This window comes from Streptomyces violens (assembly GCF_000717745.1).
Lineage (GTDB): Bacteria > Actinomycetota > Actinomycetes > Streptomycetales > Streptomycetaceae > Streptomyces > Streptomyces violens.
This window is the reverse complement of sequence record NZ_JOBH01000024.1, coordinates 1-57,671: the sequence shown is the minus strand read 5'-3', so window position 1 is coordinate 57,671 and position 57,671 is coordinate 1. Positions and strand designations below refer to the sequence as shown.

Here is a 57,671-nt window from a genome sequence, read left to right as displayed (position 1 = left end):
CGGCGTCCCGATCATCCTCAAGCCCGCCCCGGCCACCCCGCTCTCCGGCCTGATCCTCGGCGAGCTGCTCGCCGAGACCGACCTGCCGGCCGGCTCCTGGAGCATCCTCCCGGTGCCGAACGACCGGATGCCCGCGCTGGTCCAGGACGAGCGGCTGCCGGTGATCTCCTTCACCGGTTCCGAGACCGTCGGTTACGCGATCATGGACTCGGTGCCCCGCAAGCACTGCACCCTGGAGCTCGGCGGCAACGGCGCGGCCGTGATCCTCGCCGACTACGCCTCCGAAGCGGACCTGGACTGGGCGGCGCAGCGCATCGCCACCTTCTCCAACTACCAGGGCGGCCAGTCCTGCATCTCCGTGCAGCGCGTGATCGCCGACGCGTCCGTGTACGACCGGTTGCTGCCGAAGATCGTCGAGCGCGTCGAGGCGCAGGTCACCGGCGACCCGAACGACCCCGCGACCGAGGTCGGCCCGCTGGTCAGCGAGGACGCCGCCAAGCGCGTGGAGTCCTGGGTCGACGAGGCCGTGCAGGCCGGCGCCCAGCTGCTCGCCGGCGGCAAGCGCGAGGGTGCCACGTACGCGCCGACCGTGCTGGCCGACCTCCCCGAGGGCACCACCCTCGCGTGCGAGGAGGTCTTCGGACCGGTCCTGTCGGTGCAGAAGGTGGACGGCGAGGCCGCGGCCTTCGCCGCCGTCAACAGCTCCAAGTACGGCCTCCAGGCAGGCGTGTTCACCCACGACCTGCAGACCGCCTTCCGCGCCCACAAGGTGCTGGAGGTGGGCGGCGTGATCATCGGCGACGTGCCGTCGTACCGCGCCGACCAGATGCCGTACGGCGGCGCCAAGCAGTCCGGTGTGGGCCGCGAGGGCGTCCGCTACGCGATGGACGACTACACCTACGAGCGAGTGATGGTGATGACCGGGCTGGAACTCTGACGCTTCCGGCCAAGGGCCGGAGAACTGGACAGCAGGGGCCGGGGCGCATATTCGGGTGCGCCCCGGCCCTCCGGTTTTCCGGGGCCGGGAGGCCGCCGGTACAGCCGCAGGCCGCCGTAAACATGGGAATCATTTTCAGGTAAGCTGGCGGCCGTACCGAACCCTGTCGACATGGAGGTCCCCATGGCCGTCCCGAAGCGGAAGATGTCCCGCTCCAACACCCGCCACCGCCGCTCCAACTGGAAGGCCGTGCAGCCCGACCTGGTGCCGATCACCATCGACGGCAGCACGTACACCGTGCCGCGCCGTCTCGTGAAGGCGTACCAGCGCGGGCTGATCGACCCGCCGCGGGACTGACGGCGGGGACCGGACGCCGGGTCCGGGGTCACAGCCCTGCGTCCGTGTGCGCGAAGGCTGGTGCAAGTCGTGCGGATCGGGTACAGACTCACAAGTAGCACTGACCGGTAGCCAACCCGGGCAGGCGAACTGACCGGTAGCCAACCCGGCGGACCGGTACGGATGACCCGACTCCGCGGTGAGGTGACCCTCCTCATGACCGCTCCATCCACCCGCAACGTCTCCGAACGCGAAGCCCGGCAGGTCGCCGAGGCGGCCCGTGAACAGGACTGGCGCAAGCCCAGCTTCGCCAAGGAGCTGTTCCTGGGGCGTTTTCGGCTCGACCTCATACACCCGCATCCCACCCCTGCCGCGGACGCGGTCCAGCGTGGTGAGGAATTCCTCGCCAAGCTCCGCGACTTCTGCGAGACGAAGATCGACGGTGCGCGCATCGAGCGCGAGGCGCAGATCCCCGACGAGACCATCGCCGGTCTCAAGGAGATCGGCGCGCTCGGCATGAAGATCGACACCAAGTACGGCGGCCTGGGCCTCACCCAGGTGTACTACAACAAGGCCCTGTCGCTGGTCGGCTCCGTCAGCCCGGCGGTCGGCGCCCTGCTCTCCGCGCACCAGTCGATCGGCGTACCGCAGCCGCTGAAACTGTTCGGCACACAGGAGCAGCGGGACCAGTTCCTGCCGCGCTGTGCCCGTACGGACATCACCGCGTTCCTGCTCACCGAACCGGACGTAGGTTCGGACCCGGCCCGGCTGGCCACCATGGCCGTACCGGACGGGGACGACTACGTACTCGACGGCGTCAAGCTGTGGACGACCAACGGCGTCGTCGCCGACCTGCTCGTCGTGATGGCCCGCGTACCGAAGTCCGAAGGGCACAAGGGCGGCATCACCGCCTTCGTCGTCGAGGCGGGCTCGGACGGCATCACGGTGGAGAACCGCAACGCCTTCATGGGGCTGCGCGGCATAGAGAACGGCGTCACCCGGTTCCACCAGGTGCGGGTGCCGGCCGCGAACCGCATCGGACCCGAGGGTGCGGGCCTGAAGATCGCGCTGACCACGCTGAACACCGGACGGCTGTCGCTGCCCGCCATGTGCGTCGGCGTCGGCAAGTGGTGCCTGAAGATCGCCCGCGAGTGGTCCGCCGCGCGCGAGCAGTGGGGCAAGCCGGTCGCCCAGCACGAAGCGGTCGGCGGCAAGATCTCCTTCATCGCCGCCACCACCTTCGCGCTGGAAGCCGTCGTCGACCTCTCCTCGCAGATGGCCGACGAGGACCGCAACGACATCCGCATCGAAGCGGCCCTCGCCAAGCTGTACGGCTCGGAAATGGGCTGGCTGATGGCGGACGAGCTGGTCCAGATCCGCGGCGGCCGCGGCTTCGAGACCGCGGAGTCGCTCGCCGCACGCGGGGAGCGGGCCGTCCCCGCCGAACAGGTACTGCGCGACATGCGCATCAACCGGATCTTCGAAGGCTCCACGGAGATCATGCACCTGCTCATCGCCCGCGAGGCGGTGGACGCCCATCTCTCCGTCGCCGGTGACCTCATCGACCCCGACAAGTCCCTCAGCGACAAGGGGAAGGCCGCGGCGCGGGCGGGCGGCTTCTACGCCCGCTGGCTGCCCAAGCTGGTCGCCGGGCCCGGCCAGGTACCCGGCGCGTACGCGGAGTTCGGCGAGCTCGCGACGCACCTGCGGTACGTCGAACGCAGCTCACGCAAGCTCGCGCGCGCCACGTTCTACGCGATGTCGCGCTGGCAGGGCCGGATGGAGACCAAGCAGGGCTTCCTCGGACGGATCGTGGACATCGGCGCGGAGCTCTTCGCGATGAGCGCCGCGTGCGTACGGGCCGAGCACCTGCTGGCCACCGGCGAACACGGCCGCGAGGCACACCAGCTCGCCGAGGTGTTCTGCCGGCAGGCCAGGGTCCGCGTCGAAGAACTGTTCGCACGGCTCTGGACCAACACCGACGACCTCGACCGCAAGGTCGTAGCCGGGGTCCTGACCGGCACGTACACCTGGCTGGAGGAAGGCATCATCGACCCCAGCGGCGACGGCCCGTGGATCGCCGACGCGACGCCCGGGCCCGCACGGAGGGAGAACGTCCACCGGCGGATCCACAACTGAGGAACGTGCACCGACGGCTCCGGTGACGGGCGGAGCCACCGGTGACGGACGGGGGACGGGCCGGTACCCGCGGTTGCGGGGACCGGCCCGTACTTGGGCGCGCCCGCGGCCGATGCGCCGCCCGGCGCGCCCAGCCGACCGGATATCCCGCGAGCTGGTGTCCGTACTCCGGACGTGACCGGCCACAATGGTGCCCATGACGGAATCCCTCGCCCATCCGCACCTGCGTTTCGACCCGCCGGCCACCGCACCCGGCGAGCCACGCGACATCGTGATCCTCGGCTCGACCGGCTCCATCGGCACCCAGGCGATCGATCTCGTCCTGCGCAACCCGGACCGCTTCCGCGTCACCGGCCTGTCCGCCGCCGGCGGCCGGGTCGCGCTCCTCGCCGAGCAGGCGCGGCAGCTGCGCGTCGGCACGGTCGCGGTGGCCCGCGAGGACGTGGTGCCCGCGCTGCGCGAGGCACTGTCGGCGCAGTACGGACCGGGCGAGCCGCTGCCGGAGATCCTGGCCGGCCCCGACGCCGCCACCCAGCTCGCCGGCAGCAAGTGCCACACCGTACTGAACGGCATCACCGGCTCCATCGGCCTCGCGCCCACCCTCGCCGCCCTGAAGAGCGGCGCCTCCCTCGCGCTCGCCAACAAGGAGTCGCTGATCGTCGGCGGCCCGCTGGTCAAGGCCCTCGCGAAGCCCGGCCAGATCGTCCCCGTCGACTCCGAACACTCCGCGCTCTTCCAGGGCCTGGCGGGCGGCCGCCGCGACGAGGTGCGCAAGCTCGTCGTCACCGCCTCCGGCGGCCCCTTCCGCGGCCGCAGCAAGGCCGAGCTCGCCGCCGTCACCCCCGAGCAGGCGCTCGCACACCCCACCTGGGCGATGGGCCCGGTCATCACGATCAACTCCGCGACCCTGGTCAACAAGGGCCTGGAGGTCATCGAGGCACACCTGCTGTACGACGTGCCCTTCGAGCGCATCGAGGTCGTCGTCCACCCGCAGTCCTACATCCACTCCATGGTGGAGTTCACCGACGGCTCCACCCTCGCCCAGGCCAGCCCGCCCGACATGCGCATGCCCATCGCGCTGGGGATCGGCTGGCCCGACCGGGTACCGGACGCCGCGCCCGGCATCGACTGGACCAAGGCCCACACCTGGGAGTTCTTCCCCCTGGACCAGGACGCCTTCCCCTCCGTACCGCTCGCCTGCCACGTCGGCGCGCTCGGCGGCACCGCCCCCGCCGTCTTCAACGCCGCCAACGAGGAGTGCGTGGACGCATTCTTGAAGGGCGGGCTGCCGTTCACAGGAATTGTCGATACGGTCGCCGAAGTCGTCGCCGAGCACGGCACGCCCGCGCCGGGAACGTCTTTGACCCTCTCGGACGTACTGGAAGCGGAGACCTGGGCGCGCGCCCGCGCCCGCGAACTGGCCGCCCGTGCGGCACGTACACCATCGGAGGCCCGCGCATGACGACCTGGATGACCGTTCTGGGCATCATCGTCTTCGTCGTCGGCCTGCTCTTCTCGATCGCCTGGCACGAGCTCGGGCACCTCTCGACCGCGAAGATGTTCGGCATCCGCGTGCCGCAGTACATGGTCGGGTTCGGACCGACGCTCTTCTCCCGCAAGAAGGGCGACACCGAGTACGGCATCAAGGCCATCCCGGCCGGCGGCTACATCCGCATGATCGGGATGTTCCCGCCCGGCGACGACGGCAAGCTCTCGGCCCGCTCCACCTCGCCCTGGCGCGGCATGATCGAGGACGCCCGCTCGGCCGCCTTCGAGGAACTGCAGCCCGGGGACGAGAAGCGGCTGTTCTACACCCGTAAGCCCTGGAAGCGCGTCATCGTGATGTTCGCCGGGCCGTTCATGAACCTGATCCTCGCGGTCGTGATCTTCATGAGCGTCCTGATGGGCTTCGGCATCAACACCCAGACCACCCAGGTCGGCTCGGTCTCGGACTGCGTCATCGCCGCCTCCGCCAAGACCGACAAGTGCCCGTCCGACGCCAAGGACTCCCCGGCCAAGGCGGCGGGGCTGCGCGCCGGCGACAAGATCGTCGCCTTCGACGGGCGGCCGATGGCCGACTGGAACGCCCTCCAGCAGGCCATCCGCGACACCACGGGGCCCGCGACGATCACCGTGGAACGGGACGGCGCGCGGAAGGTCCTGCACGCCGACCTGATCAAGAACAAGGTCGCCCGGACCGACGGCCACGGCGGCTACGTCGCCGACCAGTACGTCACCGCCGGCTTCCTCGGCTTCACCCCCGCCAGCGGCATCGTCCGGCAGGACTTCGGCCAGTCCGTCGACCGCATGGGCAACATGGTCACGCAGGGCGTCGACTCGCTGATCGCACTGCCCGGCAAGGTCCCCGACCTGTGGAACGCCGCATTCAACGGCGGCGAGCGCAAGCAGGACTCTCCGATGGGCGTGGTCGGCGCCGCCCGCGTCGGCGGCGAGGTCTTCGCCCTGGACATCCCGCCCTCGCAGCGGGTGGCGACCATGCTCTTCCTGGTCGCGGGGTTCAACCTCTCGCTCTTCCTGTTCAACATGCTGCCGCTGCTGCCGCTGGACGGCGGGCACATCGCGGGCGCCCTGTGGGAGTCGCTGCGCCGCGCCTTCGCCAAGGTCTTCCGGCGCCCCGACCCCGGCCCCTTCGACGTGGCGAAGCTCATGCCCGTCGCCTACGTCGTCGCCGGCATCTTCATCTGCTTCACGCTGCTGGTACTGGTCGCCGACGTGGTCAACCCGGTACGGCTGACCGGTTAGCCGACCGGTTCCGGATTGCCGGACACCCGTACGGAGGCGTACGGGTGTCCGGCAACCGTCCTTTCGGGCGGTGTAGACCGGCGCGATGTGCCTCCGGCAACCCCTGTGACGTAACCTCGGCCCCGGAGCCCGCCGATCTCGGGTCCTGAATCACACCTTGGGGTTGCTCGTCAGATGACTGCCATTGCGCTGGGAATGCCGGACGTACCGACCAAGCTCGCCGACCGCCGCGTCAGCCGCAAGATCCACGTCGGGCCGGTGGCCGTGGGCGGGGACGCGCCCGTCTCCGTACAGTCGATGACGACGACGCGTACGGCCGACATCGGGGCGACGCTGCAGCAGATCGCGGAGCTGACGGCGTCCGGCTGCCAGATCGTCCGCGTGGCCTGCCCGACGCAGGACGACGCGGACGCGCTGCCGGTGATCGCGAAGAAGTCGCAGATCCCGGTGATCGCGGACATTCACTTCCAGCCGAAGTATGTGTTCGCGGCGATCGACGCGGGCTGTGCGGCGGTCCGCGTGAACCCCGGCAACATCAAGCAGTTCGACGACAAGGTCAAGGAGATCGCCAAGGCGGCCAACGACGCCGGCACTCCGATCCGCATCGGCGTGAACGCGGGCTCGCTGGACCGCCGTCTGCTGCAGAAGTACGGCAAGGCCACGCCCGAGGCGCTGGTGGAGTCGGCCCTGTGGGAGGCGTCGCTCTTCGAGGAGCACGGCTTCCGCGACATCAAGATCTCGGTGAAGCACAACGACCCGGTCGTGATGGTCAACGCCTACCGGCAGCTGGCCGCGCAGTGCGACTACCCGCTGCACCTGGGCGTGACCGAGGCGGGCCCGGCCTTCCAGGGCACGATCAAGTCGGCCGTGGCCTTCGGTGCGCTGCTGAGCGAGGGCATCGGCGACACGATTCGCGTCTCGCTGTCGGCGCCGCCGGCGGAGGAGATCAAGGTCGGTATCTCCATCCTGGAGTCGCTGAACCTGCGGCAGCGCCGGCTGGAGATCGTCTCGTGTCCGTCGTGCGGGCGGGCGCAGGTGGATGTGTACAAGCTGGCCGAGGAGGTCACCGCGGGGCTGGACGGCATGGAGGTGCCGCTTCGGGTCGCGGTGATGGGCTGTGTCGTCAATGGGCCGGGTGAGGCGCGTGAGGCCGATCTCGGCGTCGCCTCCGGTAACGGTAAGGGGCAGATCTTCGTGAAGGGTGAGGTCATCAAGACCGTGCCGGAGTCGAAGATCGTGGAGACCCTCATCGAGGAAGCCATGAAGATCGCTGAGCAGATGGAGAAGGACGGGGTGGGGGCGGGGGAGCCTTCGGTGGCGGTTGCGGGCTGAGCTCCGCGTTCGTTACGTGGCAGGGCCCCTCCCTCTCCCCACCACCCGGTGCGAGGCCCCTCCCCCACCTCCACCGCACTACCCCCGAAGCTAGCCCCCACCCCCGCCCCTCCGCGCCCCCTGTGGACAACCGCGGATCGTGCGACGTGCCCCCTGTGGACAACCGCGCCACATGCGACGACGCGCCCCCTGCCCCCTCTCCGAGCCGGGCGGGGGGCGCATCGCGTGAACGCGAGGTATCGTGCCTGGACCTGCTCTCTTACGGCCCCGGCCCCGTCACGGTGAGGCAATCCGACACGTGCTGACGACCACCACCAAGGTCCTCGAGCCGGGGGAGCTCGATGACGCCCTCGCGGTCCTCGACCGCGACCCGGTCGCCAACGCCTTCGTCGCCGCCCGGGTACAGGTCGCCGGGCTCGACCCCTGGCGGCTCGGCGGCGAGATGTGGGGCTGGTACGAGAACGGCCGGCTCGAATCCCTCTGCTACGCGGGAGCCAACCTCGTCCCCGTCTGCGCCACCCCCGAAGCCGTCCGCGCCTTCGCCGAGCGCGCCCGCCGCCAGGGCCGCCGCTGCTCCTCCATCGTCGGCCCCGCGGCCCCCACCGCCGAGCTGTGGTCGCTGCTGGAGCCCGCCTGGGGCCCCGCCCGCGAGGTCCGCGCGCACCAGCCGCTGATGGTCACCACGCGGCCCGCAGCGGACGTCACCCCCGACCCGTACGTCCGGCGCATCCGCAAGGACGAGATGGACCTGATCATGCCCGCGTGCGTGGCCATGTTCACCGAGGAGGTCGGCATCTCGCCGCTGGCCGGCGACGGCGGGCTGCTCTACCAGGCCCGGGTCGCCGAGCTGGTCGGCGCGGGCCGCTCGTTCGCCCGGGTGGAGAACGGCCGGGTCGTCTTCAAGGCCGAGATCGGCGCCGCCACCCTGCGCGCCTGCCAGATCCAGGGCGTCTGGGTCGCGCCCGAGTACCGCGGCAAGGGCCTGTCCGAGACCGGCATGGCGGCCGTACTGCGCTACGCCCTCGCCGACGTCGCGCCCATCGTGAGCCTGTACGTGAACGACTTCAACACCGCGGCGCGCGCCGCCTACCGCCGGGTCGGTTTCGAAGAGGTCGGCGCGTTCATGAGCGTGCTGTTCTGACCGGGAGCCGCCGGTCAACGGCGCCGTAACGTTCCGGCCGTCGGCCGGCTCCCGGCCGCACTGTCCGGACCGATCGTGTTCACCGCCCGCGCTGTGTACGCTCCCGACCATGGATGACGTCGTGGTCGGCCCGCTCGACCTCGCTGCCCGCGTGGACGAAGCGCTGGCCGTACAGGCGCTCGCCTTCGGCCTGACCGACGACGAGATCGGCGTACGGCGCCACATCGTGCTGCGCCATCTCACCACCCCCGGGGCCCGCGCCCTGGGCGCCACCACGCCCGAGGGGCGGCTGGCCGGCTTCGTGTACGGCCTGCCCAACGACCGCTCCCACTGGTGGTCCAGCGTCGTCGAGCCGTACCTGCGCAGCGTGGGCCTGGACTTCTGGCTCGACGACTCCTTCGTCATCACCGAGCTGCACGTCCACCCCGCGTACCAGAAGCGCGGCATCGGGCGGGCGCTGATCACCCGCATCACCGACGAGGCGCCGTACCCGCGCAGCATCCTCTCGGCCATCGACACCGAGAGCCCGGCCCGCGCGCTGTACCGCTCGCTCGGCTACCAGGACCTCGCGCGCCGCGTGCTGTTCCCCAGCGCGCCGGCCCCGTACGCGGTCATGGGCGCGCCGCTTCCGCTGGCGCGCTGACGGGGTCCGGGGCGCCGGGGGACCGGTATCCATTTCCGTGCGCGATGCCCGGCCCGATAACCTCGCTCCAGAACCCTTTCTTACGCAGGAGAATCACCATGGCCCAGGTCCAGCGCATGTCCCGATTGATGATCAAGACGCTGCGCGACGACCCGGCCGACGCCGAGACCGCCAGCCACAAGCTGCTCGTCCGCGCCGGGTACGTCCGCCGCACCTCCGCCGGCATCTGGACCTGGCTGCCGCTGGGCAAGAAGGTGCTGGAGAACGTCTCGCGCGTGGTGCGCGAGGAGATGGACGCCATCGGCGCCCAGGAGGTCCTGCTCCCCGCGCTGCTCCCCAAGGAGCCGTACGAGGCGAGCAACCGCTGGGAGGAGTACGGCGACCTGCTCTTCCGCCTGCAGGACCGCAAGGGCGCCGACTACCTCCTCGGCCCCACCCACGAGGAGATCTTCACCCTCACGGTCAAGGACCAGTGCACGTCCTACAAGGACCTGCCGGTCATGCTGTACCAGATCCAGACGAAGTACCGGGACGAGGCGCGGCCCCGCTCCGGCGTGCTGCGCGGCCGCGAGTTCCAGATGAAGGACTCGTACAGCTTCGACACCACCGACGAGGGCCTGGCCGAGTCGTACGCGCTGCACCGCGCGGCGTACCAGAAGATCTTCCAGCGCCTCGGCCTGGACTACCGCATCGTCTCGGCCGTCTCCGGTGCGATGGGCGGCTCCGCGTCCGAGGAGTTCCTCGCCCCCGCGGCGGCCGGTGAGGACACCTTCGTCGACTGCCCGCAGTGCGACTACGCGGCGAACACCGAGGCCGTGACCGTGAAGGTCGCGCCGGTGGACGCGGCGGGCGTCGGGGAGATCGAGGAGCTGGACACTCCTGACACCCCGACCATCGAGTCGCTGGCCGAGTACCTGGGCGTGCCGGCCTCCGCGACGCTCAAGAACCTGCTCGTGAAGGTCGACGGCGAGATCGTGGCCGTCGGCGTCCCGGGGGACCGCGAGGTCGACCTGGGCAAGCTGGGCGAGGCTCTCGCCCCGGCCGTCGTCGAGGTCGTCACCGCCGAGGACTTCGTCGGCCGCGAGGACCTGGTGCGCGGCTACATCGGCCCGCAGGGCCTGGCCGGCAAGGCGTTCAAGTACATCGCCGACCCGCGGGTGGCGCCCGGTACCTCCTGGATCACCGGCGCCAACAAGGACGGCAAGCACGCGCGGAACGTCGTCGCGGGCCGCGACTTCGAGGTGGACGACTACCTCGACGTGGTCGTCGTCGAGCCGGGCGACCCCTGCCCCAAGTGCGGTGCCGGGCTGGTCATCGACCGGGCCATCGAAATCGGCCACATCTTCCAGCTGGGCCGCAAGTACGCCGACGCGTTCGAGCTGGACGTGCTCGGCCAGAACGGCAAGCCGGTGCGGGTCACGATGGGCTCGTACGGCATCGGCGTCTCCCGCGCGGTGGCGGCGCTCGCCGAGCAGACCCACGACGAGTCCGGCCTGTGCTGGCCCCGCGAGGTCGCCCCGGCGGACGTGCACGTCGTCGCGGCGGGCAAGGCCAAGCAGACGGAGCTGGCGCTGGAGGTCGGCGAGAAGCTGGGCGCGGCGGGGCTGCGCGTGCTGGTCGACGACCGGGCCGGGGTCTCCCCGGGCGTGAAGTTCACGGACGCGGAGCTGCTCGGCGTCCCGACGATCGTCGTCGCCGGCCGCCGTGCCGCGGAGGGCGTCGTCGAGGTCAAGGACCGGCGGACGGGTGAGCGCGAGGAGGTCACGGTCGAAGAGGCCGTGGCGCGGCTGAGCGCGTAGCGCGACTTTCCGAGGGGGCGGGCCCGCGCTGTGAGGTGCGGGATCGCCCCCTCGGCTCTACAGCCAGGTCCCGAACTCCAGCAGCAGCTCTCCGCGGGCCCGGTCGCCCGCCGTCACGGCTCGGAGGCCCCCCTCCACCGCGCCGATCAGGACCCACCCGCGCAAGCGGTCCCGGTCGACGTCGACGGAGTCGGCCAGCTTGGCGACCCGGCGCCGCGCCGCGGCCGCGGCCCCCGTGCCGGCCGCCAGGTCCTCCATGCGGTCCAGGACCAGCCCGACCAGGTCGTAAGCGCGTTCGCCGACGACCGGCCGGGGCCCGACCGCGAGCCACGGCGTGCGGTGGCCGGCCAGTACCTTGCCCTGGCGGAACGCGCCGTGCAGGAGTACTTCTTCGGGGGCGTCGGCGGGCAGCGCGCGGCGCAGTTCTGTGGCCTCGTCGATCAGCGGGGCGGCCGACGGGGCCGCCGCGGCCCCGGCCCGCAGCGCCGCCACGTCGGCCTCCGTGCGGGCGGCCAGCGTCTCGAAGGGGTGCTGCTCCGGGGGAGAGACCCAGAGGCGGCGGACCGTTCCCGCCGCCTCCAGCAGCGCCTTCGCCTCGGGGAGCGAGCGCAGTGACACCGCGCCGCGGAGGCGCTCCAGGAGGAGCGCGCCGCTGTCCAGGTCGGCGCGCAGCAGCCGTACCGCGCCCCAGCCGTCCCAGCGCGTCAGCGCCGCCGCCTCGGCCTCCGCGCCAGGCTGCCCGGGGAGCGGGAACTTCAGCGCGGCCGGCGTGCCGTCCGCCTGGGTGACCAGGACGAGGAGGCTGGCGCGGCCGCCAGGCTCGTGCACCCGTTCCAGGGTGAGTTCCCAGGCCGCCAGCTGCTCCGCCACGCGGTCCGGCAGTGTGTCCAGCCAGGCGCGCGCGGGGCTCGCGGGGTCGTCGCCGATCGCGCGCACCAATCGTCTCGGCGGTTCGATGGGTGCCGTTGCCATGCTGGAGCTGTCCCTTTCGTCGGCGGTGCCGGGGTGGCCGGCGGGGCCTGCGGCCTTCCGGGCGGTGGCCGCCGCGCGCTCAGAGCGCGTCGGCGGATCCGGTCGCGGTGGGCGACGGGCCGCCGGCCGTGGTCCGTTCGGCGAGCCCAGGGAAGGCTACGCCGCTGCCCCGCCAGCGCACCGCACGCACCGCTGCCTCCCGGAGCGATCCGGCCGCCGTGCGCCGCCGGGCACCCGAGGAGGCGCGTACGAGGTCGGCGTACGCCCCGGCCACCCGGTCCTCCAGTTCGGCCGCGAGCCGCACGGCGGCGGCCGCGTCGGGCACGGGAAAGGGCAGTGCGTACGCCGCGGCCGCCGCCTTCGGTTTGCCGCCGAGCGCGCGCACCCGGCGGCTCAGCTCGTCCCGGCGCGCACGATGGGCGTCGTAGCCCTCCTGCGCTTCCTTGCGCCGTCCGTCGGCGACGCGCGCGCCCACCACGCCGTAGCCGTAGAGCGCGGCGTGCTCGGCGGCCAGCGCGTTCTGCAGGGCCGTCAGTTCGGCCGCCCGGTCCGTGTTCTCCTGCTTCTCCGCCGGCATCAGGTGTTCTTCCCGTCCGTGTTGTCCGTCCCGCCGTCCTTGCCGTGCGAGTCGAGTACGTGGGCGTGCGCGGCGCCGGCCGCGGCGACCGAGGCGAGCAGCCGGGCGACCTCCGGCGGGGCGCCGACGAGGGCCGCGGTGCGCCGGTCGGCCACCTCCCGTTCGGCGTCGGCCAGCGCGGCGAGTGCCTGCAGTGCGCTGCCCGGCACCTTCGGGGCGCGCGGCTGCTTCGCCGGCGTACGGGACGGCGACGCGGTCGCGGAGGGCGTGCCGGACGGGGTGCCGGTGGCCTCCGGCGCGTCGAACGCCGCGATGTGCGCGGCGACTTGGTCCCGAAGGGGGCGCACCCGCTTCTCAAGTGCCGGGTGGGCGGTCAGTGTCGCGTCGTACCGGGCCAGCAGCGCGCCGCTGTCCTGTGAGCCCTTTTCGAGCAGGGACCGTCCGGCCGCGCTGTCCATGTCGTCGGACGCGGCGGACTGCTCGGAGCAGCCCGTGAGCAGTGCCGCGCTGCCGAGCGCGGCGCCTGCCAGCAGGGTCCTTCTCCTCAGGTGCGTACTCGGGTGCGTACTCGGCTGCGGCACGGTCCTCTTCCCGGGGTCTGCGGGTGGTGATCTGGTGATCACCGCAGGCGAGCGTAACCGCGGCCGCGCACGGAATCGTCAGTACCCCGCCGGAACAGATAGGCTTTGGCCAGACACGCGACCATCCCACAACAGCACACGCGGCCGAGGAGTCACCCGGATGAGCACCACCCAGAGCGAGAGGCTGCGCGGACTGCTTGAACCGCTGGTCGCCGCGCGAGACCTGGATCTGGAAGAGATCGAGGTGACCCCCGCAGGCAAGCGGCGTGTGCTGAGGATCGTGGTCGACTCCGACGACGGCGTCCAGCTGGACGAGTGCGCCGCACTCAGCCGCGAGATCTCGCAGGCCCTGGACGACGCGGATGCCATGGGTGACGTCGCGTACACCCTGGAAGTCACCTCTCCCGGTGCCGACCGCCCGCTCACCGAGCCGCGGCACTACCGCCGCGCCACCGGCCGCCTGATCAAGGCCCAGCTGACCGACGAGGCGGGGGCCGGGGAGCTGGTCGCCCGGATCATCGCCGTCGACGACGAGGGCCTGGACCTCGAAGTGCCGGGCGTGAAGGGGCGCAAGCCCACCGCCCGCCGGGTCGCCTTCAGCGAGATCGCCAAGGCGCGCGTGGAGATCGAGTTCAACCGCAAGACCGCTCCGGCTCCCGCCGCGGGCGACACCAACGACGAGAGCCAGGAGGAGGCGTAGCCGTGGACATCGACATGAGCGCCCTGCGGGGTTTGGTGCGGGAGAAGGAAATCTCCTTCGACCTGCTGGTGGAGGCCATCGAGTCGGCCCTCCTCATCGCGTACCACCGCACCGAGGGCAGCCGCCGGCACGCGCGCGTGCAGCTGGACCGCAACACGGGCCATGTGACCGTGTGGGCGAAGGAGGACCCGGCCGACCTCGAGGAGGGCCAGGAGGCCCGCGAGTTCGACGACACACCGTCGGGTTTCGGCCGGATCGCGGCGACCACCGCCAAGCAGGTCATCCTGCAGCGGCTGCGGGACGCCGAGGAGGACGTGACCTTCGGCGAGTACGCCGGGCGCGAGGGCGACGTCGTCACCGGCGTGGTCCAGCAGGGCAAGGACCCCAAGAACGTCCTGGTCGACATCGGCAAGCTGGAGGCCATCCTGCCGGTGCAGGAGCAGGTCCCCGGCGAGGACTACAAGCACGGCACGCGGCTGCGCTCGTACGTCGTCCGGGTCGTCAAGGGCGTCCGCGGCCCGTCGGTCACCCTCTCGCGCACCCACCCGAACCTGGTGAAGAAGCTCTTCGCGCTGGAGGTCCCGGAGATCGCGGACGGCTCGGTGGAGATCTCCGCCATCGCCCGTGAGGCCGGTCACCGTACGAAGATCGCGGTGCGTTCGACCCGCTCGGGGCTGAACGCCAAGGGCGCCTGCATCGGTCCGATGGGCGGCCGCGTCCGCAACGTCATGGCCGAGCTGAACGGCGAGAAGATCGACATCGTCGACTGGTCGGACGACCCGGCCGACCTGGTCGCGCACGCGCTGTCACCGGCCCGTGTCTCCAAGGTCGAGATCGTGGACCTGGCCGCGCGCTCCGCGCGGGTCACCGTCCCCGATTACCAGCTGTCACTGGCCATCGGCAAGGAAGGGCAGAACGCCCGGCTCGCCGCCCGGCTCACCGGCTGGCGCATCGACATCCGCCCGGACACCGAGGCTCCGGACCCGCGGGACTGACGTCCCGGACGCCGGCGGCCGGGTGCCGCCGGCGTCACTTCCCGGCCACGGCCGGTGTCGGCCACCGTCGATTGTCAGCCACGAAGGAATATGAGCAGCCGTTCGGTCCTTACCCCATAGGGGTGAGGCCGCTACGGGGAGGTAGACTTAAGCAGTGTCTGGCCGGACGCATGCCCGCGCATGCCCTGAGCGATCCTGTGTGGGATGCCGGGAGCGAGCGGCCAAGGGCGATTTGCTGCGCATCGTGGTGATCGATGGTGAGTGCACCCCCGATCCTCGCGGTACGCTGCCCGGCCGGGGTGCTTACGTGCACCCCACACTGGTCTGTTTCGACCTGGCGGTCCGCCGCCGGGCGTTCCCCAGGGCCTTCAGAGGACCGGGACCGCTCGACACCACGGCCTTGCGCCAGTACGTCGAGCAGGCAACACCGTAAGACAGCACGTCGCACGGAAAACCGTGCGGTCAGGTACCTCGCGAGTCGGAAGTAGGTCGAGATTGCGATGAGCACTCGATGAGTACGCGATGAGTACGCCCATGAAGTAGCGACGGTCCGGTGGACAACCCGGACCTAGAAGGAGCGAAGTGGCTAAGGTCCGGGTATACGAACTCGCCAAGGAGTTCGGCGTTGAGAGCAAGGTCGTCATGGCCAAGCTCCAAGAACTTGGTGAATTCGTCCGTTCGGCGTCCTCGACGATCGAGGCGCCGGTTGTTCGCAAGCTGACCGACGCTTTCCAGGCAGGCAACGGCAACGGCCGTGCCTCTGGCAAGCCCTCGGCGCCGCGCAAGTCTGCGCCCGCCAAGCCGTCCGCGCCCTCTCCGGCGCAGGCGGCCCGTCCTGCTGCTCCGAAGCCGGGTGCCCCCAAGCCGGGCCCCGCGGCTCCGGCCGCCCCCGAGGCGCCGAAGAGCAGCACCCCCTCCTCTCCCGCGGCGCCCGCTCCGGGCCCGCGTCCCACGCCCGGCCCGAAGCCGGCTCCCAAGCCCGCTCCGGCCGCGCCCGCGCAGCCCGAGTTCCAGGCTCCGCCGGCCGCGCCCCAGGCTCCCAAGCCCGGCGGTGCGACCCCCGGCCCGCGTCCGGGCCGTCCCGGCCCCGGCCAGGAGCGTCAGGGCCCCGGTCAGGAGCGTCAGGGCCGCGGCGACCGTGGCCCGCGTCCCGGTGGCGACCGTCAGGGTGCTCCGCGCCCCGGCGGCAACCGCCCCCAGGGCCCGCGTCCGGGCAACAACCCCTTCACCTCCGGCGGCTCCACGGGCATGGCCCGTCCGCAGGCTCCCCGTCCCGGTGGCGCGCCGCGCCCCGGCGGTCAGGGTGGCCCCGGCGGTGCCCCGCGCCCGCAGGGTGCCGGCCAGGGCGGTCCCCGTCCCCAGGCTCCCGGTGGTAACCGTCCGACTCCGGGCGGTATGCCCCGTCCGCAGGGCGGCGGCGCAGGCCAGGGCGGTCCCCGTCCCGGCGGCGGCGCCCGTCCGAACCCGGGCATGATGCCGCAGCGTCCGGCTGCCGGCCCGCGTCCCGGCGGTGGCCCCGGCGGTGGCCGCGGTCCCGGCGGCGGCGGTCGTCCGGGTGGCGGCGGTCGTCCCGGTGGCGGCGGCGGCTTCGCCGGTCGTCCCGGTGGCGGTGGCGGCGGCTTCGCCGGCCGTCCCGGTGGTGGCGGCGGCGCTCCCGGCCGTCCCGGTGGCGGCGGCTTCGGCGGCCGTCCCGGCTTCGGTGGCCGTCCCGGCGGCCCCGGTGGCCGTGGTGGCACGCAGGGCGCCTTCGGCCGTCCCGGCGGTCCCGCGCGTCGCGGTCGCAAGTCGAAGCGGCAGAGGCGTCAGGAGTACGAGGCCATGCAGGCCCCGTCGGTCGGCGGCATCATGCTGCCGCGCGGCAACGGTGCGACGGTTCGCCTGTCGCGCGGTGCCTCGCTGACGGACTTCGCGGAGAAGATCAACGCCAACCCGGCGTCGCTCGTCCAGGTCATGCTGAACCTGGGTGAGATGGTCACCGCGACCCAGTCGGTGTCCGACGAGACGCTGCAGCTCCTCGCCGACGAGATGAACTACGTCGTCGAGATCGTCAGCCCGGAGGAGGAGGACCGCGAGCTTCTCGAGTCCTTCGACATCGAGTTCGGCGAGAACGAGGGCGGCGAGGAAATGCTCGTCTCCCGTCCGCCGGTCGTGACCGTCATGGGTCACGTCGACCACGGTAAGACCCGACTGCTGGACGCGATCCGCAAGACGAACGTCATCGCGGGCGAGGCCGGCGGCATCACGCAGCACATCGGTGCGTACCAGGTCGCGACCGAGGTCAACGACGAAGAGCGTCGCCTCACCTTCATCGACACCCCGGGTCACGAGGCGTTCACCGCCATGCGTGCCCGTGGTGCGAAGTCGACCGACATCGCGATCCTCGTGGTGGCGGCCAACGACGGTGTGATGCCGCAGACGATCGAGGCGCTGAACCACGCCAAGGCGGCCGAGGTGCCGATCGTGGTCGCGGTCAACAAGATCGACGTCGAGGGTGCCGACCCGACCAAGGTGCGCGGCCAGCTCACCGAGTTCGGTCTGGTGGCCGAGGAGTACGGCGGCGACACCATGTTCGTCGACATCTCCGCCAAGCAGGGCGAGAACATCGACAGCCTGCTGGAGGCCGTGGTCCTCACCGCGGACGCCTCGCTCGACCTGCGGGCCAACGCCGAGCAGGACGCGCAGGGTATTGCGATCGAGGCCCACCTCGACCGCGGCCGCGGCGCCGTGGCCACCGTGCTGGTCCAGCGCGGCACCCTGCGGGTCGGCGAGACGATGGTCGTCGGCGACGCGTACGGCCGAGTCCGCGCGATGCTCGACGACAAGGGCAACAACGTCCAGGAAGCGGGTCCCTCGACCCCCGTCCTGGTGCTGGGTCTGACCAACGTGCCGGGCGCCGGCGACAACTTCCTGGTTGTCGACGAGGACCGCACCGCCCGTCAGATCGCCGAGAAGCGCGCGGCGCGCGAGCGCAACGCCGCCTTCGCCAAGCGCACCCGTCGGGTGTCCCTCGAGGACCTGGACAAGGTGCTCAAGGCCGGCGAGGTCCAGCAGCTCAACCTCATCATCAAGGGCGACGCGTCCGGTTCGGTCGAGGCCCTGGAGAGCTCGCTGCTCCAGCTCGACGTGGGCGAGGAGGTCGACATCCGCGTGCTGCACCGCGGCGTGGGTGCGGTCACCGAGTCCGACATCAACCTGGCGTCCGGCTCCGACGCGATCGTCATCGGCTTCAACGTCCGCGCCGAAGGCCGCGCGACGCAGATGGCCGAGCGCGAGGGCGTCGACGTCCGGTACTACTCGGTCATCTACCAGGCGATCGAGGAGATCGAGGCGGCCCTGAAGGGCATGCTGAAGCCGGAGTACGAGGAGGTCGAGCTCGGCACGGCGGAGATCCGCGAGGTCTTCAAGTCGTCCAAGCTGGGCAACATCGCCGGTGTCCTCATCCGGTCCGGCGAGGTCAAGCGCAACACCAAGGCGCGCCTGGTCCGCGACGGCAAGGTCATCGCGGAGAACCTCAACATCGAGGGTCTGCGCCGCTTCAAGGACGACGTCACCGAGATCCGCGAAGGGTTCGAGGGCGGTATCAACCTCGGCAACTTCAACGACATCAAGGTCGACGACGTCATCGCGACGTACGAGATGCGCGAGAAGCCGCGCGGCTGATCTGCATCACTCGACCCGGGGCCGGTCGGCGGAGGAATTTCCGTCGATCGGCCCCGGCCGTTGCGTGTACGGTGCCAGTGACCGCTACACCTCAGGCCCCACGGGTGGCTTACCCGGACTGCATGTACGTAGGGACGCTGTCCTTCGACCTCCTCCTCGGCGACGTACGGTCGCTGAAGGAGAAGCGCTCCGTCGTCCGCCCGATCGTCGCCGAACTGCACCGCAAGTACGCGGTCAGCGTGGCGGAGGTCGGCGAACAGGACCTCTACCGCCGGGTCACGATCGGCCTGGCGGCGGTCTCCGGCGACGCGGGGCACCTCACAGACGTACTGGACCGCTGCGAGCGACTGGTCGCCGCACGTCCCGAAGTGGAGCTGCTGTCGGTACGGCGGCGGTTCCACGGCGACCACGACGAGTGACGCGACGGCCTGCCGGGTGACCGGCAGGCCGTGCGGACCGTCGGCGCCGCAAGCACCATGGTGGAAAGAAACTAGAAGGAGACGACCAGTGGCCGACAATGCGCGGGCGAAGAGGCTGGCGGACCTCATCCGGGAGGTGGTCGCCCAGAAGCTGCAGCGCGGTGTCAAGGACCCGCGGCTCGGCACGCACGTGACCATCACGGACACCCGGGTCACCGGCGACCTGCGGGAGGCGACGGTCTTCTACACGGTCTACGGCGACGACGAGGACCGGGCCAGCGCCGCGGCCGGACTGGAGAGCGCCAAGGGCATCCTGCGCTCCGAGGTCGGGCGTGCCGCGGGCACCAAGTTCACGCCGACCCTGACGTTCGTGGCGGACGCCCTCCCGGAGAACGCCCGGACCATCGAGGACCTGCTGGACAAGGCGCGGGCCTCCGACGCCAAGGTCCGCGAGGTGTCCTCGGGCGCCGACTACGCCGGTGAGGCCGACCCGTACCGCAAGCCGGGCGAGGACGACGACGAGGACAACGCCGCCGAATGAAGCAGAAGGTCACCCCGCCGGACGGTCTTGTCATCGTCGACAAGCCGGCCGGCTTCACCTCGCACGACGTCGTGGCGAAGATGCGCGGCATGGCCCGCACCCGCCGCATCGGGCACGCCGGCACGCTGGACCCGATGGCGACCGGCGTGCTCGTCCTCGGTGTCGAGCGCGCCACGAAGCTGCTCGGCCACCTCGCGCTGACGGAGAAGGAGTACGTCGGCACGGTCCGGCTCGGCCAGACCACCGTCACCGACGACGCCGAGGGCGAAATCACCGAGTCCAAGGGCGCGAAGGACGTGGACCGGGCCGCCATCGAGGCCGGGATCGCGGAGCTGAGCGGCGCCATCATGCAGGTGCCGTCCAAGGTCAGCGCCATCAAGATCGACGGCAAGCGGTCCTACGCGCGGGTGCGCGGCGGCGAAGAGGTGGAGATTCCGGCCCGCCCGGTCACCGTCTCCTCCTTCGTGCTGCACTCCGTCCACGAGACCGAGGCCGAGGACGGCACCCCCGTCACCGACCTGCTGGTCTCCGTGGAGTGCTCCTCCGGTACGTACATCCGCGCGCTCGCCCGTGACCTCGGTGCGGGCCTGGGCGTCGGCGGGCACCTCACGGCGCTGCGCCGCACCCGCGTCGGCCCGTACAAGCTCGACAAGGCGCGCACGCTGGAGCAGCTCCAGGCGGCCGTGGACGAGCCCGAGGGCAGCGGTCTGCCGATCATGCCGATCGGCGAGGCGGCGGCCGCGGCGTTCCCGCGCTGGGACGTCACCGCGCAGCAGGCCAAGCTGCTCGGCAACGGCGCGCGCATCCCGATGCCGCTCTTCGACACGGACGGCGCGGTCGCCGCGTTCGCGCCGGACGGCACGTTCCTCGCGCTGCTGGAGAACAAGGGCGGCAAGGCGAAGAGCCTGGCGGTCTTCGTCTGACGTCCCCGTGATGTGCCGTGTCCGCGTCCCGTGAGCCCGAGGGCTCACGGGACGCAGTCGTCTTCGGGGCGCCCGCGTATTCACCCCATCGGGCGGGCGCTCGGAGCGAACCGCGGGCGTGGACGGGGGCGCGTTGGTCATGCGCCCTGTCCAGGACGATCACCGGCTGCCTACGGTCGAAATGACCCGGTACGCGCGTCGCCCGAGGTGAGTGGCGCGCGGACCCGGATCTTCGGCGACGGCGGGAGGTACGGCGATGGTGGTGCAGGCGGCCGACGCGGCGGAGGCGCTGGTGCGCATCCGCGATCTGGCGGGGCGGCCGCGCGGCACGGGCTTCCTCGCCGACCCCGACGGCACCCTGCTGACCAGCCACGAAGCGGTCGACGGGCTGGCCCGCCTGGTCCTGGAGGGCGCGGCCGGGCGGACCTGCGCGGTCGGCGCGGACGCCGTCACCCCGCTCCCGGAGTCCGGCCTCGCCCTCGTCCGGACCACCGGCCTCGGCCTGCCGCCGCTCCCGGTCGCCGCGGGGCGCCCGGGGCCGGGGACGGAGGTACGGCTGTACGTGGACGGGGACCGGGACGGTGCGCAGGGGGACCGGGCGGGGGTGCTGGCGGAGCGGGCCGGGTCGTCAGGGGAGCGGGCGGGCGTGCCGGTGGCGCGCGTCGTGGGGCGCGCTGCCGTCGTCTACACCGCGACCGACCGCCGCCACCACCTGCCCGACGCGATCGAGCTGGCCGTACCCGGGCCGGCCGGCGAGGCACTGCGGCTGGGCGGCCCGGCCGTCGGCGGGCTGGTGACCGACGCCGGAACGGGGGCGGTACTGGCCGTGGTGGGCACGGCACTGCACTGCGGGCGGCCGGCGGGGAGTACGGGGGTACTGCTGCCGTACGTGCAGGGGGAGGCCGTGCCGCGCGGGTTCGCGATTCCGCTGCACGCCGCGGCGGCGGCCGATCCGCGGGGGCCGCTCGCCGCGCTGCTGGCCCGTAACGCCGCGACCGTTCCCGCGTACGGCCCGGACCTCAACCTGGCCGGTGTGCTGGCCCTCACCACGACCGCCATGGGGACGGCGGGCGGCCCCGGTCCGTGGCGGGAGCCGGTCGAACGGCCCGAGGTGGCGGAGGAGTTCACCGCGTTCGGGGTGTGTGCGTCGGCGGGCGAGCCGGGTGCCGGTGCGGTGGACGCCCCGGGTGCCGGTGCGGTGGGTACTCCGGTGAGCGGCCCGGCGGCGCGGGTCCTCGCCCTCGTCGGCGAGCCCGGCACCGGGCGCAGCACGGAACTGGCCGCGCTCGCCGCCCGCCGCGCGCGGGCCGCCGCGCCCGCGCCCACCCTCCGGCTCCGCGGCGCCGACCTGCGGGCCGCCGACCGGGGGCTGCGGGACGCGGTGGGGCGGGCGCTGCGGTCGGCGGGCCGGGTGCTCAGCGCCTCGGGGCCGGCCCCGGGCGACCCCGCGGCCGCCACGCCCGACGAGGTGGCCGGGCTCGCGCGGGCGGCCGGGCGCCCCCTCCTGGTCCTGCTCGACGGCCCCGAGGAGCTGCCGCCGGACCTCGCGGAGCGGCTCGCCGACTGGACCCGCGACACCGCGGAATGGCTGCACGGTGCCGGTGCCCGGCTGATCGTCGCCTGCCGCCCCGAGTACTGGGAGACCGCCGGGGCCCTCTTCCCCGCCGCCTTCCTGCACCGGCCGCGCCACCCGGCGGTGACCCCGCCCGGCGCACCGGCCGGCACGCTGCCGCCCTGCGTACGCCTCGGTGACCTGGCGCCGCGCGAGGCGGCCCGGGCGCGTGCCCGGTACGGCCTGCCGGCCGGCGCGCTGACCACCGCGGACGCCGGCCACCCGCTGGCCCTGCGGCTGCTGACCGAGGTACGGACGTCCCTGGTCGCCGCGGGCGAGGACGCGCGCGGAATGGGCACGCCCCACCGGCACGAGATCTTCGGCGGCTACCTGGACCTGCTGTGCCTGCGCGTCGCGCAACGGCTGGCGGAGCCGGCCCGGGCGTCAGGGGCCGGGCGGGCGCCCGGGGCGCGCGGCGCGGACGTGCGCCGGTCGGCCGCGCGGGTCGCCGGCCGCGCCCACGAGGCGGCCCGCCGCTGCCTCGGCCCCGGCCGCGGCGAACTGGACCGCGCGTCGTTCGACGAGCTGTTCCCATGGCGTACGGGCTGGGCGTCCGCGGTACTCGCCGAAGGGCTGCTGGTGCCGGCCGGCGCCGGCTACCGCTTCCCGCACGAAGAGTTCGCCGACTGGCTGCAGGGCACGCACCTCGACGTGGACGAGACGCTGGACGCGCTGGTGCACGGGCCGGCCCGGGGCGGCACCGGCCGGCCGCCCGTCGCCGCCGCTCCGCCCGCCGTACCGCGGCACCGCATCGGCCCCGTGGTCCAGGCCCTGCTGCTCCTCGGCCGCCGCGCCGGCCCCGAAGCGCTGGGCCGCAGGCTGGAGGGGCTGGCGGAGGTGGTCACGGCGCCGGCCGGGAAGCGCGGCGAGCGGACGGGACCCGGCGGGGGAGCGGCCGATGCCTCGGCGCGGGACGCCCGGTGGTGGGCCGAGCACCTGCTCGGCGAGGTCCTGCTGCGGCTGCCCGACGCCGCACCGTACGCCCGTGTACTGCATCTCCTCGCGGCCCGGGTGACGGACCGTTCGGCGCTGGCGGGCGGCTTCGACCGTACGGGCCTCGACGCGTTCGGCCCGTGGTTCTGGCGGCGGCTGCCGCTGGACCCGCCGACCCGCCTCGACCTCGTCCGCCGCCTGCTGCCGGCCGACGGCCCGCCGCCGGAGAACGCGGCGGCGGACGCGGTCGGGACGGCGTACGAAGGCGGGACGGCCTCCGCCGAGTGCGCCGCCGCCCCGGGCCCCCGCTTCCTCGGGCTCGCGGCGGCGCTGCTGTGTGCCGATCCCCGGCGGGTACAGCCGCTGCTGTGCCGCTGGTTCGACGACGAGCGTCCGTTGCAGCGCGGCCGGAGTGCCGTACGGCCCGGTGGCGAGGCCGGGCCGCCCCAGGAACCCACCGTCGCGGCGGCCGCCCAGGCCCTGCTGCACACCCACCGCCGGCGCGCCACCGACGGCCTCACCGAGGCGCTCGCCGCCGCCGCGCACCCCCGCGCCGACGAGCTCCTCACCGCGCTCGCCGAGGACGAGCCCGCCGCGCTCTGCCGCGCCGTGGACCGCTGGGCGCGCGACGACCGGCCCGCGCGCCGGGCGGCCGCCGCCGCGTACGCGCTGGTCGTCGCCGCACACGCCGCCACCGACGCGGACCGCGAACTGCTGCGGCAGGCCGCCCGTACCCTCCTCGACCGGCCGGGCGACGCGGGCGTCCACGGAGCCGCGCTGGCCCTGCTCGTCGGCGACCGGGCCACCCGTTCCCGGTACCTGGACCGGGCGCTGGCGGGCTTCATGGCGGGCGACCCCGCGCTGCCGCCCGCCGCGTTCACCGCCGCGCTCACCAGCCACCCGGAGCCCGTACTCGCCGCCTTCCAGACCCGGCTGCGCAGGACGCCCGCGCGCGCCGGAAAATCCATGGCCACGGGTGGCGGGGCGCCCGAGGGCGCTCTCGGTGGCGAGCCCAGTGACGCCGAGGACGGCCGCGGCGAGCCCGCCGGCGCCGAAGCCGTGCTCCGTACGCTCGCCGGCGTCTCGACCCCCGCGCTCGCCCGGCGCGCCGCCGCCCTCGTGGACGAGTACGCCATCCGTTTCCCCTGGACGGCCGCCCGCCACGTCGCGGACTTCGTCGACCACCGTCTGGAGGCCGGGCCCGGCGCCCGCTCCGTGCTCCACCCGCTCGCCGTCCGGCTGCTGACCGCGCACGCCGCGCCGGTGCGGTGCGCGCTCGTGCCCGTACTGGCCGGGACCGGCAGCACCGCCTCCCGCCCGCTCCGCCAGGAACTCCTGGACGTCCTGCTGGAGCGCGAGCGCAAGCCTGCCGCGCCCGACGCCACCGTGCTGGACGCGCTGCTGTGCGCGGCCGCGCAGGGCGCAGCGCGCCGCCCCGAGGCGCAGACCCGGGATCTCGTGCACCGCACCGGCCTGTTGCACGTCCGGACCCTCGAAGGCGCGGCCCGCTTCGACCGCCGGCTGGTCGAGCTCGGCCGTCTGCTGCCGGACTTCGCCGCGATGGTACGGACATGGCTGGCCGCGGCCCCCGCGGAATGGGCCGCGATCGTCGGCCCCAGCGCCCGCGCCATGCTCGGCCCCCGCCCCCCGGCCGCGCCCCCCGCCAACCTCCCCGCCCCCAGCCGCCCCATGGCGCACGGCGCCGTCCGCACGCCCTCCCAGGGCGCCCCGCACCCGGCCTGACCCGTGTCGGCATCCCGCCACGCACCCGGCCCCGCCTGCGCTCATCGGCCGCTCCCCGCGCGGGCGACCGAGGTGAGCCCACCCTTCGCGCGAACCACACCGTCCGGCATGGCAGTCTTAGACCTGCGCAATGCCGTATCGGTGTAGTGAACAGACAAGAGTTCGGGCAAGGAGCGGGCACAGTGCAGCGCTGGCGTGGCTTGGAGGACATCCCCGAGGGCTGGGGGCGCAGCGTCGTCACCATCGGCTCCTACGACGGCGTACACCGCGGACATCAGCTGATCCTCGGCAAGGCCGTGGCGCGCGCCCGCGAGCTGGGCGTACCGGCCGTGGCGGTCACCTTCGACCCGCACCCCAGCGAGGTCGTCCGGCCCGGCACGCACCCGCCGCTGCTCGCGCCGCACCACCGGCGGGCCGAGCTGATGGCCGAACTGGGCGTGGACGCCGTGCTGATCCTCCCCTTCACCAAGGAGTTCTCGAAGCTGGCACCCGCCGACTTCGTCGTGAAGGTACTGGTGGACAAGTTGCACGCCCGGCTCGTCGTGGAAGGCCCCAACTTCCGCTTCGGGCACAAGGCGGCGGGCAACGTCGAGACGCTGGCCGAGCTCGGCCGGACGTACGACTACGACGTCGAGGTCGTCGACCTCTTCGAGCGCGGCGAGGCGGGCGACGGCGAGCCGTTCTCCTCCACGCTCACCCGCCGCCTGGTCGCGGCCGGTGACATGGCCGGCGCCGCCGAGGTGCTCGGCCGTCCGCACCGTGTCGAGGGCGTCGTCGTACGCGGCGCCCAGCGCGGCCGCGAACTGGGCTTCCCCACCGCCAACGTGGAGACGCTGCCGCACACCGCCATCCCCGCCGACGGCGTGTACGCGGGCCATCTGCACGTCGAGGGCGAGGCGATGCCCGCCGCGATCTCGGTCGGCACGAACCCGCAGTTCGACGGCAAGGTCCGCACCGTCGAGGCGTACGCCATCGACCGCGTCGGGCTCGATCTGTACGGCCTGCACGTCGCCGTCGACTTCGTCGCGTACATCCGCGGCCAGGAGAAGTTCGACACCCTGGACGCGCTGATGGAGCGGATGGCCATCGATGTGAAGCAGGCCCGCGCGCTGCTGAACAAGTGAACTGAACGAGTGAACCCCCTTGCAGAGCAAGGGGGTTCACTCATGTACGCACTACTGCGCCGCTCCTACTGCTGCTGCGGGGGCTGCTGCCACCCCGGCTGCGGGCCGGGCTGCCCCGGCTGAGCGGGCTGTTGCGGGTAGCCGTAGCCGTACTGACCGCCGGGCTGCGGCTGTTGCTGCTGCGGGTACCCCTGCGGCGGCTGTCCCTGCGGGGGCTGTCCCTGCGGAGGCTGCTGCTGCCAGCCGGGCTGCCAGCCGGGCTGCGGGCCGGGCTGGCCGGGGTACTGGCCCGGCTGTCCGGGCTGCCCCGGCTGACCGGGGTACTGGCCGGGCTGCGGCTGGCCCGGAACCTGCTGGCCCGGAACCTGCTGTCCGGGCGCCTGCTGGTAACCGCCCGGCATCGGCGGCGCGGCGTTCGGCGGCTGGTGGCCGGCGTTCTCCTGCTGCGTCCACAGCCCCTGCGCCGACTGCGCCCGCGCGAAGTCCTCCGCGACCATCGCCGAGAGGTTGAAGTACGCCTCGCGCGTCTTCGGCCGCATCATGTCGAGGTCGACCTCGGCGCCCGCCGACAGGTGCTCGTCGAACGGCACGACGACCACGCCGCGGCAGCGCGTCTCGAAGTGCGACACGATGTCCTCGACCTTGATCATCTTGCCGGTCTCGCGCACCCCGGAGATGACCGTGATGCTGCGCGAGACGAGATCGGCGTAGCCGTGCGCCGAGAGCCAGTCCAGCGTCGTACTGGCGCTGCTCGCACCGTCCACCGACGGCGTGGAGATGATGATGAGCTGGTCCGCGAGGTCCAGCACGCCGCGCATGGCGCTGTACAGCAGGCCCGTACCGGAGTCCGTCAGGATGATCGGGTACTGCTGGCCCAGGATGTCGATGACGCGGCGGTAGTCCTCGTCGTTGAACGTCGTCGAGACGGCCGGGTCGACGTCGTTGGCGAGGATCTCCAGACCGGACGGCGCCTGCGAGGTGAACCGCCGGATGTCCATGTAGTTGTTGAGGTACGGAATCGCGGTCACCAGGTCGCGAATGGTCGCACCGGTCTCCCGGCGCACGCGGCGCCCGAGGGTGCCGGCGTCCGGGTTCGCGTCGATCGCGATGACCTTGTCCTGCCGCTCCGTCGCCAGCGTCGCGCCGAGCGCGGTGGTCGTCGTGGTCTTGCCCACGCCGCCCTTGAGGCTGATCACCGCGATGCGGTAGCAGGAGAGCACCGGCGTACGGATCAGCTCCAGCTTGCGCGCCCGCTCGGCCTCCTCCTTCTTGCCACCGATCTTGAAGCGCGAGTTGCCCTGCTGGTTGCTCCGTGCCTTCTGCTTGCCCTTGATCAGCCGTTCCGAGGACAGCTCGACGGCAGCGGTGTACCCGAGGGGCGCACCGGCCGGGCCCTGCTGCGGCTGCCCGGGCTGCCCGGCGGCCTGCCCGGACCAGGCACCGGCCCCGGGGTCGGCGTTCTGCGCGCCGGGGTAGCCCTGGGGGCCGGGCTGCTGGGGCTGTTGGGGCTGTTGGGCGTGCGGCTGAGGCTGCTGGGGCTGAGCCTGCTGGCCGTGCGGCGGCTGGCCGGGGGCACCGGGGTGTCCGCCGGGCTGGCCGTAGGGGTGGGGCTGGGCGCCGGGGTGGCCCTGCTGGGCGTTCGGCTGACCCGGCTGGCCGGGCCCTGCGGGCTGCTGCTGCGGGTAGCCGTAGCCGGACTGCTGCGGATATCCGTAACCGGGCTGGGGCCCGGGCGCGCCGGGTACGGGGCCGGGCTGCGCACCCGGCTGCCCCTGCGGCGTGGGCTGCGGCTGACCGGGCTGGCCGGGCTGTCCCTGCACGGGCTGTCCCTGTACAGGCTGCGGGCCGGGCTGACCCGGCTGCGCGGCCTGACCGGGCACCCCGGGCGCACCCTGCGCACCCGCGGCCGGCGGCCATCCCTGACCGGCCTGCGGCGAGGGGGCCGGCGCACTCGGCGGCACGGGCTGCCCGGTGGCGGGCGTGGGCTGTCCCTCGGGCTGCGCCTCCGGCTGAGCACCGGGCGCGGCCTGTACGGGGGGCTGACCGGGTGTCTGCCCGGAGGCCTGCGCGGCCTGTCCGGGGACGGCCTGCCCGGGCAGCGGCTGCTGCGGAGCCGCCTGCTGCGGGGGCACCTGCGCCGGAGCCGCCTGGGCCGGCGCCGGGTAGCCGTAGCCACCCTGCTGCGCGCCCTGATTCGGTACGGACGGTGTCCCGCTGCTCGGTACGGACGGTGTCCCGCTGCTCGGCGCGGACGGTGCCCCGCCGCCCGGCGTGGGCTGTGCCCCGCCCTGCTGCCCCGGCGCAGCACTCGCTGCCGGCGGCAAGCTGTAATCGCCCTGGGATGCGGCAGGCGTCTCGGTCGGCCCCTGCCCGGCCGGGGACCACGCACCGGACTGCGGTACGCCGGGGCCCGCGGGAGCGTTCTGCCCCTGCGGCTCGGCGGGCCGGAACTCCGGCGGCAGCGGCGGCAGCGAAGGCGCGGGTGCCTGCGGCGGGGCGGGCGCCCACGCGCCGGCGGCCGACTGGCCGTGCGGAGGCGTCATGGGCGCGGCGTCCTCACTCAACGGCTCGGGCTGCTCGACCACCGGCTCCGCGGCGCCCGGCGCGCCCTGGTCACCGCTGAGACCGGCACCACTGCTCGAACCGGCTCCAGCGGCATCCCGGTCAGCGTTCTGCCCGCCCTCGGCCGCGCCTGCGGCCCCGGACTCGTTCGCCACGCTCTGCCCGGGACCCTCCGAAGCCGCCGCACCGGCAGCCTCACCGGTCTTGTCCGCCGTGTCCGCCCGTTCCTGGATCTCGGCGCGCAGCGCGGCGGACGAGAAACGCATGCCCGACCCGTCGGCCGGATCCCCGCCCGGGCTCGCCGGACCCTCGGCCCCGCCACCGGTCGAAGCCGGGCCTCCGGCACCCGCCCCGGCGCTCGGCGCCGCAGACGGCGTCGCCGCCGGAGGGAACAGCGGCTCACCCAACGGCGGCGGAGGCGGCGGCAAAGTACCACTCACACCGGCCCCGGCCCCGGCCCCTGCACCTGTACCGGTCCCGGCACCCGCCCCCGAATCCGCGTTCTGCGTGTACCAAGCAGGCGGGGTGTAGTCGATGGTGAACTCACCCGTCATTTCGGGATCCGCGTCGGACTGATCCTCGCCGGGGGTGATGCCGCCCGTGCGGATCTCGTCCCGATCGCTGCTCACTACGCCTCCTGCTGTGGTCTGGTACCTCTGAATCCCGCGACGCGACACCGTTCACGCGCATCGCTGACACACGTACGCCTAATCGCCGGATCCCCCTGACACGCCGGGCGTTCCCGTGGGTTCCCCTGTCGCTTGGACCCAAGCCTAAACGCCATCGCCGACAGCCCGGCAGGCCCGCCTTCGCCCGATACCTGTCTGTTGCCTCAGGCTACGCACGTCTCCCACGCGGCGTAGCCGCGAAGCTGAACAATGAGACACGGCCGCCCGAACTGCCCCTGATCGCCCCGCCCGTCCCAATCGCCCGGCCAACCCCATCACTCCGGCCGCCGCCCCTCGCAGACACCGACCGGATCGCCGCGACTGACCGGATCGCCGCGACCGACCGCCGCCACGACCGGCCCGACCGATCCGACCGGCCCGTCAAGCGCGGCCGGCCCCTCAAGCGCGGCCGACCCGCCAAGGGCGACGGGCGGCCCGCCTCAGTCCATCCGATCAGTCCATCCGACGGGGATTCCCCAGCAGCCCTGTCTCCGCTTCCGTCGGCTGGGTCATGACGTACTGCCGCGCCTGATTGTCACCGCACCAGAGCGTGACTCCGTCGCCGAGCGACGGCAGCGCGGCGACATCGGTCTGCGAGAGCCCCAGAATGCGTGCGGCGTGCGCGGCCTCATCGGGAGATATCCGCTGCAGGCCGACGAGTCCGGCGGCGTTCATCAGCCGCGGGGCCACCGGGCTCATGTACGGCAGCAGCGTCAGCACCGACTGCCAGGGCGCCGAGGAGACCCGCCCGCGCGGCGGCCGCATCCCGCAGTCACGCACGACCAGTACAGGGCTGCCGACGGTCGCACCCATCGGCGGCACCCGCCCGACATCGTGCAGCGTCATGCACTCCTGACCCGCGCCCGCCGCATGCGCCAGGTTCGTCCACAGCTGGGGCCGGCCCGTCTCGACGGCCACCCGCGCTCCCGTACCGGCCGCCCGCAGCGCCAGCGCCTGGGCCGTCCACAGTCCGCCGATCAGCAGCACGTCGAACGGCGCGGGGTGGTAGAGCCCCAGCACCGCCGGGCGGTTCTCCGCGTCGTGGCCCACCGTCAGGCCGTCGTCGCCGAGCGGCAGCGTCAGTGCCCCGAGGTCGCCGACCGGCACCACATGCCGTTCCCGGCGAGGTCCGTACAGGCCCCGCAGGGCCGAAGTCGCCGAAGCCATCAGCGGGCACCTCCCAGCGGCAGCGACGCCACCGCACCGGGCAACTGCTCCCGGTCCAGCCGTACGAGGCCCAGCTTCATCTCGCGCGCCGCCGCCTCCAGCCGCTGCCGCGCCCGCGAGAGCTCGGCGTCCGAACGCCCGGTCAGCCGTACGTGCCCGCTCACCCCGGCAGCGCCGTTCCGGTCGCCGGCCGTCACCGTCAGGCTGAACGTCGAGGCCAGCGCCGGTACGGACGTCAGTACCGACACCAGGCGCGGCAACGGCGTCGCCGAGCGCCCCAACTCCGGCCAGCGCCCGACCCCGTACGTCGTGTGCAGTCGGTCGTCGCACTTCCACACCCGGGAGGTCTCCTGCGTGCGGCGGGCCGGAGCGGCGTCGGGCAGACCGGCCCGCGCGGTCGCGACCGGATTGGCGCAGGCGGAGGTCGCCAGGGCCGCTATCAATTCCTGCTCGTCCAGGACCGTGGCCAGGAAGCCGGCCCCCGTGAGGCGGCTCGCCAGGTGGTCGGTCGCGCGCGTCAGACAGCGCTGCGCTCCCGTCAGACCGCCACCGCGCGCCTCGACCGCCTCCCGGCACAGCTCGGGATCGAACTTCAGCGCCACCCACATCAGCCGCAGCGCCGGTGCCCCCGTCTGCTGCTGCAGAGGCGCGTAACTCTGCCGTGCCACCGCATGCTCCGGCAGGTGCGGCGCGGGGGCCGGCTGCACGTGCTGGACCACCTGGACGGACTCCAGCTTGATCCCGTCCACGTCCAGCGCGTCGTGCAGCAGCGCGAGCGGCAGCGCCCGCGCCCCGCCCGGGGGCCGCAGCGCACTGCCCTTGGCCTCGACCCGCACGAGGGCCGTCAGGAACGTCCCGTCCCCGACCATCCCGACCGTCCGCCGGTCCCGGTCCAGATACCCGTACGTGCGCAGCCCGGGCACCGCCTCGGCGGCCGGCGCGAGACTCGGATCCACCCGCTGGTCGAGCGGCCGCGCGGCACTCATCCGGGCCCGCAGCGCCAGCACGGTGGACAGCCAGTCCCGCACCGACAACCGCCGCCGACGCAACACGGCGAGCAGCACGAGCCCCACACCCACCACGATCGCGGGCACGAGCAACAACATGCTCACGGCGGCGGCAGCCAGCACCACGGCCAACGCGAGCTCGATCAGCACCAATTGCTGGAGCTGGAGCGGGCCCATCCGGTTCGTCCGGTGCTTGATGCGCAACGTCGTCGAGGAGGGGGCCGCAGGGCGCGCGCCGGAGGCGGTGGGGCGGCCCGTGCCCGTGGCCGGCCGGCCCCCGCCGCTTCTCGCGTCCCGGCGTCCACGATGTCCGTGCCGATCCTCGGAGGAACGAACCCGAGTTGCAGTTCCCATCCCCCGCAAGCCCCCTACTGTCCGCGTTCGTCCCTTTCAACAAAGGGCCATGAATAGGGCGACCACACTACTACTTGAACGGCACTGCAAGGCCATCTCGTCAATCCGTCATCCCCGCCCCAGCGGTGCGAGTTGCCGGTGAGCGTGCTGAGGGATCGGGTGCTTTGAGCGTCAACTCGGGGCGCCAGGAAGGGGCCCGAGAGGCGGGAGTGCCCTGTGATTCGGCATAGTGGAACCCCCTCGGTGTCGCGCGTCGCATCGAATACGGGAAAAACGGGGCAGTAAGGCGCAGTGGGGAGAATCAGTCGGAAATGGCATCACGGCGGGACGAGCTCAACGCCTATACCTTCGCGAAAAGGCGGCTGGTCGCGTCGTTTCTGCAACCGTCACCGAGCGGTACGGAAGAAGGAGCGCCGCGCCCGCTGCGGGGCGTTCTCCCCGGTGTGATCGCGGCCGCGGTACTCGTCGCCGCCTTCGGCGCCTGGGGCATGTTCAAGCCCACGGCACCGCCGGGCTGGGCCACTCCCGGTGAGAAGGTCATCATCGGCAGCGAATCCACTACCCGCTACGTCGTCCTGGAGACCAAGAAGCACCGGCAGCTCCACCCTGTGCTCAACCTCGCCTCCGCCAAACTCCTCCTCACGACGGACGACTTCCAGGTCGTCAACGTCGACGAGAAGATCCTCGACAACGGCAAGATCCCGCACGGCCCGACGCTGGGCATTCCGTACGCGCCCGACCGGCTGCCCACGGCGGACGAGGCGAAGAAGCCCAAGCGCTGGGCGGTGTGCGAACAGCAGGGCCAGGGCGGCCGCAACGTGCAGAAGGCCGCCTTCGTGTTCGACGACCGGGAAGCCGGCCGGATGGACGGCGCGCAGCGCCTGCACCGCGGTGACGTCATGTACGTACGGGGGCAGGGCGGCACGCTGTACCTGGTGGATCACCAGGGGCACAAGTACGAGCTGGCGAACAACGAGAAGCTGCTCCGGCCGCTCATGGGACCGGAGAACCCGCAGCGGGTCAGCAACGACTGGCTGGACACCCTGAAGCCCGGCGATCCCATCGACTTCCAGTCCGTGGGCACCGGCGTCGGCACCACCGCCGACATTCCCGGTGACACGCTCCCGGACAACGTCAACAAGGTCGGCATGGTGCTGCAGGCGCCCTCGGGCGGCAGCATGCAGAGCTACGTCGTCCTGAAGGACCGCATCGCGCCGATCACGGACTTCATGGCGCACCTGCTGCTCGCCAGCCCCGACCTGGACTCGCTCCACCAGGCGGGCGAGCCCGTGCGGGTCGGCAGCCAGTCCTTCACCCCGGGCGCCGAGTTCCGGCCCGGGCTCCGCTGGCCGACCACGAAGGCCACCCGGGTCAACTACCCGGCGGGCACGAAGGACGGCCGTGACACGGTCTGCAGCGTGCTGCGCGGCGTCGACTCCGACAACGCCGACACCACGCTCAGCACCTGGGCGGGCACCGACTACCCGCAGCGGATCGCCGACGATACGACGAGCGCTTACGTGACGCCCGGTTCCGGACTGCTCTTCCGGCAGGTGCAGGGCTCGCAGACCAGCACCGGCCCGGTCTTCCTGGCCACCGACTCCGGTCTGCGGTACGGCGTGCAGAGCAACACCGACAGCGACAGTGCCGCTTCGGAGATCGGCACGGACGGCAAGAAGAAGTCGAAGAAGGAGCAGCAGCAGGAGGCGCAGGAAGCGCAGAAGCGGCTCGGGTACGGCGGCATCAAGCCGGTACCGGTCCCTCTGACGTGGTCGAAGTTCCTGCCGACGGGCCCGCGCCTGGACACCAACAGCGCCAAGCAGCCGCAGGGTTCGTAGGCCGGAGAGGCGGAGGAGACCCAACCCATGGCCGTAACGGACCTGACCAAGCGCTGCCTGACCGTACTGGCGGCGACGGCGCTGACCGCTGCCGGCACGACCGCCGTCGGCACGCCATTGGCGAGCGCCGCGGACACCACCCAGTGCACCTTCCCCTCCAAGCTGCCGATCAAGAGCCTTCCCTGGTCGCTCCGGCGCGTCCAGCTCGAGCAGCTGTGGCAGGACACCAAGGGCAAGGGGCAGCGGGTCGCCGTCATCGACACCGGCGTCGACAACACCAATGAGCAACTGAAGGGTGCGGTGGACGCGGCGAGCGGCAGCAACCTCATCCCCGCCAAGCCCAACAAGGACCAGTACGGGGAGGCGACACCGCGCGGCAAGGCGGACGGCACCTCTGACTACGTCGGCCACGGCACAAAGGTCGCGGGCATCATCGCCGCACGCCCCACCGAGGGCAACGCGTTCGTCGGCATCGCCCCGGAAGCGACGATCATCCCGATCAAGCAGAACGACGACAAGGGCAGTGGCACTGCCAGGACGCTCGCCCTGGCCATCAACCACGCCGTGGCCGAGAAGGCCACCGTCATCAACATCTCGCAGGACACCGAGAAGGCACTGCAGGCCGACAACGTCCTGGAGCGAGCCGTCCGGAACGCCTTGGACCACGACGTGGTGGTCGTCGCCTCGGCGGGCAACGACGGCCTCGGCGGCAACGTCAAGGAGACCTACCCCGCCGCCTACCCCGGGGTCCTTGCGGTGGCCGCCTCCGACCGCAACAACGAACGCGCGGTCTTCTCCCAGTCGGGTGACTTCGTGGACGTCGCCGCACCCGGTGTCGACATGGTTTCCACGGTGCCCAAGGGCGGCCTGTGCGTCGACAACGGCACGAGCTTCTCCGCCCCGTACGTGGCCGGCGTGGCCGCTCTCATCCGGGCCGAGCACCCCGACTGGCCCCAGCGCCGTGTGGTCACCCAGATCGAGCAGACCGCGGAGCGCTCCATCCCCGGACGTGACACCCACATCGGCTGGGGCGTCGTGGACCCGGTCCGGGCCGTCAACGAGGAAGGCGGCCCGACCGACCACCCCGTCGCCCAAGGCGGGGTCAGCAAGGGAGCGGTTCCCGATGTCCCGGATCTGCCAATCGGTGAGTCCGCCCAGCAGCGCGACGAACGTCTGGGTACCTACGCGGTCGCCGGTGGCGGCCTGTTGGTGGCGGTCATCGCCGGCGCCTCGCTCGTCTACCGCGACTGGAGACGCAAGCGTACGGCCGGGTGATCACGAAGTCGTGACATAGCCGGTTCATGACGCGACAGGTGATGTCAGTGGGAGATGAGATGCTGTTCATCAGTGGGGAACTGCGACGGGTGTGACGGTCGGACCGTGTGATACGCAGCTGTGCCGGCTGAGCCAATTGACTAATGTTGCATCAGACGTCTCACGCGTCGTGAAGAACGTAACGGGGGAAGGGGGAGAGGACCGTGGGGGTACCGGAGTCCGAGCTCGGGAGTGCGCCTCAACCGTTGTCTGCTGCGGGGCTGGACGCGCGGTCGCACGTCAGGCTCGGACCGGGTGAGCTGCGCTCCCTCAAGAAGAAGGTGGACGGCGCGCTGCAGAAGCTCGAGGCGTCTGCGGGATCGAAGCAAAAACTTCGCCAAGAGATCATCCCCAGCGCCTCGTTCGGCTCGGGCGGTTTCGCAGAGGCCAGCGACCTCAGCCGGATGTACGAGCGGGTGCACATGCACCTGACGAACCTCTCGCAGACGCTCGGCGACCAGATCGAGGCCATGGGGATCGCCGTACTGGGGACGCAGAACGGCTTCGAGACGATCGACGAGGACCGCAGGCGCCGCTTCTACGAGATCCAGACGCGGACGCGGGAGCGGTACGACGAGGTCCATCAGGAGCCGCGCGAGAAGCGGGACGAGCGCAAGGACACCAAGTTCTGATGCGGAAGGGGGACAGCAGATGAGTGACGAACCCATGTCGCGCGAAACCCGGGTCGACTATCCGGCCACACTGGCCTGGGCCCGGCAGGGCTTGCGCGCCGCCTCCGGGACAGCGCCGATCAACGTCTCCGCCCTGACCAGGTTCGGCGGCACGAACTTCGAGAACCACGAGCTCGACGAAATGCTCGACATGATCGAGTCGGCCAGGCCGAGCGACCTGGAACACACCGGGGACGCCCTCATCGAGGCCGCCACAGCGATCGAGGAAGTCGGCGAGGAGCTGAAGAAGTACGCCGAACACGCCCAGTGGGACGGCGAGTCCGGCGAGGCCATGCGCAAGTGGACGGACCACCTCAGCAAGAACACGCTGAAGCTCGCCACTTACAGCAAGACCGCCGGAAAGCAGCTCAAGAACGCCGGCGAGGGCTTGGCGACGGTCCAGAAGTCCATGCCGAAGCGGAACGAGGACGGCGGCCTCGACGAAGCCGTCAAGGACATCCCCGCCCCCGCCCGCGTCGACACCAACCCGGCCTATGCCAAGGCCAAGAAGCGTGAGGGCGACCGCCAGGAAGCCATCACCCAGATGAACAAGCTCAGCTCCTACTACATCGTGTCCCACGACACGATGGCCACGCAGGAGGAGCCGGTGTTCAAGCCCATGCCGGATGTGGGGGTGCCGGAGCCGCCGCCCGAGACGCCGATCCACGAAGGGGGCGGTACGCCGATCGGTACAGGCGGGCACACCGCGCCGCCGGTCGTGGGCGGTCGTGGACCGGATGCAGGAAGCGGTGGCGCGTCGCAGTACACCCCTCACCACAGGGTCATGGCTCCGGAGCACGAGGTCGGTACGAACATCGACAGCGTGACCACGCCGCGCGCACCTGTGGACCCGCATACGCACGTTCCGACGGCACCTCCGCATGGTCCGAGTCCTACCGGGAACCAAGGGAATCCCCCTCTTGGCCCCATCAGCACCGGTCCGATTTCCGGAGGTGCAGGGAAGCTGCCGGGTCTCTCCGGCCCGCCGCGCTCCGGCGGTCCGCTGCCGGGAGGTGGTACGGGCCGACCGAACCCCATGGGGCCGGCCACTATGCGTCCAGGCACCCCTGGGCCGCCCGGCACCACCGGCCGCCCTGGGCCGATGGGTCAGTCGGGTACGACCGGACGGCCGAGCGGTGTGAGCCCCCGGGCCATCAGCCGCCCCGGCACCACCGGCATCGGCCCTGGTGCCAGCGGGGCGCGCCCTGGCTCCGGCCCGATGCCGCGCGGCGGCCGTAACGGCATCGTCGGCGGCACTCCCGCCACCCCTGGCCGTACGCCCACCTCGTCCCCGGTCGCCCGAGCAGTCACGCCTGGCGGTGAGCACGGTGCAACCACGGGCCGTGGCGTCATCGGATCGAGTGCGAAGACCCCGGCCGAGTCGGCTGCGGACAGAGCCGCATCGGCCCGCAGACTCGCCGCCAACCAGGGTGGCGTCGTCGGAACCCCGCGCTCGGAGGCCGGTGCCCAGGGCAGCGGCCAGCGCGGTTTCACCCAGGGCGGCACAGGGTTGGTCCGCAACACCGGGGGAGAAGATCATCCAGCGGGTGCGCGTCGCGGAGGTGCTGCCGGTACACCGCAGCCCCGAGGCGAGTCGCGGAAGGAAGACCGTCGGCCGGGACAGCCGACCGAAGACGAAGAGACGTGGAATTCAGGGCGGCGGCGTAGCACTGCCCCGCCGGTCATCGAATGACTCAGGTGAGGCGAGGAATGACGGCTGGAGAGAACGGGACGGCGATGCCGAGGAATACGCGGAGGCTGCGTCGCCGCGCGCTCCCGGTCCTGGCGGCAACGGGCGCTTGGGCGGTGTGCCTCATGGGCGCGGCTCCTGCCGCCGTCGCGGAGGACGTCCAGTCGAGGCAGTGGTACCTGGACTCCATGCAGGCCGAAGACATGTGGAAGGCGAGCACGGGGAAGGGCATCAAGGTCGCAGTCGTCGACAGCGGTGTGGACCCGTCCACTCCCTCCCTGCGAGGCCAAGTTCTGCCAGGAAAGGATCTGACTGGCGCGGACGGAGGTGCGCATGACGACTACGACGGGCATGGCACCACCATGGCCGAGCTGATCGCCGGCACGGGCAACGGCGGCGGACTGAAGGGGCTGGCACCTGGAGCGAAAGTTGTGCCATTCCGTACGGCCCTTTCTGATCTCGAAGGTGCTGAGGGTTCCACGGCTGACAAAGCTGTTCGTGCTGCGGCAAACAGCGACGCGCAGGTCATCAACATGTCATTCGGCAGCGAGTACATCTCTCAGAAGCTGCACAGTGCGATCGATTATGCCGTCAGCAAGGGCAAGTTGTTGATTGCCGGTACCGGTAACGATGGGGCGGGGAAGAATCGCCCCTTCTATCCGGCGGGCTACCCCGAGGTTATTGGAGTGGGCTCTGTGGACGCGCAGGGCAAGGTGTCGAACTTCTCCGGTTACGGCAACCACGTCTCCGTTGTCGCACCCGGTTCCGACATCCCCCGCTGGTGCGACAAGAACCTCAAGAAGTACTGCGACGGCGACGGCGGAACCAGTGCCGCCACCGCCATTGCCTCCGCCTCTGCCGCATTGATCTGGTCCAAGCACCCTGAGTGGAATGCCAACCAGGTCGCCCGGGTGCTCGTCGGGACGACTGACGGCGTCATGGAGAAGCGGGACCCCAGTAAGTACGTCGGCTACGGCGCCGTGCGTCCTCGGCTCAACCTTTTGGAAGGCAAGGGCGAGCCGGGTAACCCGAAGCAGCCCGCGTTCCTGGACAACGGTGATTTCGACACGTCGAAAGCCGCGTTCTCCGCCGCCCCAGCCAAGGGCGGCAGTTCCGACGACGGGAAGTCCGGTTCCGGGAAGGGCGACGCGGGCGCCGACGACGCGATGGCCAAGTCCTCTTCCGACGACAACAGCACACTCTGGACGAGCCTCGGTATCGCTGCCGCGGTGATCGTCCTCGGGGGCGGCGCGTTCGCGTTCATGCGGGCGCGCCGGGGATGACACCTCATCCGTAGGGTCCCTGACCACCATGTACAGCAACAGAGAGGGAACGACGACATGGCCGGGCAGAAGCTTTCCGATGCCGAACTCGCCAAACTCGAGCAGCGCCTGAACGAAAAGGCCGAATCCATCCGGAGCCACGTCAACAAGCTCAACCGTGCTCTCGACAGCGTTGAGGGCCGTTGGAAGGGTATCGGCGCCGCCGGATTCAACGCGACGCAGACCGAGCTCAACCAGAAGCTCGCCGCCATGGGCAAGCAGTTGGCCAGGTATGTGGAGGCCATCGAGGCGCACCGCAAGGGGTCGGGGAACACCGACCTCGACGTGGAACGGGCCATGAAGGGGCAGAACGTGGTCGCCGGGGGCGGCATCGGTTCTGGCGCTTCCAAGCTGAACCTGTACTGAGTCCGGCCCGACCGAACATCATCAGCCAGCGTCTCCTGAGACGCAGAAGAAAGTGAGGGTTCCCATGGCGGGCCACGACGGCGAAATGCTCATCGATTACAAGAGCCTTGATGCCGCTGCCAATGATGTCAGGGAGGCAGCAAAGGGTCTCAGCGACGACCTGCAGTGGATTCACTCGGCGCTCAAGAATGTCAGCGACATCTGGGACGGCGAAGCCAAGGGCGCGTTCGTAGCGGCGCAGCAGAAGTGGGCCAAGGACACCCAGGAGATCCAGGAAGCCCTGCGCGGAGTTGCCGCCGCGGTCAGCGACGGCCGGGACCGGTACCAGGCGGGGGACAAGAGGGGCGCCTCGTTCTTCGAGTAACCACTCAGGAACAAGGGTGGGCATGCGCGGGAGGTGCCCACCCTTGGCAGCAGCCATGAACGGTCGAAGGCCGTCACCACAGTCAGTGCACTGAAGCCATGCCAGCGCGCTGATGTGGTGACGGCCTTCGCTGTCGGGACGGGTGTCCGTCCCGACAGGTTCCCGTGGCCTCCGAAAGCGTGGCGGGTCCTAATATTCCGGCAGCCACCCCAACTGCACCAGCGGCGTCCCCCGCTTGCGGGAGACGAAGTAGCCGCGGCCCGGGGGCATCGGGCGGGGGCGGACGTTGCCGAGCAGGTCGCCCTCGTTCGGGTCGCCCGAGAGGACCACACCCTGGGCGCCCAGCTCCTTGATGCGCTGCATGAAGGACTCGTACATCGACCGCGAGGCACCGGCCGCGCTGCGGGCGATGATGAAGCGGATGCCGATGTCACGGGCGAACGGCAGGTTGTCGGTGAGGATGGCCAGTGGGTTGCCGCTGGAGGTGGAGACCAGCTCGTAGTCGTCGACGATGATGAAGATCTTCGGCCCCGACCACCAGCTGCGGTCGCGCAGCTGCTGCGGCGTGACGTCGGGCGCCGGGGCCCGGCGTTCCATCAGGCCGTGCAGCGCCTGCATGTGCGCCTCCATGGAGTTGGCCATGGGCGCGTACTCCAGAAGGTGCGACTCGGGGATCGCGCTGAGCAGGCTGCGGCGGTAGTCGCCGACGACGATCTTCGCCTCGTCCGGGTGGTACCGCTCGGAGATCTGCTTGGCCAGCAGTCGCAGCACGCCCGTCTTGCCGGACTCGCTGTCGCCGAAGACCAGGAAGAACGGGTCGGTCTCGAAGTCGACGAAGACCGGTTCGAGGTTGTTCTCGTCGAGGGCGAAGGCCACACCACGCTCGGGGTGGTCGCTGCCCTTCGGGAGCTGGTGCGCGGGCACTTCGCGGGGGAGCATGCGGACCGCGGGCGCGGGTGCGTACGGCCAGTGGCTCGCGATCACGCGGTTCATCTCGGTCGTGGCGTCCGAGAGGTCGCCGGACTGCGAGATGCCGTCGATGCGCGGCAGCGCCCCCATGAAGTGCAGCTTCTCCGGGGTCTGGCCGCGGCCCGGCACGCCGGCCGGGACGTTGGCAGCGACCTTGCGGTCGAAGTCGGAGTCCATGGTGTCGCCGAGCCGCAGCTCCAGCCGGTTCATCAGCTGGTCCTTGAGGGCGGCGCGCACCTCCATGCTGCGGGTGGCCGCGACGACGACGTGAATGCCGTAGCCGAGGCCGCGCGCGGCGATGTCGTTGACGACGGCCTCCGCCATCTCGTACTCCGCGCGGAAGTTGCCCCAGCCGTCGATGACGAGGAAGACATCGCCCCACGCCTGGTCGGCGGCCTCGCCGCGGGCCCTCATCCGGCGGTAGGTGGCGATGGAATCGATGCCATTGGCGCGGAAGTACTCCTCGCGGCGGGCGAGGATGCCTGCGACCTCGGCGACGGTACGGCGTACCCGGTCCGGGTCCAGGCGCGAGGCGACCCCGCCGACGTGCGGCAGCCCGGCCACCGCGGACAGACCGCCACCACCGAAGTCCAGCCCGTAGAACTGCACCTCGGCCGGGGTGTGGGTGAGCGCGAAGGACGAGATGAGCGTCCGCAGGAGCGTGGACTTGCCGGACTGGGGGCCACCGACGATGAGCATGTGGCCGGCCGCGCCGGAGAAGTCGCGGTACAGGGGGTCGCGCCGCTGCTCGAAGGGCTTGTCGACGAGGCCCAGTGGCACGATGAGCTGCCCGAGGTACGGGTAGTCCGGCATCGTCAGGCCGCGGCCCTCCACCGGTGCGAGGCCCGGCAGCAGCTCGTCCAGCGGGGCCGCGGTGTCCAGGGGCGGCAGCCAGACCTGGTGGGCGGGGGTGCCACGGCCTTCCAGCCGGCGGACGATGACGTCCAGGACGGTGTCGGCCAGGGCGTCGTCCTGGGCCGGACGCGGTTCGGGTACCTGCACCGTGGCCGGGTCGGGCGCCGTGTAGTGGACCGGCACCGGGGCGGCCGTGAAGAGCACCGGGCGGCGGTCGACCGGCAGCGGCCCGGTGGCCGCGCGGTCGGCGCTGGAGCCGTCGCGGTACACGCCGGAGACGTACGCCGCCTTGAAGCGGGTCATCTCGTCGGTGCCGAACTTGAGGTAGCCGGAGCCGGGCACGGACGGCAGGTGGTACGCGTCCGGGACGCCGATGGCCGCGCGGGACTCGGCGGCCGAGAAGGTGCGCAGGCCGACGCGGTAGGAGAGGTAGGTCTCCAGGCCGCGCAGCCGGCCCTCCTCCAGGCGCTGCGAGGCGAGCAGCAGATGGACACCCAGTGACCGGCCGATGCGGCCGATCTGGATGAACATGTCGATGAAGTCGGGCTTGGCGGTCAGCAGCTCGCTGAACTCGTCGATGACCAGGACGAGGGAGGCAATCGGCTCCAGCGGGGCGCCGGCCAGCCGGGCCTTCTCGTAGTCGTGGATGTTGGCGTAGTTACCGGCGTCGCGCAGCATCTCCTGGCGGCGGTTGAGCTCACCGCGGATGGAGTCGCCCATGCGGTCGACGAGCGTGAGGTCGTCCGCCAGGTTGGTGATCACCGCGGCGACGTGCGGCATCTGGGACATGCCGGCGAAGGTGGCGCCGCCCTTGAAGTCCGCGAGGACGAAGTTGAGCGTCTCGGAGGAATGGGTGACGGCCAGGCCGAGCACGAGGGTGCGCAGCAGCTCGGACTTGCCGGAACCGGTCGCACCGACGCACAGGCCGTGCGGTCCCATGCCGTCCTGTGCCGCCTCCTTGAGATCGAGCATGACGGGCTGGCCGTCCTCGCCGACGCCGATCGGCACCCGCAGCCGTTCCGCCTGCGAGCGCGGACGCCAGGTCCGCTGGGTGTCGACGGAGGCGGCGTCACCGAGGTTGAGCAGGTCGGTGAACTCCAGGTTGGCGAGCAACGGCTCGTCGTCGTCCCCGCCCGCCCCCATGCGCAGCGGCGCGAGCTGGCGTGCCAGCGCCTCGGCGGCCTCCAGGGACAGGTGGTCCGGTACGCCGTCGTAGACCATGCCGCGCCCGGCTTCGAGCTGCAGGGTGCCGGGACGTACGAGGACCGACAGGTCACCGCGACGGGTGCTGAGTTCACCCGGTACGACGTCGAGGACGGTGACGCCCTGCAGACCTTCGGCGGAGGCGAGCAGCGAGGTCGGCGGCACGTTCGTACCGTCCAGAACCACCAGCAGATGCGGCATGTCCAGCAGCGGATGGCCGCCGGCGTTGAACCGCGGCCGGCCCTCCAGCTTCACGGACAGCAGCTGTTCCAGCTCCCAGGCGTCCGTCGTGATGAGCCGGGGTGTCCCCGCGCCGTCCGCCGGGCCCTGGGCCTGGACGTGCGGAAGCCACTTCGCCCACTCCCAGCGCTCCGCGGCCTCACCGGGCGCGGCCGCGATCGCGATGATCAGGTCGTCGGGGGAGTGCAGAGCGGCGAGCGAGGCGACCAGCGACCGCGCGGTACCGAGCACCGACTCGGGCTCGCCGGAGACCGCCATGTGGTAGAAGGCGCGCAGCGAGACCGCCATCGGCAGTCCGTCCAAGGTGCCGTGCACGGTGAGGAACTGGTGCATCGCCCCCGCGGTGAGCGGCTCGAGTTCGTCGACCGGCGCGGTGTCCGGCGCGATCAGCGGCGTGGCCAGCTGCTGGGCACCGAGCCCGATGCGTACCTGTCCGAAGTCCTCGTCGCCCACGCGCCGTTCCCAGACCCGGCTGCCCTCGGCCACCAGGGACCAGAGCTGGTCGGGGGAGGGGTGCAGGTAGTACTGCGCGTCGCGCTGCTTGCGTGCGGTCCTGCGGACCGTACGGCGGGTCTGGGCAAGGTACTTGAGGTAGTCGCGGCGGGTGTCCGCCATCTCCCCCTGGGTACCGCGACGATGACGCACGATCATCGTCACGATCATGGCCAGTGTCGACGCGATCATGAGAATGCCCATGATGCGCATGAACGGATTCGCCTGCGGCATGAAGAAGTACACCATCGATCCGCCGCCCATACCCACGGTCGGCAGGATCTGCATCAGCATGCCTTCTTGCTGCCCCTTGGGCAGTTCCGGCGGAGCTTCCAGCTGCAGAGGGTCCGTGGGCACCTCCGGAGGCAGAGCCCTCGGGGGACGCTTCACGACGATCTGACTCACCAGCGCACCAATCCCTTGACGGGAGGACTGTTCGCTGCCGACACCCCCGTGGCGACGGCTCCCACCCGTGCCGGGTGATCCTACTGGGATGTCAATTGTCGTAAGAGCGCTAGGGTGGCGCACGGTAATTGCGCAGCTGCAATGAAGACCTTGAATGTCGGGAATGAGGGGGATCAGCCCGTGAGTGCGACGGCTTCGATGGCAGCCACGGGGGCGGTGACCGGCTTCTGCCGCGTCACAATTGTCGCGCCGGACAGCCGTATTGACGTAGCGCTCCCCGAGGACATTCCAGTAGCCGACATCTACCCCGAGATCCTCCGGCTGAGCGGCCAGTCCCCGGCCGACGGTGCGCCCGTCGGCTACCACCTGGTCCGCAGGGACGGCACCGTCCTGGACGGCGCGCGGTCCTTCGCCGCCCAGCGCATTCTGGACGGCGAGGTGCTGAGCCTGCGTCCGTTCGCCGAGTCACTGCCGCCGGCCGTCTACGACGACGTGTCCGACGCCGTGGCCTCGGCCGTCACCCGCGACCGCACGCTGTGGAACGACGACCTGATGCGCACCGCCGGACTCACCGGCTCCATGGTGCTGCTGGTGCTCATGGGCTTCGTGCTGTGGTTCGCCGACCCGGCGCGCCACGACATGCACAGCCTGCCCGGCATCCTCGCCGCCGTCGCCGGCGTCCTGCTGGTCGCGCTCGCGGCCGTACGGGCCCGGGTGTACGACGACCGGGCCTCGGCGATCGTCCTCGGCCTCGGCGGCCTGCCGCACGTCATGATCGCCGGATCGGGGCTGCTCCCCCTCACGGACGGCCAGGGCGTCGGCCGCCTGCAGTTCCTCCTCGGCTGCGTGGCCGTACTGATCGCCTCCGCGATCCTGATCGCCCTCACACCGAGCGGTGACGGTCCGTTCGTCGCCGCGGCCTTCACCGCCACGATCGGCACCCTCGCCACCTTCGTGGCCATCCTCACCGGGCTGGCCCCGCTGGAGACCGCCGCCGTCTGCGTCTGCGTCGCCGTCGGCGTGATCGCCTTCCTGCCCGGTCTCTCCGCCCGCTTCGCCCGACTCCCGATCGGCTATACACCGCCGCGCGCCAACTCCACCTACGACGACCCGGATGCCGCGCCCGAGTCCGAGGGCCCTGTCGAGGCGGAGCGCATCGCCGCACAGGCCCGTCGCGGTCACGAAATGCTGGTCGGCCTGGTCGGCGGCTGCGCCGCGGTGGTCACACTCGCGGCCGGCGTCCTGGGGTTCTCCGACTCCCTCTGGGGCCACCTCCTCGCCTTCGCCGCCGGTCTGTCGATGCTGATGCGGGCCCGCCTCTTCCGCTACACCTCCCAGGTCACCTGCGCCCTGGTCGCCGGTCTCGCCGCCTTCGCCCTTCTCGGCCTCGGTCTGGCCCTGCACCCGCCGGCCGTCCTCGGCGACGGCGGCTTCGCGGCCGACCTGCGCACGGTCTGGCTCACCGCCGCGATCGCCCTCGCCGCTGCCCTGATGACCGGCATCGCGCTGATCGTCCCCCGCAAGGGCGTCACCCCCTTCTGGGCCCGCTTCGCCGAGCTCGCCGAAAATCTCGTTCTGCTGTCGCTGATCCCGCTGTGCCTTGCGGTCATGAACGTGTACATGGCGGTACGGGGAATGACGAGCAAGTAATAACGGCGCGCGTTCGACGAAACACACGTCGCAGCACTGCAGTACGAAGTGGTGCACGGGGAGCCGGACCTCGCCGCGGTCCCGCCGGTCTTGCAGGCACTCGTCGCACAGGCCCTCGACAAGAACCCGGCGGCCCGCCCCGATCCCGTACGGCTCGCGCACAGCCTGGCCCCGCCCCACCGCGCCGCCCTCCCCTGGCAGGGCGGCCCGCTCGCGGAGGAGATCGCCCGCCGGGAGCGGGAGGCCCGGCGGCTCGCCGAGATGACCGCCACCTCGCCCGGCGGAGCAACCGCAGGCATGTCCCGCCGTCGGCTCCTCGGGAGCTTCGCCGCCGGCGGTGCCGTGCTCCCGCGGGCGGCGGTGCGGCCTTGTGGTGGGCGCTGCGTGGCCAGGACGCAGATACCGGCCCGCAGCCGTGGGACGCCGAACCGCTGTCCTCGTACGCGCCGGGCACCGCGCCCGAACCGCTGTGGCAGCAGCCGAACGCCGCCCACGCCAAGGCGCCTGCCCCGCTCCCCGCAGGGGACCTCGTGATCGTCGCCGCTCCGGACGGTGTGCTGCGCGCGTACCGCGTGACCGACGGCAAGCGGCGCTGGGACTCGCCCCCGGCGGCGACCGCGGCAGGAGCCCTCCGAGCCCCCGATGGGAGCGTGCTCACCGTTGGGGCGAAGGGCGCGGTCTTCGCGATCGGCGCGGCGGACGGCAAGCAGATCTGGTTGGCCGGCAGCGCCGAAGCCGCGTTGCTGCTGGCCGTCGACGACACCGCGGTGTACGTCCTCACTCACGACAACCGCATTCGCGCGGTCGACCTCGTCGCGCACAAGATCCGCTGGACGGGTGCCCGCTCCGGTGAGTGTCGGAGAACACCTGCCGCCACGACCCGACGGGTCCGTTCCGAAGGACGACGGCACCCCGGCTCTGAGGGCCGCAGTCGCCGGGGAGCGCCTCGTCCTGCACGGTGCGGACGGCCGGGTGGCAGCCCTGGAGACGGGCAGGGGGGCGGAAGGCATGGGGCCTGAAAAGCAGGGCGGGCGGGGCCTGACGCCGGCCGTCGCAGGTGACACGGTCTACTCCGGCGGCGACAAGCTGGTGGCCCGCTCCCTCACCAATGGTGAGCAGAAGTGGTCGCGACCGGTCGGCGGTGACGGCTGCGGCGCGCCCGCTGTGCGCGGGGACCTCCTGTACGTCCCCGGCATCACGGACCTCTCCACCCGCCGGACCAAGGACGGGTCGGAGGCATGGACGCTTCCTTTGGACGTGGGGAGCCTGTCGGCGGAGGCACCCGCCGCGGCGGGCCACAGCGTCTGGCTTCCGGCCGGTGGCCAGGGAGAGGAGGGCGTGTCGACCGCCGACACCCGGGGCGGCTCGCTCGCCTGGACCTACGCCCCAGGCACCCAAGGCCCCTGGCACCTCACCACCGCCACCAACCGCGTCTTCCTCCTCCAGTCCGGCACCCTCACCGCCATGCCCGTCTTCTGACCGCCGGCCGCCCTGCCCCAGTGGCCCTGGCCCCACCCCCCACTACACCCGGTCACGGCCGACCCCCGCCCCCTGCTACCCTGGCTACGCCCAGCCGAGTAATCGAAGCTCCTCTGTGAAGCAGACCAGAGGCGCTCGGTGGGGCTCAGAGGAAACTCAAGGAGTACCGCGTGTCGCTCGACGCCGCTACGAAGAAGTCGATCATGGCCGAGTTCGCCACCAAGGAGGGTGACACCGGTTCCCCCGAGGTTCAGGTTGCGCTGCTCTCCCGCCGCATCTCGGACCTGACCGAGCACCTCAAGACCCACAAGCACGACCACCACTCCCGCCGTGGTCTGCTGCTGCTGGTCGGCCAGCGCCGCCGCCTGCTGCAGTACCTGGCGAAGAAGGACATCACGCGCTTCCGTGCGCTGGTCGAGCGCCTCGGCATCCGCCGCGGTGCTGCGGGCGCCAAGTAAGACGTCGTGAGGGGAGCGGTTCCCGGGGCCGGGAGCCGCTCCCTTTGCCGTACGCGGGAAAGCCCGTGCGCAGGAAGATCCGTACGCGGGAAAACCCCGTACGCCACACACCGGACGCCTTCACCACCCCCTGGTGGACAGAAGCTTTGTAGTCTGGTCCCAGAACGCCATACCGACGGCGCGATAACGAGCGCCGCGGCCGCGCGCCGGGCTCACAGTCGGCGCGCCGTGCGGACACAACCCAATAGCGCACAAAGCAACAGCGCACAACGCAATAGCGACAGGGTGGGGCGCCCCTCAGCCGCCGGTCCTCGGTAGTGGCCTCCGGTGACGCGTAGGGCCTCCGGGCCACCGCACCGGGTGCTTCGATCGAAGACCGGCCCGCACCAGGCGCTCCACCAGCCATGATCCGCTGCCACACGGGCAGCGGGTCGCAGACGGTCCGCCGCCATACGGGCAGCGGACGCAGACGAGGAGATATTCCTGGTGGAGAACGAGACCCACTACGCCGAGGCCGTCATCGACAACGGCACCTTCGGCACCCGTACCATCCGCTTCGAGACGGGCCGCCTGGCCAAGCAGGCCGCCGGCTCCGCCGTGGCGTACCTGGACGACGACACCATGGTGCTGTCGGCCACCACCGCTTCGAAGAACCCCAAGGACCAGCTGGACTTCTTCCCGCTGACGGTCGACGTCGAGGAGCGGATGTACGCGGCCGGGAAGATCCCCGGTTCCTTCTTCCGCCGTGAGGGCCGGCCCTCCGAGGACGCGATCCTCACCTGCCGCCTGATCGACCGGCCGCTGCGCCCCTCCTTCAAGAAGGGCCTGCGCAACGAGATCCAGATCGTTGAGACGATCATGGCGCTCAACCCCGACCACCTGTACGACGTGGTCGCCATCAACGCCGCTTCCTGCTCGACGCAGCTCGCCGGTCTGCCCTTCTCCGGGCCGATCGGTGGTACGCGTGTCGCCCTGATCAACGGCCAGTGGGTCGCCTTCCCGACCCACAGCGAGCTCGAGGACGCCGTCTTCGACATGGTCGTCGCGGGCCGCGTGCTGCCCGACGGTGACGTCGCGATCATGATGGTCGAGGCCGAGGCCACCGAGAAGACCATCCAGCTGGTCAAGGGCGGCGCCGAGGCCCCGACCGAGGAGGTCGTGGCCGCCGGTCTGGACGCCGCGAAGCCCTTCATCAAGGTGCTGTGCAAGGCCCAGTCGGATCTCGCCGCCAAGGCCGCCAAGCCCACCGGCGAGTTCCCGATCTTCCTGGACTACCAGGACGACGTCCTCGAGGCCCTGACCGCCGCGGTCAAGAGCGAGCTGGCCCAGGCGCTGACCATCGGTGGCAAGCAGGAGCGCGAGGCCGAGCTGGACCGCGTCAAGGCGCTGGCCGCCGAGAAGCTGCTCCCGCAGTTCGAGGGCCGCGAGAAGGAGATCTCCGCCGCGTACCGTTCGCTGACCAAGAGCCTGGTCCGCGAGCGCGTCATCAAGGAGAAGAAGCGGATCGACGGTCGCGGTGTGACCGACATCCGTACGCTCGCCGCCGAGGTCGAGGCCATCCCGCGCGTGCACGGCTCCGCGCTGTTCGAGCGCGGCGAGACCCAGATCCTGGGTGTCACCACGCTGAACATGCTCCGCATGGAGCAGCAGCTCGACACGCTGTCGCCGGTGACGCGCAAGCGCTACATGCACAACTACAACTTCCCGCCCTACTCGACCGGTGAGACCGGCCGCGTGGGCTCGCCGAAGCGCCGCGAGATCGGCCACGGCGCGCTGGCCGAGCGTGCGCTCGTGCCCGTGCTGCCGACCCGCGAGGAGTTCCCCTACGCGATCCGTCAGGTGTCCGAGGCCCTCGGCTCCAACGGTTCGACCTCCATGGGCTCCGTCTGCGCCTCGACGATGTCGCTGCTGAACGCCGGTGTGCCGCTGAAGGCCCCGGTCGCCGGTATCGCCATGGGTCTGATCTCGCAGGAGATCGACGGCGAGACGCACTACGTCACCCTCACCGACATCCTCGGTGCGGAGGACGCGTTCGGTGACATGGACTTCAAGGTCGCCGGTACGAAGCAGTTCGTCACCGCCCTGCAGCTCGACACCAAGCTGGACGGCATCCCGGCGTCCGTGCTGGCCGCGGCCCTGAAGCAGGCCCGCGACGCGCGTCTGCACATCCTGGACGTGATGAACGAGGCGATCGACGTTCCGGACGAGATGTCCCCGAACGCGCCGCGGATCATCACCGTCAAGATCCCGGTGGACAAGATCGGTGAGGTCATCGGCCCCAAGGGCAAGATGATCAACCAGATCCAGGAGGACACCGGCGCCGACATCACGATCGAGGACGACGGCACCATCTACATCGGTGCCGCCGACGGCCCGGCCGCCGAGGCCGCCCGCACCACGATCAACGGCATCGCCAACCCGACCATGCCGGAGGTCGGCGAGCGTTACCTGGGTACGGTCGTCAAGACCACCACCTTCGGTGCGTTCGTCTCCCTGCTCCCGGGCAAGGACGGCCTGCTGCACATCTCGCAGATCCGCAAGCTCGCCGGTGGCAAGCGCGTGGAGAACGTCGAGGACGTGCTCGCGGTCGGCTCCAAGGTGCAGGTCGAGATCGCCGAGATCGACCAGCGCGGCAAGCTCTCCCTGATCCCCGTGATCGAGGGCGAGGAAGGCGACGAGGAGAAGAAGGACGACGCCGCCAAGTGACGTCCCGTACTTCCCGGACGACGGCCCGCACCTCTTCGGAGGGGCGGGCCGTCGCCCGTACCCAAACGCTTCTCAAGGGCGAGGGCGGCGCGGGCACCGTCCGCCGGACCGTCCTCCCCGGCGGCCTGCGCGTCGTCACCGAGACCCTGCCGTCCGTACGGTCGGTGACCTTCGGGATCTGGGCGAACGTCGGCTCCCGTGACGAGACCCCGGCCCTCAACGGCGCCACGCACTACCTGGAGCACCTGCTCTTCAAGGGCACGGAGCGGCGCAGCGCGCTGGACATCTCCGCCGCGATCGACGCGGTCGGCGGCGAGATGAACGCCTTCACCGCGAAGGAGTACACCTGCTACTACGCACGGGTGCTCGACGCCGACCTGCCGCTGGCCATCGATGTCGTCTGCGACATGCTCACCGGCTCGCTGATCCGCGAGGACGACGTGGACGTGGAGCGCGGCGCGATTCTCGAAGAGATCGCGATGACGGACGACGATCCGGGTGACTGTGTGCACGACCTCTTCGCGCACACGATGCTCGGGGACAGCCCGCTGGGCCGTCCGGTCCTGGGCACGGTCGACACCGTCAACGCCCTGAATTCGAGCCGGATACGCCGCTTCTACAAGAAGCACTACGACCCGACCCGCCTGGTCGTCACCGCGGCCGGCAACGTCGACCACGCCAAGGTCGTCCGCCAGGTCCGCCGCGCCTTCGAGCAGGCCGGCGCGCTGGACCGTACGGACGCGGTGCCGACCGACCCGCGCGGCGGTACGAAGGAGATCCGCACGGCGGGCCGGGTGGAGGTGCTGGGCCGCAGGACCGAGCAGGCGCACGTCATCCTCGGCATGCCCGGGATGCCGCGCACCGACGAGCGGCGCTGGGCGATGGGCGTACTGAACACCGCGCTCGGCGGCGGCATGAGCTCCCGCCTCTTCCAGGAGGTACGGGAGAAGCGCGGGCTGGCCTACAGCGTGTACTCCTACACTTCGGGCTACGCGGACTGCGGGCTCTTCGGGGTGTACGCGGGCTGCCGCCCGAGCCAGGTGCACGACGTACTGAAGATCTGCCGGGACCAGCTGGAGGACGTCGCCGCGCACGGCCTGGCCGACGAGGAGGTCGAGCGGGCCATCGGGCAGTTGCGCGGCTCCACGGTCCTCGGCCTGGAGGACACCGGCGCGCTGATGAACCGCATCGGCAAGAGCGAGCTGTGCTGGGGCGACCAGATGTCGGTGGACGACATGCTCGCCCGGATGGCGGCCGTGACCCCGGACGACGTCCGCGAGGTCGCGCGCGATGTGCTGGGGCGGCGTCCTTCGCTGTCCGTCATCGGACCGATGAAGGACCGGCAGACCGCCCGGCTGCACGAAGCGGTCGCCTGATCGCATCCGGCGGTCCCCGGACCGCGCCACAAACCGTGAAGGAAGCAAGGACGATGAGCAAGCTGCGCGTGGCTGTGATCGGCGCCAAGGGCCGGATCGGCTCCGAGGCCGTCAAGGCGGTCGAGGCCGCCGAGGACATGGAGCTGGTGGCGGCGCTGGGCCGCGGCGACAAGCTGGAGACGCTGGTCGAGACCGGCGCCCAGGTCGCGGTCGAGCTGACCCACCCCGGCGCCGTCATGGGCAACCTCGACTTCTGCGTACGGCACGGCATCCACGGGGTGGTCGGCACCACCGGCTGGACCGACGAGCGCCTCGCGCAGCTGCGGACCTGGCTGAACGCCGCGCCGCAGGTCGGCGTGCTCATCGCGCCGAACTTCTCGATCGGTGCCGTGCTGACCATGCAGTTCGCACAGCAGGCGGCCCGCTTCTTCGAGTCCGTCGAGGTCGTCGAGCTGCACCACCCGAACAAGGCCGACGCGCCTTCGGGCACGGCTGCGCGTACGGCTCAGCTCATCGCCGACGCGCGGGAGAAGGCCGGCTGCGCGCCGCAGCCGGACGCCACGGCGACCGCGCTGGACGGCGCCCGCGGCGCGGACGTGGCGGGCGTGCCCGTGCACTCCGTACGGCTGCGCGGCCTGCTCGCCCACCAGGAGGTACTGCTCGGCGGTGAGGGCGAGACCCTCACCATCCGGCACGACTCCCTGCACCACTCCAGCTTCATGCCGGGCATCCTGCTCGGCGCGCGGCGTGTGGTGGACACTCCGGGGCTCACCATGGGCCTGGAGAATTTCTTGGATCTGGCCTGACGGTCAGCCGGCAGTAGGGCAGTACGTACAGTGCGCGCAAAGATCACTTACTTCGTCCTCGCGGCGGTCCTGGTCGTCTACTTCGTCCTGGTCGGCGAGCGCGGTGTCCTGCTCATCCAGCAGGGCACCCCGGTCACGGTCGTCTTCGGGATCGCCGTCCTGGTGCTGCCGGTGATCGGGGCGTGGTTCCTCTGGCACACGACCCAGTTCGCCCGGAAGGCCGGGCTGCTGGCGAAGGAGCTGGAGGCCGAGGGCGGGCTGCCCGTCGACGAGCTGCGGCGGACGCCGAGCGGCCGCGTCGACCGGGACGCCGCCGACGAGGTCTTCGAACGGCGGCGTGCCGAGGCCGAGGCGGCGCCGGAGGACTGGCGGGCGTGGTTCCGGCTGGCGGTCGCGTATCACGATGCGCGGGACACTCCGCGCGCCCGGAAGGCGATGCAGCGGGCTATCGCGCTGCACGACGGTAAGCCGGTGCGCGCCGCCTGAGGTCAAGGGGCGTGGTACTCCGCGGCCCACGCCACAACCTTGTCCGCCGCCCGGTTGAACGCCCCCGCGCGGGACAGGAAGTCGCCGTTGTGGTCGGTGAAGAGGGTGCGCGGCTCGCCGTCGCCCGGGCCGCCGATCACCAGGGCCTGGCCCTGGACCGTCCGCGGCAGGCCCAGCCAGCGGACCGGCTGCTGCACCGTACGGACCGAGCCGACGGCGCTCCACGGGAGCGTCGTCGTCCGTACCAGGTGCACCTGGCGCAGCCCCGCCGCGCTCACCCAGACGCCGATCCGCAGCAGCCGCAGCGCGCACGCGATGATCACGACGGCCACTGCCACGCACACCGCCGCACCGACCGGCGCCCCGGCCAGCCCGATGATCAGGGCGGAGAGCAGGACGAAGGAGGCGAGCAGCAGAAACACCGCCGCCGCCCCCACCCGCCACGGTCCTGGGCGGTAGGGACGGCGCCAGTGGTCACGCTCGTCGTACGGAAGGGGCGCCGGGTCTCCGGCGTCCCCGTCGAGGTCGCGGTCGGCCGTCAGGAAGGGCAGGGGCACGGCAGATCCTCACTCACGGCCCGTGTTACGCACGGGCACACGGTCGAAAGCTGTGACCGGTGAGGCTAGCGGCAGCAGGACGGCCGGAACCAATCCTGTGCCGGACCGCCGGGCTGCCCGCCCGAACGGCGCAACGCACAGCCGGCTCAGCGGCCGTGCGCGACCTCGGACTGATGGGTCGTATTCGGCCCGCCGACCGTGTCCTGCTGCAGGGCGGGCACGCCGAACAGCAGGGAGCCGGTCAGACCGGCGACTACGGTGAGACCCAGCAGCGTGCGGCCGAAGATCTGCGAACGGCTCGCGCGCTGGCGCGGCGGGGGCGTGACATTGCTGCGGAACCGGTCTGCCTCGGCGACAAAGGCGAACGGGACGGGCTCTCGCCGGCGGAACATGAGCGGGCTCTCCTAGGAACCTCGAAGTGGGCAGTGTCACATGGTGCAACGTCACAGGCACCTGAGAGGTGCCCGTTTTCCGTGACTTCTGTGAAAAATATCAACTGCTGCGGGTGCAGTGTGCACCGGGGGTCCCTTTTGTCGCATCGCGCCGCATGACAGCGCATTTCCGGGCTTGTCAGTGGCGGGCCGTAGGCTTGGCGCGCTCGAACGATGAGCAGCGCGAGCGCCGCAGCAGACGGACGGGTGCACGCGGCAGCACGATGTACGAACGAAAGGACCGCCGGTGTCCCACACCCCCGCCGAGAGCGCCGAGAGCGCATCCCCCGCATTCCGCAGCGAGGTGACGGTCGAGCTGGTCAAGCACGCCGCCGGCGACAGCGACGTCCTGTGGGCCGCGCGGGTCTCCACCGCAGGTGAGCAGTCCCTGGAGGAGCTGCAGAAGGACCCCGAGCGCTCCAAGGGCCTGATCAACTACCTGATGCGCGACCGGCACGGCAGCCCGTTCGAGCACAACAGCATGACCTTCTTCATCAGCGCCCCGATCTTCGTGTTCCGCGAGTTCATGCGGCACCGCGTGGGCTGGTCGTACAACGAGGAGTCCGGCCGGTACAAGCAGCTCGATCCGGTCTTCTACGTCCCCGCGACCGACCGCAAGCTCGTCCAGCAGGGCCGCCCGGGCAAGTACGAGTTCGTCGAGGGCACCGAGGCGCAGCACGAGCTGGTCACTCGCACGATGGAGGACTCCTACCGCCAGGCGTACGCGGCGTATCAGGAGATGCTGGCGGCCGGTGTCGCCCGCGAGGTCGCCCGTTCGGTCCTGCCCGTGGGCCTCTTCTCCTCCATGTACGCCACCTGCAACGCCCGCTCCCTGATGCACTTCCTGGGCCTGCGCACGCAGCACGAGCAGGCGAAGGTGCCGTCCTTCCCGCAGCGCGAGATCGAGATGGTCGGCGAGCAGATGGAGGCCCACTGGGCCAAGCTCATGCCGCTCACGTACGCCGCCTTCAACGCGAACGGACGGGTCGCTCCGTAAGGCGCGCGAGGGCGATCTCCGCGGCCCGACGGAGGGTCACGCCGGAAGGTGTCCGTATTGCGGCGTTTTGAGAAATTCCTCTACGCTGAACACACGGATCCGGCACTGCCTGAACCCCCGAGCAGGCAGTGCCGGGTCCACATCCCGGCCTCCCCAGGGGAGCAACCAGCGGTGAGCTACGAGTAGCGTGGGACCCATGGCTCCGACTTCCACACCGCAGACCCCCTTCGGGCGGGTACTGACCGCCATGGTCACGCCCTTCACGGCGGATGGCGCTCTCGACCTCGACGGCGCGCAGCAGCTCGCCGCCCACCTGGTGGACGCCGGCAATGACGGCCTCGTCGTCAACGGCACCACCGGAGAGTCCCCGACCACCAGCGATGCGGAGAAAGCCCAGCTGGTAAGGGCCGTGGTCGAAGCGGTGGGGGATCGCGCCTTTGTCGTCGCCGGAGCCGGCACGAACGACACCCACCACAGCCTGGAGCTGGCCCGCGCCGCCCAGGCCGCCGGCGCACACGGCCTCCTCGCCGTCACGCCGTACTACAGCAAGCCGCCGCAGGAAGGTCTCTTCCGGCACTTCTCCGCGATTGCCGACGCCACCGACCTGCCGGTCATGCTCTACGACATCCCCGGCCGCAGCGGCGTGCCGATCAACACCGAGACCATGGTCCGGCTGGCCGAGCACCCGCGCATCGTCGCCAACAAGGACGCCAAGGGCGACCTCGGCCGTGCCAGCTGGGCCATCGCCCGCTCCGGCCTCGCCTGGTACAGCGGCGACGACATGCTGAACCTCCCGCTGCTCTCCGTCGGCGCCGTCGGCTTCGTCTCCGTCGTCGGCCACGTCGTGACCCCCGAGCTGCGCGCCCTCCTGGAAGCCCACGTGACCGGCGACGTCACGAAGGCGAAGGAGATCCACCAGAAGCTGCTGCCGGTCTTCACCGGCATGTTCCGCACCCAGGGCGTCATCACGACCAAGGCGGCGCTCAGCCTCCAGGGCCTGCCCGGCGGGCCGCTGCGACTGCCCCTGGTCGACCTCTCGCCCGAGGAGACGGACCAGCTCAAGGTCGATCTCGCCGCCGGCGGGGTACACCTGTAACACCAGACTTCACAACTGAATACGGCTCGCGCGACCGGACGGTCGTCACAGCTGAAGACAGAAACCACCGCCACAACAGCAAGTGCACGAATGTCATGCGCGCCACGTGCCTCAAGGGCCCGTGGCGCGTGTGGTGAGGAGAGTCTTTTGAGTCATCCGCATCCCGAACTCGGCGCGCCGCCGAAGCTCCCCGAGGGCGGCCTGCGCGTCACGCCCCTGGGCGGCCTGGGCGAGATCGGCCGCAACATGACCGTCTTCGAATTCGACGGCCGGCTGCTGATCGTCGACTGCGGAGTGCTCTTCCCCGAGGAGGAGCAGCCCGGAATCGACCTGATCCTGCCGGACTTCTCATCGATCAGGGACCGCCTCGACGACATCGAGGGCATCGTGCTCACGCACGGCCACGAGGACCACATCGGCGCGGTCCCGTTCCTGCTCCGTGAGAAGCCGGACATCCCCCTGATCGGCTCCAAGCTGACCCTCGCCCTGATCGAGGCCAAGCTCCAGGAGCACCGCATCCGGCCGTACACGCTGGAGGTCGTCGAGGGCGACCGCGAGCGCCTCGGCCCCTTCGACTGCGAGTTCGTCGCCGTCAACCACTCCATCCCGGACGCCCTCGCGGTCGCCATCCGCACCCCCGCGGGCATGGTCGTCCACACCGGTGACTTCAAGATGGACCAGCTCCCGCTGGACCGTCGGCTCACCGACCTCCCCGCGTTCGCCCGACTGGGCGAGGAGGGCATCGACCTCCTCCTCTCGGACTCCACGAACGCCGAGGTACCGGGGTTCGTCCCGCCCGAGCGCGACATCTCCAACGTGCTGCGCCAGGTCTTCGCGACCGCCCAGAAGCGCATCATCGTGGCGAGCTTCGCGAGCCATGTGCACCGCATCCAGCAGATCTGCGACGCGGCGCACGAGTACGGACGCCGCGTCGCCTTCGTGGGCCGCTCGATGGTCCGGAACATGGGCATCGCCCGTGAGCTGGGTTACCTGAACGTCCCCGCCGGCCTCGTCGTCGACGTCAAGACCCTCGACGACCTCCCGGACGACGAGATCGTGCTTGTCTGCACGGGCTCGCAGGGCGAGCCGATGGCGGCCCTCTCCCGGATGGCCAACCGCGATCACCAGATCCGCATCGTCCCGGGCGACACGGTGATCCTGGCGTCCTCCCTCATCCCGGGCAACGAGAACGCGGTCTACCGCGTGATCAACGGGCTCACCCGATGGGGCGCCAACGTTGTCCACAAGGGCAACGCCAAGGTGCACGTCTCGGGCCACGCCTCGGCCGGCGAGCTGCTGTACTTCTACAACATCTGCAAGCCGAAGAACCTGATGCCGGTGCACGGCGAATGGCGCCACCTGCGGGCCAACGCCGAACTGGGCGCGCTCACGGGCGTGCCGAAGGACCACATCGTCATCGCCGAGGACGGCGTGGTCGTCGACCTGGTCGACGGCACGGCGCGGATCACCGGCAAGGTCCAGGCGGGATACGTGTACGTCGACGGCCTCTCGGTCGGCGATGTCACGGAGAGCGCCCTGAAGGACCGCCGCATCCTCGGCGACGAGGGCATCATCTCCGTCTTCGTCGTGGTCGACAGCACCACGGGCAAGATCACCGGCGGGCCGCACATCCAGGCCCGTGGCTCCGGCATCGACGACGCCGACTTCAACGGCGTCCTGCCGAAGATCGACGAGGCGCTGGCCAAGTCGGCCCAGGACGGCGTCATGGAGCCGCACCAGGTGCAGCAGCTCGTGCGCCGCTGTGTGGGCAAGTGGGTGTCGGACAACTACCGCCGCCGGCCGATGATCCTGCCGGTCGTCGTGGAGGTCTGACGGCCGGTCCGACGTGCCGTTTGACGGTCCGTCGGATGCACGCGTGGAGCGGGGCGCCCGGATTTGCATCCAGGAGCCCCGCTCCAGTACGTTTACGGCTCCGCCTGAGGGGAACCGGGAACGCCTACGCGTCCTGCAGACCATCGGGCGTCGCTCCTCGAAAGGGGGGCGGAGCTCCTCGAAAGGGGGGCGGAAATCCGGCACAGAGAAATCTGATAAAGTCGGATCAGCCGAAAGGCAAGGCCACTCCAAAGGCCACCGGATACAAATTCGGACCACAGCTTCTTCGAAGCGGGAACGAAATCGGATCTGGTAAGGTTGGAACCGCGAAGAAGCCGATAGGCCGAAACGCACCGGCGAAAATCGGAGCCGCAAGGATCTGATAGAGTCGGAAACGCAAGACCGAAGGGAAGCGCCCGGAGGAAAGCCCGCGAGGGTG

46 protein-coding genes and 1 pseudogene (1 of these 47 running past the window's edge) are annotated in these 57,671 nt (G+C 71.3%); 36 read left to right on the top strand and 11 right to left on the bottom strand.

Translation table 11 applies throughout. The annotated features are described in order from the left end of the window. The 9 genes from IF04_RS0132940 to IF04_RS0132900 all read left to right on the top strand — a co-directional run. Window positions 1-937, top strand: the 3' portion of a protein-coding gene (locus tag IF04_RS0132940; RefSeq protein ID WP_030266450.1) for an aldehyde dehydrogenase family protein. Its footprint begins 524 nt before the window's first position; 937 of the gene's 1,461 nt are visible here — the last part of the coding sequence; its start codon lies beyond the left edge, outside the window; it ends in the stop codon at window positions 935-937. Window positions 938-1,120: 183 nt separating this feature from the next. Then, window positions 1,121-1,294, top strand: coding sequence for a 50S ribosomal protein L32 (rpmF, locus tag IF04_RS0132935; protein WP_030266447.1), 174 nt, complete (start codon window positions 1,121-1,123; stop codon window positions 1,292-1,294). 195 nt (window positions 1,295-1,489) lie between these two features. Continuing rightward, window positions 1,490-3,412, top strand: coding sequence for an acyl-CoA dehydrogenase family protein (locus IF04_RS0132930; RefSeq protein ID WP_030266444.1), 1,923 nt, complete (start codon window positions 1,490-1,492; stop codon window positions 3,410-3,412). 196 nt (window positions 3,413-3,608) lie between these two features. Beyond that, entirely contained in the window at window positions 3,609-4,874 is a 1,266-nt protein-coding gene (dxr, locus tag IF04_RS0132925; RefSeq protein WP_030266441.1) for a 1-deoxy-D-xylulose-5-phosphate reductoisomerase, read from the top strand. Next, entirely contained in the window at window positions 4,871-6,175 is a 1,305-nt protein-coding gene (locus tag IF04_RS0132920) for a M50 family metallopeptidase (protein ID WP_030266438.1), read from the top strand. Before dxr ends, IF04_RS0132920 begins: the two co-directional genes overlap by 4 nt. Before the next feature lie 174 nt (window positions 6,176-6,349). Continuing rightward, window positions 6,350-7,507, top strand: a complete 1,158-nt coding sequence (ispG, locus tag IF04_RS0132915; RefSeq protein WP_051831784.1) for a flavodoxin-dependent (E)-4-hydroxy-3-methylbut-2-enyl-diphosphate synthase — start codon at window positions 6,350-6,352, stop codon at window positions 7,505-7,507. A 298-nt stretch (window positions 7,508-7,805) separates the two neighbouring features. Beyond that, complete coding sequence (locus IF04_RS0132910) at window positions 7,806-8,648, top strand: GNAT family N-acetyltransferase (RefSeq protein ID WP_030266432.1); 843 nt, start codon at window positions 7,806-7,808, stop codon at window positions 8,646-8,648. A gap of 109 nt (window positions 8,649-8,757) precedes the next feature. Then, the gene (locus tag IF04_RS0132905) at window positions 8,758-9,291 is read left to right on the top strand and encodes a GNAT family N-acetyltransferase (protein ID WP_030266430.1); all 534 of its coding nucleotides are present in this window, start codon (window positions 8,758-8,760) and stop codon (window positions 9,289-9,291) included. A 98-nt stretch (window positions 9,292-9,389) separates the two neighbouring features. Continuing rightward, window positions 9,390-11,090, top strand: a complete 1,701-nt coding sequence (locus tag IF04_RS0132900; RefSeq protein WP_030266428.1) for a proline--tRNA ligase — start codon at window positions 9,390-9,392, stop codon at window positions 11,088-11,090. Between the two features lie 57 nt (window positions 11,091-11,147). On the opposite strand, the gene IF04_RS0132895 is transcribed toward IF04_RS0132900, so the two are convergent. From IF04_RS0132895 to IF04_RS0132885, 3 genes are all read right to left on the bottom strand, one after another. After that, on the bottom strand, window positions 11,148-12,062 hold the full coding sequence (locus IF04_RS0132895; protein ID WP_030266426.1) for an aminoglycoside phosphotransferase family protein: 915 nt from the start codon (window positions 12,060-12,062) through the stop codon (window positions 11,148-11,150). Between the two features lie 79 nt (window positions 12,063-12,141). Continuing rightward, window positions 12,142-12,639 (bottom strand): ferritin-like domain-containing protein, encoded by a 498-nt coding sequence (locus IF04_RS0132890; protein ID WP_030266423.1) that lies wholly within the window; start codon window positions 12,637-12,639, stop codon window positions 12,142-12,144. Further along, window positions 12,639-13,220 (bottom strand): hypothetical protein, encoded by a 582-nt coding sequence (locus IF04_RS0132885; RefSeq protein ID WP_051831783.1) that lies wholly within the window; start codon window positions 13,218-13,220, stop codon window positions 12,639-12,641. Before IF04_RS0132885 ends, IF04_RS0132890 begins: the two co-directional genes overlap by 1 nt. 160 nt (window positions 13,221-13,380) lie before the next feature. Here IF04_RS0132885 and rimP point away from each other — a divergent pair, with 160 nt between their 5' ends. From rimP to IF04_RS0132840, 9 genes are all read left to right on the top strand, one after another. Next, window positions 13,381-13,920 carry a ribosome maturation factor RimP gene (gene rimP / locus IF04_RS0132880; RefSeq protein ID WP_030266417.1) on the top strand — a complete coding sequence of 180 codons (540 nt, stop codon included), beginning with the start codon at window positions 13,381-13,383 and terminating at the stop codon, window positions 13,918-13,920. 2 nt (window positions 13,921-13,922) lie between these two features. Next, entirely contained in the window at window positions 13,923-14,915 is a 993-nt protein-coding gene (nusA, locus tag IF04_RS0132875) for a transcription termination factor NusA (protein ID WP_030266413.1), read from the top strand. Window positions 14,916-15,069: 154 nt separating this feature from the next. After that, entirely contained in the window at window positions 15,070-15,348 is a 279-nt protein-coding gene (locus IF04_RS37930; protein WP_078601110.1) for a YlxR family protein, read from the top strand. Between the two features lie 149 nt (window positions 15,349-15,497). Beyond that, a complete protein-coding gene (gene infB / locus IF04_RS37925) occupies window positions 15,498-18,575 on the top strand; it encodes a translation initiation factor IF-2 (protein WP_078601108.1) in 3,078 nt (1,025 codons plus the stop codon). A gap of 122 nt (window positions 18,576-18,697) precedes the next feature. Further along, window positions 18,698-18,994: a DUF503 domain-containing protein gene (locus IF04_RS0132860; protein WP_030266404.1), complete on the top strand. Its 297-nt coding sequence runs from the start codon at window positions 18,698-18,700 to the stop codon at window positions 18,992-18,994. 88 nt (window positions 18,995-19,082) lie between these two features. Beyond that, complete coding sequence (rbfA, locus tag IF04_RS0132855; RefSeq protein WP_030266400.1) at window positions 19,083-19,535, top strand: 30S ribosome-binding factor RbfA; 453 nt, start codon at window positions 19,083-19,085, stop codon at window positions 19,533-19,535. Beyond that, the gene (gene truB, locus IF04_RS0132850; protein WP_030266397.1) at window positions 19,532-20,458 is read left to right on the top strand and encodes a tRNA pseudouridine(55) synthase TruB; all 927 of its coding nucleotides are present in this window, start codon (window positions 19,532-19,534) and stop codon (window positions 20,456-20,458) included. The genes rbfA and truB overlap by 4 nt, the downstream gene beginning before the upstream one ends. A gap of 256 nt (window positions 20,459-20,714) precedes the next feature. Next, window positions 20,715-24,746: a serine protease gene (locus IF04_RS0132845; protein WP_211259894.1), complete on the top strand. Its 4,032-nt coding sequence runs from the start codon at window positions 20,715-20,717 to the stop codon at window positions 24,744-24,746. A gap of 182 nt (window positions 24,747-24,928) precedes the next feature. Next, window positions 24,929-25,870: a bifunctional riboflavin kinase/FAD synthetase gene (locus IF04_RS0132840; protein WP_030266390.1), complete on the top strand. Its 942-nt coding sequence runs from the start codon at window positions 24,929-24,931 to the stop codon at window positions 25,868-25,870. 65 nt (window positions 25,871-25,935) lie between these two features. On the opposite strand, the gene IF04_RS0132835 is transcribed toward IF04_RS0132840, so the two are convergent. The 4 genes and pseudogenes from IF04_RS0132835 to eccE all read right to left on the bottom strand — a co-directional run bounded on the left by IF04_RS0132835 (window position 25,936) and on the right by eccE (window position 31,628). Then, window positions 25,936-28,698: a MinD/ParA family ATP-binding protein gene (locus IF04_RS0132835; protein WP_051831782.1), complete on the bottom strand. Its 2,763-nt coding sequence runs from the start codon at window positions 28,696-28,698 to the stop codon at window positions 25,936-25,938. A 240-nt stretch (window positions 28,699-28,938) separates the two neighbouring features. Beyond that, a pseudogene (locus IF04_RS40460) lies at window positions 28,939-29,061 on the bottom strand (SCO5717 family growth-regulating ATPase); the annotation flags it as partial. Between the two features lie 492 nt (window positions 29,062-29,553). Next, window positions 29,554-30,267, bottom strand: a complete 714-nt coding sequence (locus IF04_RS0132830; RefSeq protein WP_030266382.1) for a hypothetical protein — start codon at window positions 30,265-30,267, stop codon at window positions 29,554-29,556. After that, complete coding sequence (eccE, locus tag IF04_RS0132825) at window positions 30,267-31,628, bottom strand: type VII secretion protein EccE (RefSeq protein WP_078601106.1); 1,362 nt, start codon at window positions 31,626-31,628, stop codon at window positions 30,267-30,269. Before eccE ends, IF04_RS0132830 begins: the two co-directional genes overlap by 1 nt. A 311-nt stretch (window positions 31,629-31,939) precedes the next feature. Here eccE and eccB point away from each other — a divergent pair, with 311 nt between their 5' ends. The 7 genes from eccB to IF04_RS0132790 all read left to right on the top strand — a co-directional run bounded on the left by eccB (window position 31,940) and on the right by IF04_RS0132790 (window position 39,193). Beyond that, on the top strand, window positions 31,940-33,466 hold the full coding sequence (eccB, locus tag IF04_RS0132820; protein WP_030266375.1) for a type VII secretion protein EccB: 1,527 nt from the start codon (window positions 31,940-31,942) through the stop codon (window positions 33,464-33,466). 27 nt (window positions 33,467-33,493) lie between these two features. Then, window positions 33,494-34,741: a type VII secretion-associated serine protease mycosin gene (gene mycP / locus IF04_RS0132815; protein WP_030266371.1), complete on the top strand. Its 1,248-nt coding sequence runs from the start codon at window positions 33,494-33,496 to the stop codon at window positions 34,739-34,741. 245 nt (window positions 34,742-34,986) lie between these two features. Further along, a complete protein-coding gene (locus tag IF04_RS0132810) occupies window positions 34,987-35,412 on the top strand; it encodes a hypothetical protein (RefSeq protein WP_030266368.1) in 426 nt (141 codons plus the stop codon). 19 nt (window positions 35,413-35,431) lie between these two features. Continuing rightward, window positions 35,432-37,144 carry a hypothetical protein gene (locus IF04_RS0132805; protein ID WP_157847745.1) on the top strand — a complete coding sequence of 571 codons (1,713 nt, stop codon included), beginning with the start codon at window positions 35,432-35,434 and terminating at the stop codon, window positions 37,142-37,144. A gap of 185 nt (window positions 37,145-37,329) precedes the next feature. Next, a complete protein-coding gene (locus IF04_RS0132800; RefSeq protein WP_245654585.1) occupies window positions 37,330-38,424 on the top strand; it encodes a S8 family serine peptidase in 1,095 nt (364 codons plus the stop codon). Window positions 38,425-38,481: 57 nt separating this feature from the next. Beyond that, on the top strand, window positions 38,482-38,829 hold the full coding sequence (locus tag IF04_RS0132795; RefSeq protein ID WP_030266357.1) for a WXG100 family type VII secretion target: 348 nt from the start codon (window positions 38,482-38,484) through the stop codon (window positions 38,827-38,829). 64 nt (window positions 38,830-38,893) lie between these two features. Further along, the gene (locus tag IF04_RS0132790; RefSeq protein WP_030266355.1) at window positions 38,894-39,193 is read left to right on the top strand and encodes a WXG100 family type VII secretion target; all 300 of its coding nucleotides are present in this window, start codon (window positions 38,894-38,896) and stop codon (window positions 39,191-39,193) included. Window positions 39,194-39,382: 189 nt separating this feature from the next. On the opposite strand, the gene IF04_RS0132785 is transcribed toward IF04_RS0132790, so the two are convergent. Further along, a complete protein-coding gene (locus tag IF04_RS0132785) occupies window positions 39,383-43,357 on the bottom strand; it encodes a type VII secretion protein EccC (protein ID WP_030266352.1) in 3,975 nt (1,324 codons plus the stop codon). Window positions 43,358-43,555: 198 nt separating this feature from the next. On the opposite strand from IF04_RS0132785, the gene eccD reads away from it, so the two are divergent. The 8 genes from eccD to IF04_RS0132750 all read left to right on the top strand — a co-directional run bounded on the left by eccD (window position 43,556) and on the right by IF04_RS0132750 (window position 52,318). Continuing rightward, a complete protein-coding gene (gene eccD, locus IF04_RS0132780) occupies window positions 43,556-45,007 on the top strand; it encodes a type VII secretion integral membrane protein EccD (RefSeq protein ID WP_030266350.1) in 1,452 nt (483 codons plus the stop codon). Window positions 45,008-45,375: 368 nt separating this feature from the next. Beyond that, complete coding sequence (locus IF04_RS38935) at window positions 45,376-46,026, top strand: outer membrane protein assembly factor BamB family protein (RefSeq protein WP_157847744.1); 651 nt, start codon at window positions 45,376-45,378, stop codon at window positions 46,024-46,026. Beyond that, the gene (locus IF04_RS38520; RefSeq protein ID WP_030266347.1) at window positions 46,016-46,486 is read left to right on the top strand and encodes an outer membrane protein assembly factor BamB family protein; all 471 of its coding nucleotides are present in this window, start codon (window positions 46,016-46,018) and stop codon (window positions 46,484-46,486) included. Before IF04_RS38935 ends, IF04_RS38520 begins: the two co-directional genes overlap by 11 nt. A gap of 170 nt (window positions 46,487-46,656) precedes the next feature. Continuing rightward, entirely contained in the window at window positions 46,657-46,944 is a 288-nt protein-coding gene (gene rpsO, locus IF04_RS0132770) for a 30S ribosomal protein S15 (protein WP_030266343.1), read from the top strand. A gap of 486 nt (window positions 46,945-47,430) precedes the next feature. Beyond that, window positions 47,431-49,650, top strand: coding sequence for a polyribonucleotide nucleotidyltransferase (locus tag IF04_RS0132765; RefSeq protein WP_030266341.1), 2,220 nt, complete (start codon window positions 47,431-47,433; stop codon window positions 49,648-49,650). Then, window positions 49,647-51,026, top strand: coding sequence for a M16 family metallopeptidase (locus IF04_RS0132760; RefSeq protein ID WP_030266339.1), 1,380 nt, complete (start codon window positions 49,647-49,649; stop codon window positions 51,024-51,026). Before IF04_RS0132765 ends, IF04_RS0132760 begins: the two co-directional genes overlap by 4 nt. 53 nt (window positions 51,027-51,079) lie before the next feature. Continuing rightward, a complete protein-coding gene (dapB, locus tag IF04_RS0132755) occupies window positions 51,080-51,832 on the top strand; it encodes a 4-hydroxy-tetrahydrodipicolinate reductase (protein ID WP_030266336.1) in 753 nt (250 codons plus the stop codon). 30 nt (window positions 51,833-51,862) lie between these two features. Continuing rightward, window positions 51,863-52,318 carry a tetratricopeptide repeat protein gene (locus IF04_RS0132750; RefSeq protein WP_030266334.1) on the top strand — a complete coding sequence of 152 codons (456 nt, stop codon included), beginning with the start codon at window positions 51,863-51,865 and terminating at the stop codon, window positions 52,316-52,318. A gap of 2 nt (window positions 52,319-52,320) precedes the next feature. Here IF04_RS0132750 and IF04_RS0132745 read toward each other — a convergent pair whose 3' ends face one another. Continuing rightward, window positions 52,321-52,875: a hypothetical protein gene (locus IF04_RS0132745; protein ID WP_030266332.1), complete on the bottom strand. Its 555-nt coding sequence runs from the start codon at window positions 52,873-52,875 to the stop codon at window positions 52,321-52,323. 146 nt (window positions 52,876-53,021) lie between these two features. Next, a complete protein-coding gene (locus IF04_RS0132740) occupies window positions 53,022-53,267 on the bottom strand; it encodes a hypothetical protein (RefSeq protein ID WP_030266330.1) in 246 nt (81 codons plus the stop codon). Window positions 53,268-53,553: 286 nt separating this feature from the next. Here IF04_RS0132740 and thyX point away from each other — a divergent pair, with 286 nt between their 5' ends. The 3 genes from thyX (at window position 53,554) to IF04_RS0132725 (ending at window position 57,232) form a co-directional block, all read left to right on the top strand. Continuing rightward, entirely contained in the window at window positions 53,554-54,303 is a 750-nt protein-coding gene (thyX, locus tag IF04_RS0132735) for an FAD-dependent thymidylate synthase (RefSeq protein ID WP_030266328.1), read from the top strand. 196 nt (window positions 54,304-54,499) lie between these two features. After that, window positions 54,500-55,399, top strand: coding sequence for a 4-hydroxy-tetrahydrodipicolinate synthase (gene dapA / locus IF04_RS0132730; protein WP_030266324.1), 900 nt, complete (start codon window positions 54,500-54,502; stop codon window positions 55,397-55,399). 147 nt (window positions 55,400-55,546) lie between these two features. Next, complete coding sequence (locus IF04_RS0132725) at window positions 55,547-57,232, top strand: ribonuclease J (RefSeq protein WP_030266321.1); 1,686 nt, start codon at window positions 55,547-55,549, stop codon at window positions 57,230-57,232. A gap of 226 nt (window positions 57,233-57,458) precedes the next feature. Here IF04_RS0132725 and IF04_RS39405 read toward each other — a convergent pair. Then, the coding region (locus IF04_RS39405) for a hypothetical protein (RefSeq protein ID WP_211259893.1) at window positions 57,459-57,671 on the bottom strand (213 nt) is incomplete at its 5' end.

Excerpts from the sequence above, each read along its gene's own strand:
- rpmF (WP_030266447.1), top strand. The coding sequence starts at position 1,121 with ATGGCCGTCCCGAAGCGGAAGATGTCCCGCTCCAACACCCGCCACCGC.
- IF04_RS0132930 (WP_030266444.1), top strand. The coding sequence starts at position 1,490 with ATGACCGCTCCATCCACCCGCAACGTCTCCGAACGCGAAGCCCGGCAG.
- dxr (WP_030266441.1), top strand. The coding sequence starts at position 3,609 with ATGACGGAATCCCTCGCCCATCCGCACCTGCGTTTCGACCCGCCGGCC.
- IF04_RS0132920 (WP_030266438.1), top strand. The coding sequence starts at position 4,871 with ATGACGACCTGGATGACCGTTCTGGGCATCATCGTCTTCGTCGTCGGC.
- ispG (WP_051831784.1), top strand. The coding sequence starts at position 6,350 with ATGACTGCCATTGCGCTGGGAATGCCGGACGTACCGACCAAGCTCGCC.
- IF04_RS0132905 (WP_030266430.1), top strand. The coding sequence starts at position 8,758 with ATGGATGACGTCGTGGTCGGCCCGCTCGACCTCGCTGCCCGCGTGGAC.
- IF04_RS0132900 (WP_030266428.1), top strand. The coding sequence starts at position 9,390 with ATGGCCCAGGTCCAGCGCATGTCCCGATTGATGATCAAGACGCTGCGC.
- IF04_RS0132895 (WP_030266426.1), bottom strand. The coding sequence starts at position 12,062 with ATGGCAACGGCACCCATCGAACCGCCGAGACGATTGGTGCGCGCGATC.
- IF04_RS0132890 (WP_030266423.1), bottom strand. The coding sequence starts at position 12,639 with ATGCCGGCGGAGAAGCAGGAGAACACGGACCGGGCGGCCGAACTGACG.
- rimP (WP_030266417.1), top strand. The coding sequence starts at position 13,381 with ATGAGCACCACCCAGAGCGAGAGGCTGCGCGGACTGCTTGAACCGCTG.
- IF04_RS0132860 (WP_030266404.1), top strand. The coding sequence starts at position 18,698 with ATGTACGTAGGGACGCTGTCCTTCGACCTCCTCCTCGGCGACGTACGG.
- truB (WP_030266397.1), top strand. The coding sequence starts at position 19,532 with ATGAAGCAGAAGGTCACCCCGCCGGACGGTCTTGTCATCGTCGACAAG.
- IF04_RS0132845 (WP_211259894.1), top strand. The coding sequence starts at position 20,715 with ATGGTGGTGCAGGCGGCCGACGCGGCGGAGGCGCTGGTGCGCATCCGC.
- IF04_RS0132835 (WP_051831782.1), bottom strand. The coding sequence starts at position 28,698 with ATGCGTTTCTCGTCCGCCGCGCTGCGCGCCGAGATCCAGGAACGGGCG.
- IF04_RS0132830 (WP_030266382.1), bottom strand. The coding sequence starts at position 30,267 with ATGGCTTCGGCGACTTCGGCCCTGCGGGGCCTGTACGGACCTCGCCGG.
- eccE (WP_078601106.1), bottom strand. The coding sequence starts at position 31,628 with ATGGGAACTGCAACTCGGGTTCGTTCCTCCGAGGATCGGCACGGACAT.
- eccB (WP_030266375.1), top strand. The coding sequence starts at position 31,940 with ATGGCATCACGGCGGGACGAGCTCAACGCCTATACCTTCGCGAAAAGG.
- mycP (WP_030266371.1), top strand. The coding sequence starts at position 33,494 with ATGGCCGTAACGGACCTGACCAAGCGCTGCCTGACCGTACTGGCGGCG.
- IF04_RS0132805 (WP_157847745.1), top strand. The coding sequence starts at position 35,432 with ATGAGTGACGAACCCATGTCGCGCGAAACCCGGGTCGACTATCCGGCC.
- IF04_RS0132800 (WP_245654585.1), top strand. The coding sequence starts at position 37,330 with ATGCAGGCCGAAGACATGTGGAAGGCGAGCACGGGGAAGGGCATCAAG.
- IF04_RS0132795 (WP_030266357.1), top strand. The coding sequence starts at position 38,482 with ATGGCCGGGCAGAAGCTTTCCGATGCCGAACTCGCCAAACTCGAGCAG.
- IF04_RS0132790 (WP_030266355.1), top strand. The coding sequence starts at position 38,894 with ATGGCGGGCCACGACGGCGAAATGCTCATCGATTACAAGAGCCTTGAT.
- eccD (WP_030266350.1), top strand. The coding sequence starts at position 43,556 with ATGGCAGCCACGGGGGCGGTGACCGGCTTCTGCCGCGTCACAATTGTC.
- IF04_RS38520 (WP_030266347.1), top strand. The coding sequence starts at position 46,016 with ATGGGGCCTGAAAAGCAGGGCGGGCGGGGCCTGACGCCGGCCGTCGCA.
- dapB (WP_030266336.1), top strand. The coding sequence starts at position 51,080 with ATGAGCAAGCTGCGCGTGGCTGTGATCGGCGCCAAGGGCCGGATCGGC.
- IF04_RS0132740 (WP_030266330.1), bottom strand. The coding sequence starts at position 53,267 with ATGTTCCGCCGGCGAGAGCCCGTCCCGTTCGCCTTTGTCGCCGAGGCA.
- dapA (WP_030266324.1), top strand. The coding sequence starts at position 54,500 with ATGGCTCCGACTTCCACACCGCAGACCCCCTTCGGGCGGGTACTGACC.